Source organism: Morganella sp. EGD-HP17, from assembly GCF_000512315.2.
In the GTDB taxonomy this organism is placed as follows: Bacteria; Pseudomonadota; Gammaproteobacteria; order Enterobacterales; family Enterobacteriaceae; genus Morganella; species Morganella morganii.
This window is the reverse complement of the sequence record NZ_AZRH01000001.1, coordinates 115,343-173,013: the sequence shown is the minus strand read 5'-3', so window position 1 is coordinate 173,013 and position 57,671 is coordinate 115,343. Positions and strand designations below refer to the sequence as shown.

Here is a 57,671-nt window from a genome sequence, read left to right as displayed (position 1 = left end):
CGCGCGCCGTCAGCATCATCACCGGGATTTCCCGCAACTGACTGTCCCGTTTCATATGTTTGATAACCTGAATACCGGAACCGCCCGGGATCATCCAGTCCAGCAGGACAAGATCAGGGAAAGGCTCCACCAGCCGGGCAATGGCCGCATCATAATCATCCGCCTCGATAGGCTGATAGCCATTCTGCTCCAGTACAAAACAGACCATTTCACGGATAGGTGCTTCATCTTCAACGACTAAAATTCGTCTTGCCATGGCGTTCCCTGTTTACCGTTAATTTCATTTCATCAGACAGTGCCGCGATTATGCGTCACTTTTGTGACAGATTTATGAATATCAGCCGATACCTCAGCCTGCACCGCAAAGATAATGTCATTAAACTGACATACTACACACAAAATGCGTGTCAGATCGTAAAACACTGGATATTCATCCAATATTTATTTTTACCGCCTGATTTCCGTTATACTCTGTTTTCAGTAAACCGCCTAACGCAATGCGCATTCAGTTCGCCCGGCAGGAATAACCATATATGAAAATCATTCACACATCAGACTGGCATCTCGGACAATATTTTTACACTAAAAACCGGTTACAGGAACATCTGCAGTTTTCAGACTGGCTGATAAACCTGATAAAAGAACAGCGGGCGGATGCCCTGATTGTCGCCGGAGATGTGTTTGATACCGCCTCCCCGCCGAGTTACGCCCGTGAGCTGTATAACCGTTTTGTTGCACAACTGCAACAGACCGGCTGTCATCTGATTGTGCTTGCCGGTAACCATGATGCCGTTGCCACGCTGAATGAATCCCGTGAACTGATGGCCTGCCTGAATGCGGATGTGATTGCCCGGCCGGATCCGGCGCGGGATCTGATCGTACTTTATAATAAGCAGAACCAACCCGGTGCGATTGTCTGTGCTGTGCCGTTTCTGCGGCCGCGCGATATTCTGGAAAGTCAGGCCGGACAATCCGAAGCAGAGAAACAACTGGCACTGCTGACCGCGATACAGTCACATTATCAGTCCCTTTATGACAGAGCGGTGGCAAAACGGACTGAGTTGGATACAGATGTCCCAATCATTATGACCGGCCACCTGACAACAGTGGGTGCCAAAACATCGGAATCTGTCCGTGATATTTATATCGGCACACTGGATGCCTTTCCCGCCGGTGCTTTCCCGCCGGCGGATTACATTGCCCTCGGGCATATTCACCGCGCACAGTCCATCGGTGACAGCGGCACCATCCGTTACAGCGGTTCCCCCGTCCCGCTCAGTTTTGATGAATCCGGACAGGAAAAAAGTGTCTTCCTGCTCACCCTGGATAGCAACAGCATTACGGCGATTGATGCGGTACCGGTTCCCTGTTTTCAGCCGATGGTCTGCCTGAAAGGCGATCTGGATACCATCAGTCAGGCGTTTGAACAGTTTCCGCCCCGTGATGAACACACACAGCCGGTCTGGCTGGACATCGAAGTTGCCGGGCGGGATTACCTGCCGGACATTCAGAAACGCATTCAGGCACTGACAGAGCCGCTGGCCGCAGAAGTGATCCTGCTGCGGCGCGAGCGCAGACAGATAACCGCAGACAACAGCGAAGCTCTGCGCGAAACCCTGAATGAGCTGACTCCGGATGATGTTTTTGCCCGGCGTCTGGCACTCAGTGATACCGAAGAAGAGGATATTCCGCGTCTCACCACCCTTTTCCGCCACGTTTGTGAGCAGGTTCGTGACCAGGCAGAGAGTGACAGCAGTGAAATCAGTACCGGTATCAGCGGAAAAAACAATACCCGCACAGACAGCCGGAAAGGAAAAAGTGAATGAAGATCCTGACATTACGGTTTAAAAATATCAATTCACTGCAGGGCGAATGGAAGATTGATTTTACGGCAGAACCCTTTGCCGGAAACGGGTTATTTGCCATCACCGGCCCGACCGGCGCCGGGAAAACGACTTTACTCGATGCTATCTGTCTCGCGCTCTACCATGAAACCCCGCGCGTAAAAACATCCGCATCCCAGAATGATGTGATGACCCGCCATACTGCGGAATGTCTGGCCGAAGTGGAATTTTCCGTCAAAGGAAAAGCATACCGCGCGTTCTGGAGCCAGCGGCGCGCCAGAGATAAAGCCGACGGTAATCTTCAGCCGCCGAAGGCCGAACTGGCTGAGTGCGCCACCGGAAAAATCCTCTCTGACAAACTGACGCAGGTCAGGGAGAGCATTATTGAGATCACCGGGCTGGATTTTGCCCGTTTTACCCGTTCCGTTCTGTTATCACAGGGAAATTTCGCCGCTTTTCTGAATGCTGATGATAATGAACGGGCAGATTTGCTGGAAGAACTGACCGGTACGGAAATTTACCGTCTGATTTCCCGTCAGGTTTATGAAGACTACAAAGCCGCGCAACAGGCGTTGTCTCTGCTGGAAGCGCAGACTGGTGCTATCCGGCTGATGACAGATGATGAACGGCTTACGTGTCAGGCTGAACTGACCACACTGCAGACGGATGAGCAGGCTCAGCTTATCCGCCAGACACAGTTACAGGCCGCACTACAATGGTGGCAGCACAGCGACACACTGAATACAGAAACAGAACAGCGGCAACAGCAGCATGCCGCTGTTATGCAGCAGATACAGGATGCCCGGCCGCGGCTTGACCGGCTTGCCCGCGCCAAACCGGCGGAAAAACTGCGTCCGGCCAGGGAGGCGGTGCAGAACAGTGCCGTCTTAAGTGCACAGCTGACCACCCGTATGCAGGAACTGGCACAAACAACAGAGAGCACCACCCGCTCGCTGCAGCCACTGAGCAGTCAGTGTGAGGAACAACAACAGTTACTCACCGGGCTGAAACAGCAACATCAGCAACTGGAAACACTGGCAGAGAACGAAATCAGGCCGCTGGATAACCGGCTGCAGTTGCTGAACAGTCAGTCTGATGCACTGAAACAGCAATATCAGGCACAGTTGCAGGAACAGCAGGCACTGCAAAACCAGTCAGCACAACTTCAGCAACAGCTGGCGCAAACCCGTGACAGTTATGCGCTCAGCACACAGTTCAGACAGGAAAATGCGCAGAAAGCAGAGCTTCCGTCTGCCATTGTTCAGTGGCGGCATGAGCTGCACACCCGGCAGGAATACCGGACTCAGATTTCCGCACTGACAGAACAGCAGCAGGTGGGGGAAGTTCAGCAACAGTCACTGACCGCAGCACACACAGAAATGACAAATAAACTGGCTGTCCGCAATCAGTCTGTTCTGCCGCTGAAAACAGAGCTGACGGCCTTACAAACCACATTGCAGCAGGCCCGGCAGACTGAACCGGACCAGCAGTTAACCACGCAACTGCAACAGACCGGTGAAAAACGCGGATTACTGCAAAAACTGGCATCACTGGCACCGGAAATCGCCCTGCTGACCCGTAACCTGGAAAACCTTCTGCAACAACAGCATGCCTCTCAGGAAGAGATTAAAACGCTGACAGAATGGATTGCACAACAAGAACCGGTTCTGGCCGACCAGCAGACACATCTGCATGACCTGACAGCCCGTTACCGGCTGGAGCAAACCATTGTCCGGCTGGAGGCAGAACGTCAGCGTTTACAGGCCGGAGAACCCTGTCCGTTGTGCGGCAGTACCGATCACCCGGCTGTCGCTGACTATCAGCAGGTAGTACCGGATGAAACCGCACAGCGCCTGGAAGCACTGACACACACTGCCAGAGAGGCCGAGAAAACACTGGCAGCGAAGCAATCTCAGCTAGCGTTTACCCGCACACAACACGAAAAACTGAGCAGTACACTGCAGGAAACCGGAGAGATCCTCGCGGCCCATACCGCACAGTGGCAGAAAATCTGTCTTGAGGGCGAATTTGACTCCCTGACAGATTCCCCGGCATCGCTGAATGACATCACTCAGCATTATGACGGGCTGTATCAGCAGCAACAGCAGGCTCAGGAAGCCCGCCATGCCCTGGAAACTCAGGTATTAACACTGCAAAACCGGTTACAGGCGGAAGAGGCTGAATGTGAACGGCTGTCACAGGCATTACAGCGCAATACTCAGGAACAGCAGTTTCTGTCACAGCAGCAGACGGAACGGGCCGCCCGTCTGACGCAGCTTTATCAGCAGCAACAGACGCTGGAAACCTCACTGACACAAACAGTGACCGCCTTTGGTTACACCATTCCCTCACCGGCAGAAACCGCTGAGTGGCTGGCGCAGCGTCAGCAGGAAAGTGATCAGTTCGCCGCAAATGAACAGCAGATACAGCAAAGTGCACAGCAACTCGCGGAACTGACCGCACAGCAGCAAAATCTGGAGGCTCAGCAGGCAAAACTGACCACACAACTGGCAGAACAGTCCACCGCACTGGCTGCACTGCAACAACAGCACAACGCTGTCACGGAACAACGGCAGGCACTGTTCGGTGATAAAAATATCAGCACGGAATTACAGAAACTGCTTTATCAGCAGCAGGAAACGGAAAACCGCCTGAAAACCCTGATACAGCAGCGCGACAGCCTGCAACAAAACCTCGCAGGGCTCCGGGGGGAAGAAAAGCGGCTGCAACAGCAGATTCTGGATGCACAGGAGCAGCACCACCACAATCAGCAGGTTTTTCAGCAGCAACTGGCAGAAAGCCCGTTTGCCGGTGAGGCTGATTTCCTCGCCGCCCTGCTCAGTGAAGAGGAACACCAACAGTTACAGGCGCTGGAAACAGCGCTTAACCAGGCACAACTGAAAGCCGCCACCAGTCTCGGGGATGCCAGAACCGCGCTGGAGCAGCACCTGTCCGCCCAACCGGAGCCGTTCCGCGAACAGTCCCGGCAACAGCTGACAGAATCACATACCGCCGCCACACAGCAACTGCGGGAACTGAGCAGCCGTCAGGGGGAATTGCGCGGGCGGCTGACGGCGGATGACAATCTGCGGGTACAGCAGCGCGATTTACTGGATAAAATCACCCGGCATCAGCAGGACGTCACCGACCGCAGCCGCCTCAACATGCTGATAGGCTCTGCCGATGGTGCCAAATTCAGCCGCTTTGCTCAGGGACTGACGCTGGATTATCTGATCCACCTGGCGAACCGGCGGCTGGAGAAACTGCATGGCCGCTATGTGTTGCAGCGCAAAACGGCAGACAGCCTGGAGCTGCAAATCACCGATACCTGGCAGGCAGACACTCAGCGTGATACCAAAACCCTCTCCGGCGGGGAAACGTTCCTGGTCAGTCTGGCGCTCGCACTGGCCTTATCTGATCTTGTCAGTCATAAGACACAGATTGAATCCCTGTTCCTCGATGAAGGCTTCGGCACGCTGGATCAGGAAACTCTCGATATCGCGCTGGATGCACTCGATAACCTGAATGCCACCGGGAAAACCATCGGCGTTATCAGCCATATTGAAGCTATGAAAGAACGTATTGCAGTGCAGATCTCTGTCAGAAAAATGAACGGACTCGGGATCAGTAAATTATCGCCGGAATATCGTGTTACAACGGCGTGATATTTTCACGCTGTCAGCACACAATGATTAATTCAATGATATTTATTGGAAATTTTTCTGTCGGCCGAATTTTTTGAAACATAAGGTTAAATATTTTCGGTATGTTTTTTGATTCATTGCTTATATGCTGTTCATCATGAACTGAAGAGAGCGCGGAAACCGGTTTTTCCGACAAAAAATTTAACGGAGAGTAACATGTCTAATTCATTTATCGAGTTAATTAAAAAACGCAGAACAATTTACAGCCTTGGTAATAATCTGCCTGTTTCTCAGGATCGTATCGCCGCGCTCATCAAAGAAGCTGTGAAACACAGCCCGACTGCGTTTAACTCACAATCATCCCGCGTCGTGGTGCTGTTTGGTGAGAACCACAAAAAACTGTGGAATATCGTGAAAGATGCACTGCGCGCCATTGTCCCGGCAGACGCGTTTGCTGCGACCGAAGGTAAAATTGATAATGCCTTCCTGTCCGGTGCCGGTACTGTGCTGTTCTTTGAAGACCAGTCCGTTGTCAAAGGCTTACAGGAACAATTCGCACTGTATGCGGATAACTTCCCGATCTGGTCTGAACAGGCCAGCGGTATCGCACAGTTTGCTGTCTGGACTGCACTGTCCGAAGAGAATATCGGTGCCTCCCTGCAGCACTACAACCCGGTGATTGATGAGCAGGTCAGCAAAGCCTGGAATATCCCGGCTGACTGGAAACTGCGCGCACAGTTAGTGTTCGGTTCCATTGAACAGGAAGCCGGCGAAAAAGCCTTTATGGATGATGAAAGCCGCTTCAGAATCTTCAACTAATCTTCCGGACTCAGCCGCGTATTAAACGCAGCTGTTCCCGGACGCATCAGGCGCTTTACCTGTCACAAAGCGCCGTTATTACCTTCTGTTATCGTATTAAAATATGCCTTGCCCGCCTTGTGCGGGCTTTTTTTTATCAGGCTTTCGGCCACAGCCACGCCGCACCACGGACACCACTGGAGTCACCGTGCACCGCTTTGCGGATCGGCGTATCGCACTCACCACCGAAAACACGGGAGCGCATCAGCGCCGGTACCGTCTGATACAAGCGATCGACGTTACTCATCCCGCCACCCAGCACAATCACATCCGGGTCCAGCATATTCACGACCTGGCCGAGCGCTTTTGCCAGCCGCTGCTCATAATTCACCATCACCTGTTCAGCCGGTAAGTCGCCCTGTGACAAACGACGGATGATCTCCGCACCTTTGCAGACCTCACCGGTCAGCGCGGTATAATCAGCCATAAAACCGGTGCCGGAGATAAACAGTTCGGTACAACCCTGTTTGCCGCAATAGCAATCCGCCATTCCTTTAAACAGCCGGTCGGCTTCATCCTGCCACGGCAGCGGGTTATGTCCCCACTCCCCGGCCACACCGTTACCACCGCTGTGAACCTGTCCGTTCAGGGCAATCCCCGCACCGCAGCCGGTACCGATAATCACCGCGAAAACGACCGGAAACCCTGCGCCTGCACCATCAACCGCTTCGGAGACCGCCAGGCAGTTTGCATCATTTGCCACCCGCACTTCCCGTTGCAGTAATGCACTGAGATCCGCATCAAACGGCTGACCGTTCAGCCAGACCGAATTAGCATTTTTTACCCGTCCGGTGACCGGCGACAGTGTTCCCGGGATCCCTACTCCGACAGTGCCGGTCTCTCCGGTGGCGGTTTCTGCATCGTGAACCAGCCCGGCAATCGCCTGTAATGTTTGCTGATAGTCAAAACGCGGCGTATCCGTTCGTTTACGGAATAATTCCTGCCCCTCATTACTGAGTGCGATCACTTCAATTTTGGTGCCGCCCAAATCAATACCGATCCGCATACTGTCCCCTTCTGCTGTGGATTTACGCTCTGTCTTTCATACCTCTGATAATGCAGGGCAGCGGCCTGACAATCAAGTTTCCGCGCGAAGGCATTAGAGCAACGCGGCAAGATCCGTTATCATAGCGGGATGCAATTCTCACCGCGCAATGACCGCGCATCATAAAACAGGACTGTCCGATGTGGTTTAAAAATATACTCGTTTACCGCCTTAGCTCGCCGTTTCCGCTGTCTGCCGATGAGCTGGAAAAACAGCTGGAACACATGGCATTCACGCCGTGCGGCAGTCAGGATATGATGAAAACCGGCTGGGTTTCGCCGATGGGCTCCCGGGGTGATGCACTGACTCACGCTGCCGGTAAACAGATCCTTATCTGTGCTAAAAAAGAAGAAAAAATGCTGCCATCGCCGGTAATTAAACAGGAATTGCAGGCGAAAATTGAAAAGCTGGAACATGAGCAGCATCGCAAACTGAAGAAAACGGAAAAAGATTCCCTGAAAGATGAAGTGGTTCATGCTCTGCTGCCGCGTGCCTTCAGCCGTTTCAGCCAGACCGCCATCTGGATTGATGCGGAACGCGGCCTGATTATCGTCGATGCGGCCAGTGCCAAACGGGCGGAAGATAACCTTGCCCTGCTGCGTAAAACACTCGGCTCTCTGCCGGTGATCCCGCTGACCACCAAAGACCCGATTGAACTGACGCTGACCGAATGGGTGCGCTCCGGTGATTTACCAACCGGTTTTGCCCTGATGGATGAAGCTGAACTGAAAGCCATTCTGGAAGACGGCGGCGTGATCCGCTGTAAGAAACAGGATCTGGTATCAGACGAAATCGCCACCTGCATTGAAGCCGGAAAATGTGTCACCAAACTGGCACTGGACTGGGAAGAGCGGATTCAGTTCCTGATGTCTGATGACGGTTCCTTTAAACGCCTGAAATACAGTGATGATTTAAAAGACAAAAATGAAGATATCGACCGCGAGGATTTTGCTCAGCGGTTTGATGCTGATTTTGTCCTGATGACCGGCGAACTGAGTGCGCTGATCAGCAATACCATTGCCGCCCTCGGCGGTGAAGCGGAACACTGAAAATAAGATCTGCGGGAAGCCCGGTAACAGGCTCCCGCTGATATCCGCTGTTATGCCCACGGCAGCGGGGCTTTTTCATCATTACCGTGCTCGCCGTAATAGAGCGACGGCAGAAAACGGGACAAGTAAGTAAACTCGTTATAGCAGTGCTTCATCAGCCCGAAACCAATCTCATCCGGCAGTTCCGTCAGCGGATCCGCCAGTGACGCCCCGAGTAAAAACCGGCTGCGCAGCACACATCCGAACTCTGTATCATAGGTTATATGCAGCATTTTTCCGTCGATCGGGTAACCGAGCGTATCGGTTTTCACATCATCCCCGAACCCGATATGGGCGCAAACAGCACCGGAAATCTGATGCGTCTGCCGCGCGGCGGCCAGTTTATCCGCATCAAAGAAATCCTGTGCATCGTTGAATTTCAGTGTCGCGCCGACCGGCGGGATCGGCCCGAGAGACTCAACCGCACGGATTGTCGCCCCGATATAACTCTCCCCTTTTTTCCAGACCGAATCCCAGCCGTGATGTGCCACATGATCATGTGGGTGCCACCAGCGGATATGCTGCGTGGTTTCAAAAAACGTGAACCACCACTCCAGCATCCGCCCTTTACAACCGTGCAGGTCGGTTCTGACAGATACTGTCAGCAGCCCTTCTTCGCTGCGCTCCAGACCCATTTCCATCCGCAGTGGTTCAGGAGATAATAACTGGTTAATATCATCCGGTGCCCGGGGTAAGTTTTGTTTTTTCGCTGACATGACGTATACTCCATAATTAAGAAACGATTTTCGTTTCCTAATTAATATTGTCCTGTAACGGGTATTTGTCAATTGAGGATCGCACGTATGGCTAATAATGAAGCTGCCACAGAACCCCGCGGACGTGGCCGTCCGGTTGTTCCGGAAGAAGAACTGATTGCAAAAATCCGCGAGGCATCACTTAGTCTGTTGTTATCACAGGGATATTCCGCAATGACGATGGATGCGGTGGCAAAACAGGCGGGTGTCTCCAAAAAGACGCTGTACCGGTTCGCTGGCAACCGTGAAGATCTGGCGGAGCAGATAGTGCGCGGCTGGACGGATTCCTTTGTGCCGCTGTTTATGCAAGATGCAAAGACTAAAGATGAATTTTATCAGCTGCTTGAAAACAATCTGACCATCATGAGCCACAAGGTGCTCAGTGCTGAGGCGGCGGGATTATTTTGTCTGCTGAGCAGTGAGTTTCCCGGCCGGGAGTTATTGCTGACCCGCTATCAGGCCTGCGGTATTGAGCGCGGACGTGCGCTGCTGACAGAATGGTTGTCCCGGCATCAGGCGTTTCTGCCGCTGCCGGATGCAGCACAAACCAGTGATTTGCTGTTATCGATGGTAATGGCAGAGCCGCTGCGCCAGATTGCCCTGAAACTGGCACCACCAGCACCGGATTACCCGGTACAGGCGCGGATCCGTGCTGCGGTGGCATTACTGAAACGCTGACGGGCACCGGCGGATAACCGGCACCCGAAACCGCATTATTTCTGTATCAGATAGCGGATTGTCGGCCCGTCCTGCTGGATGGACAGCACAGTGTAGCCGTGGTTTTTGGCATCCAGCGGGATATTGTTGATGGATTGTGGGCAGTCACTCACCACTTCCAGGATCTCTCCGGGTTTCAGTGACGGCATGGCTTCAAGAGTCGCCACTGCCGGATACGGGCACGGCTCACCGACCATATCCAGCCGGTAATCCGGCACAATTGCAGTATTTTCGGTATTCATGGTGTGCTCCTTAATGTGCGGCAGCGGCGACAGTGTCAGCCTGGTTTTTCCGGCGGAAGAAGCGTTTCTCCCACATCAGTAACAGGATAAAGGCAAAGGCGAGTAATCCGTAAGTAACCAGCAGACCACCAGCCGGGCCGAAGGTATCCAGCAGGTTGACTTTGTCATAGTCAGTCGCCAGCCACGGTGCCACGGAATCCCAGTAATAAGCCAGAATAGTCGCGCCGATAATATTACCCAGGCCGACCCACCAGAAATGCACCTGACCTTCCACAGCACGGTACATCCAGCCGGTTTCACAACCCCCTGCCAGCACAATACCGAAGCCGAACAACAACCCGCCAATCACGGCGTTAGGGCCTGCCCAGAAGATTTTCGGCTCTGCGCCCAGTTGTACATAGCTGTAGATGCCGATAGCACTGACGGCCATACCAAGGATAATTGCTTTTGCCATCTGGGTACGCCCTGTGATCCAGACATCACGGAACGCGGAGGTAAAACAGATTTGCGCCCGTTCAATCAGCAGACCAAACCCGATGCCAAACAGCATCGCCATGCCCAGTTTCGGGGATTTAAACAGCGTGAACAGAGACCAGGTGACACACAGCAGGAAGATCAGCATACCGAGACGAAAACGGCGTTTCGCCCGCTGCAAATCCTGTGTCAGCGGTGAGGCTTTGCTGACTTTTTGCAGTTTGACCGGAATGCGGAACATCGGCAGCAGCGTAAATTTTGCGCCGAAGTAAGAGCCTGCGGCGGTTGCCAGTGCAAAGAACCAGGCATGGAGGGAGAATTGCGGGATACCGGTAAAGAAGGCTGCCAGGTTACACCCCATTGCAAGACGTGCCCCGAAACCGGCGATAATGCCGCCGATAACGGCCTGCCAGATACGGATTTTGTGTTGCGGAAGGCGGATTTTGACGTTGTTAGCCCATAAGGCTGCGGCGATACAACCGGCAAACATACCGATAATCATCATGCCGTCGATACGATCCAGGGGCGAGCCCTGCAAACCGATCACCTTAAAATACCCCCAGTTTTCCGGATGAGCGCCGAACAGTTGCAGAATGTGTCCGCCCCAGCGCGTAAACTCTCCGGTGACCGCCCAGAATGTGCCTGTTAATCCGAAGTAGTATGCGGATAAGATGCCGGCGGCGATCACTGCGGGCAACGGCTGCCAGAACCTGACAAGATACGTTGATTTAAATGTAGACCAGTTCATTTTTTTACCAAAAAAATCCCGACAGCGTCGGGAATCGATGTCGGAGTACGTGTGTACCAGTAGGATCTTTATATGTGATCCACCGGAGAATCATACTCCTGTATAAGATAATTCGCTTATTAATATTTTTAAAAATACTGGCATGTCCTCGGCGCTTTATGCTTTCTTTTTTTTACCGGTCAGGTCTTCTGAATACTCACTGTGTGCCGAAAAGAATAAAACATCAAACCATCTTCTTTCAGATTCGGGCAGCGGGATAACCGGCAAAGCGGAAAGACGCTGACACATCCTTGTTCGCTCGGATCGCGCCATCCCTGGCGCTTGACGCTTTCCTTTTTTTGCCGGTTAACCCCTCATGTACTTCAACTCTGTTAAAAACAGAAAACAGAAAACAGAAAAATCAATCTGCTAAATCATCCGGTTTGTGGCAAGGCGGCGAAGTGAGGATATCCCCGGGAGCATACACCAGTATGTGACCGGGGTAGCCGAACGAAGCCAACACAGCCACAGGCCGGAGGATGACGCAGATTCGCAGATCAGCAGATGCGGGGCAGCGGCTCGTTATACGGAAGATCCAACAGCCTGGTCGCGCCGAAAATCCCCTGCACTTTCACCTGTTTTGCTTCTGTTACCTGCCCGATGGTACAGGCGTCCTGACCCAGAGGGCTGTTACGGAGGGCTGCCAGCACGGTGGCTTCGGCTTCCGGGGCTGTGACAATCACCACTTTACCTTCATTGGCAAAATTGAGTGCCTCCAGCCCCAACAGCTCGCACACACCACGTACTGCAGTTTTCAGCGGCAGTTTCTGTTCTTCGATATTCATACCGCATTGTGAAGCATCGGCAAACTCATGCAGGATAGCGGTGACGCCGCCACGGGTGGCATCACGGACAGCTCTGATGCCGTCAATCGCCCGCAAAGGTGCAAGCATCGGCTCCAGAACCGCACAGTCGCTGCGCAGATCAGCATCCAGCCCGAGGTTCTCGCGCAGATTGAGGATCGCCGCACCATGATCACCCAGTGTGCCGCTGACAATAATTTTATCCCCCGGACGGCATTGTGCTGCTGCCCAGTTCAGTTGATGCGGGATCACACCGATACCGGCGGTATTGATAAACACTTTGTCTGCCGCACCGCGCGGCACCACTTTGGTGTCACCGGTCACAATCTGAATACCGTTGGCTTTTACGGCTTCCGCCATGCTGCTGACCAGCTGAGAGAGAATGTCAAACGACAACCCCTCCTCAAGGATAAATCCACAGGAGAGGTAGCGCGGGATTGCGCCACCGACAGACAGATCATTCGCTGTGCCGCACACAGCCAGTTTGCCGATATTGCCGCCGGGGAAAATAATCGGATCAATCACATAGCTGTCGGTGCTGAATGCCAGACGATCACCGGCGGCCTGTAATTCCGCCAGCGGTATTCGAGCCTGATCTTCTTTTTCATTCAGATACGGATTGGAAAATGCCTGCAAAAACAGGGAGTCAATCAGTTGCTGCATCCCCTGTCCGCCGTTGCCCTGGGCCAGAGTGATTTCAGTAATAGGTTTCATGTTATTCTCCGCGCCGATACTGATAATAAGCTGCGCAAGCCCCTTCAGAGGAGACCATCAGTGCGCCGAGTGCCGTTTCCGGTGTGCATGCGTTGCTGAACAGCGGACAGTCCGCCGGTTTGCAGCGGCCTGTTAATACATCCCCGCATCGCGCCTGCGGGTTATCGGCAACAGACTGCGGCTGCGGCCGGAAGCGGCGTTCAGCATCAAATTCATAGTAAGCCGGTGTCAGCTGAATACCGGAGTCCGCGATATTACCCAGTCCGCGCCACTCACTGCTGGCTTTCAGTTCAAAGACTTCCGCCAGTGCTTTCTGCGCCAGCAGATTTCCCTGCTCCGGCACAATGCGGCTGTACTGATTTTCCACCGCCATCGGCGCGTAGTTATCCTGTGCCTGTTTCTTCAGCTGGCGGATAACCATCAGAATAGCTGTCAGCAGATCCAGCGGCTCAAAGCCGGTCACCACAAACGGTTTGGCGAATTCATCACACAGCGGCTGATACGGCGTGCAGCCAATCACCATACTGACGTGCCCCGGCGCGATAAAGCCGTCGATAAACACATCTTTTTGCTCCAGCAGTGTGCGCAGTGTCGGGATAATGGTGATGTGCTGACAAAAAACAGTGAAGTTTTTCAGTCCGGTTTTTTTCGCCAGTTGTAAGGTGGCCGCCGTGCCCGGCATGGTGGTTTCAAAACCGAGCCCGAAGAAAACAACCTCTTTGTCCGGATTATCACGGGCAATAGTCAGCGCATCCAGCGGGGAATAGACAATGCGGATGTCGCTGCCGTGACGGCGGGCATCCAGCAGCGAACCGCCGCGTCCGGGAACGCGCATGGCATCCCCGAAAGTGCAGAAAATCACACCCGGACGGGCCGCGATTTCCAGGCAGGCATCAATACGCCCCATCGGCAGCACACAAACCGGGCAACCCGGTCCGTGAACAAATTCCACTGAATCAGGCAGCAGTTTATCCAGACCGAATTTAAAGATGGCGTGAGTATGGCCGCCGCACACTTCCATAATCTGCAAAGGCTGTTTCAGCGGATGCGGCCACGAAGCCATCTCTTCCCGGATCTGCGCCAGCAGTTTTTCTGCCAGTGCCGGATCACGGAACTCATCAACAAAACGCATAGACATCCCTTATTCCGCCACAGCGCGCTGCTGATTTACCTTGCTCAGGCGATCCTGTAACCAGGCAACCCATTCATCCATTCCTTCACCGGTGGTGGCTGACAGAACAATGACATCGATATCCGGATTCACACGGCGTGCCGCATTCACACAGGCTTCAATATTGACATTCACATACGGCAGCAGGTCGATTTTGTTAATCAGCATCAGGTCTGCGGCAGCAAACATATGCGGGTATTTCAGTGGTTTATCTTCACCTTCTGTTACTGACAGAATTGCCACTTTATGCTGCTCACCCAGATCAAAACCGGCAGGGCAGACCAGGTTACCGACATTTTCGATAAATAACAGGCTGTTATCTTTCAGTCCGAGGTGATGCATGGCGTCATGCACCATCTGCGCATCCAGGTGACACCCTTTGCCGGTATTGACCTGAATCGCCGGTACGCCGGTTGCGCGGATCCGCTCAGCATCATTGGTGGTTTGCTGGTCGCCTTCAATCACAGCACATGGAACTTTGTCTTTCAGGTAATTGAGTGTGCGGGTCAGTAATGTGGTTTTGCCGGAGCCGGGACTGGATACCAGGTTCAGCGCCAGAATGCCCTGCTCCTGTAAATGTTCGCGGTTATGGACGGCGATTTGGTTGTTTTTATCCAGCACCCCCATCTCAATCTGCACCATCCGTTTCTGGGTCAGGCCCGGCGCGTGTGTGCCCGCTTCGCCCATCCCGTAATGCATATTGTCTTTATCAATTACCGGCGCAAAAGCCGCTGCATGGTCATGACCGTGGTCGTGTTCATGTGAATGATGATGGTCGTGAGCATGTTCGTGCTCATGAGAATGGCTGTGGCCGTGCCCGTGATCATGAGTGTGTTCATGTCCGTGGCTGTGCTCATGACTGTATCCGTGAGCATGCTCTTCACCGGCTTCACGGCCGTCATAATAATAGTGATTCACATCGCCGTTATGATGATAGTGGTGGTGATGAATGATGACGGGGCGGGAATGGTTGTCATGTTCATGATGATGGTGATCATGGCCGTGGTGGTCGTGGCTGTGACCTTCAATCTGCACGTTTCCTTCGCTGCAACCGCATGTGCTGCACATAATCCTGACTCCTGCTCGATTTATTGGCTCCGGCGCGGCATTGTGGTCAGACTCGTGACAGGTGCGGAGCATCTGATCACGCTGTGTCGGGCAGTCAACATAAATAAAATATTACACATAAAAGCCGGTAAACCATTACCAGCTTTTATGTATCCGTTATTAATTATATTAGTAGCAAATCTGCGGAGTGCCCGCTTTGACTTTGCGCAGGTCAGATGGATTTTCCCTGCGCAAAGAGTGATGTGTTTACGCGAAACTCAGTGGACAAACACCACGTAAACGGCAGCAGCCACAATAAAGCGGTAGATAGCAAACGGGATAAAGGAGATACGTTTAATCAGTGACAGGAAGGTTTTCATGGCAATCAGCGCCACAATAAACGCAGCCAGGAAACCGACCGCAAACATCGGAATATCCGAGTTGCTCAGGAAATGCCAGCTCTTGTATAAATCCAGTGCTGTCGCGCCCATCATCATCGGTACGGCCAGAATAAAGGAAAACTCTGATGCAGTGTAACGGTTGATCCCCATCAGCATACCGCCGGAGATGGTGGCACCCGAACGGGAGAATCCCGGCCACAGAGCCAGGCACTGGAAACAGCCGATGGCAAACGCCTGACGGTAGCTGATATCATCAAGACCAGTAGCCTGCACCTTCTTCGGCTTAAAGACTTCAGCCACAATCAGCAGGATACCGCCCGCAACCAGCGCGTACATCACATTCACCGGATTAAACAGAGACTTAATCTGATCCCGCAGCAGTAAACCGAGAACCACCGCCGGTAACATAGCAATAATAATGTGGAGTAAATTCAGTTTTCCCTGAGTCTGTCCTTCATGGGGAACCCGGCCGAAGTGAATACCGATAAGGGCAAACATCCGCCGCCAGAACAGGAAAACCACCGCCAGGATGGAACCGAGCTGGATAACCACTTCAAACGTTTTTGCTTTATCGCCGGTAAAGCCGATAAGCTCAGCAACAATAATCATATGACCGGTTGATGACACCGGCAGAAATTCGGTTAATCCTTCAACAACCCCGAGAATCAATGCATGCAGTAAACTTGTGATATCGCCCATATAACGCCCTGTATGGCAGATAAAATAAAGCACTCCCGGACGCGGGAATGCCGGATACGGAGAACAGCATATGACGCAAGTGTGACAATTTCATGACACCCTCAGCGCTTTTATGACAGTTCCGCTGACGGCATTATGACAACATCAGGCCGCACTTCGTTCAATAATGACACCCACTTCTTCCGCCTGTGCCACCGCACCCGGCTTAGCCACGCAAATACGGACCCAAGGGGTGCCGAACTCAGTCAGTAATAATGACGCCACTTCTTCCGCCACACGTTCCACCAGTGCGAACTGTCTTGTCTGCACATAATCCAGAATCGCAGTGCTCACGCTGGCGTAATCGAGACAATGTTCCACATCGTCACTCTCAGATGCGCGTTTGTTATCCCAGTGCATTTCGATATCGAGCACTAATTTCTGCGTAATATCCTTTTCCCAGTCGTAAGCACCAATCGTTGTAAAAACAACAAGTTTCTTAATAAAAACAACATCCATCCGCATTTACCTCGTTTTTTTATGCTCATCGGATATCACTTCCCATGAAATATGCGTATTATCCATGGAGGCCAATAACTGTAATTTACCGTCTGTCAGGAGAGAAGCATGAGTGGAATCGCGCTTGGTATGATCATCTTCGCTTATCTGCTGGGATCAATTTCCAGTGCGATCCTGATCTGCCGTCTTGCGGGACTGCCGGATCCGCGGCATCACGGCTCCGGAAACCCGGGGGCGACCAACGTGCTGCGCATCGGCGGCAAACTGGCGGCTGCCGGTGTCCTTATCTGCGACGTACTCAAGGGTATGCTGCCGGTCTGGCTCGCTTACCTCCTGCAAATACCGTATTTTTACCTCGGCATTATCGCCATTGCCGCCTGTTTAGGCCATATTTATCCGGTATTTTTCCACTTTAAAGGCGGAAAAGGCGTGGCAACGGCATTTGGTTCGATTGCCGCCATCGGCTGGGATCTGACCGGACTGGTTGCCGGAACCTGGCTGCTGACCGTGCTGCTGAGTGGTTACTCATCATTAGGCGCGATTGTCAGTGCGCTGGTGGCACCGTTTTATGTCTGGTGGTTCAAACCGGAGTTTACCTTCCCGGTCGCCATGCTCTCCTGTCTGGTGCTTATCCGCCATCATGACAATATTCAGCGGTTGTGGCGCGGACAAGAAAGTCGCATCTGGCAGAAGCTGAAGAAAAAGCGGGCCAAAACGGATAAAGAGATAATCCAGGAAGCGAAAGAGCAGGAAAAAGAGGATTAAAAAAAGGCGCTGAAGCGCCTTTTTTGTGTCCGGAAATTATTTGTCCAGCGGCGGTAACTCAGCCAGCGGCCACCGCGGACGGACAGTCACGCCTAATTCACTGCGCATACCGCCTTTGAAGCGGATCATCCCGGCCAGCGCGATCATCGCACCGTTATCCGTACACAGTTCAGGACGGGCATAGAACGCTTCTCCGCCCAGTTTTTGCAGTGTCTGCGCCATGCGTTCGCGCAGCGTGCGGTTTGCACTCACGCCGCCTGCCATCACCAGCCGTTTAAATCCGGTCTGCTCCAGCGCGCGTTTGCATTTGATCACCAGCGTATCGACCACCGCATCTTCAAAAGCACGGGCGATATCCGCCTTTGTCTGGTCTGAATCATCATTCTGATGAATGGTATTAGCGGCAAAGGTTTTCAGCCCGGAGAAGCTGAAATCCAGCCCCGGCCGGTCGGTCATCGGACGCGGGAAGGTAAAACGTCCCGGCGTGCCCTGTGCTGCCATGCGTGACAGTGCAGGCCCGCCCGGATAATCCAGTCCCAGTAATTTGGCTGTTTTATCAAAGGCTTCACCGGCTGCATCATCGATAGATTCACCCAGCAGCGTGTATTCACCGATACCGGTCACACTGATTAACTGCGTATGACCGCCGGATACCAGCAGCGCGACAAACGGAAACTCCGGCTGATGTTCTTCCAGCATCGGTGCCAGCAGATGGCCTTCCATATGGTGAACCGGCACCGCCGGGACATCCCAGGAAAACGCCAGCGCACGGCCGACTGTTGCCCCGACCATCAGCGCCCCGACCAGCCCCGGTCCTGCGGTATAGGCCACCGCATCAATATCCTGTGCCGTCAGACCGGCTTCTTTCAGCGCAGCCTGAATCAGCGGCACCGTTTTCCGGATATGGTCACGGGATGCCAGTTCCGGCACCACGCCGCCGTAATCTGCGTGGACTTTGATCTGGCTGTATAACTGATTAGCCAGCAAACCGGCTTCATCATCATAAATTGCGATTCCGGTTTCATCGCAGGACGTTTCAATGCCTAACACTCGCATGGGACTTAACTCGCTGGAACAAAAACTGACGGGACTGGCGGCGGACAGCAGGAAGCAAATCCGTCTCCGCAAAGAGAACAGTGTATCACCATAATGGCGTGCTGACAGGTATTAAGGTGAAATACGGGGCTTTTCTGTCGTATTTTTATTCAGCAAAAACCGCTTATTCACAGGATGAACACAGTTATCCACATACTTTTCCCCTGCATAACGGATTTCTGTTGCTGACAAATCGCCGCGTATCCGCTATAATCTGCACCCTCTGTAAAACCCCTGTCGGGTGTGCGGATCCGGTCTTGGCGGTAACACCTGACCATATCCGGGGTATTTCTCTGTCTGATTATCCACAGCACTTTACAACGTGGGTCACATTGAAGTAAAATTCCGCACCATTTTAAAGACAACTGGCATAACGCCAGTACAGACCTATTTATTGAGGTGAGAGGCACATGCCGGTAATTAAAGTACGTGAAAACGAGCCATTTGACGTTGCACTGCGTCGTTTCAAACGTTCCTGCGAAAAAGCAGGCGTATTAGCTGAAGTACGTCGTCGTGAGTTTTATGAAAAACCAACGACTGTACGTAAACGCGCTAAAGCATCTGCTGTTAAGCGTCACGCTAAGAAACTGGCTCGCGAAAACGCACGTCGCACTCGTCTGTACTAATCGCTGCGGCCGCGCCGCAACTTAGTCAGACCGCAGTAGTTGCAGTTAATGGCCGTGTTTCCGGAAGGAAGCGCGGCTTATTATCGTTATCAGACAGGCGAAAAAGGGGTTATGGCCGGGCGCATTCCACGCACATTTATCAACGACTTATTAGCGAGAACCGATATCATCGATCTTATCGATGTCAGGGTGCCGCTGAAAAAACACGGTAAAAATCACCAGGCGTGTTGTCCTTTCCACAACGAAAAAACTCCCTCTTTTACAGTCAGCAGCGATAAACAGTTTTACCACTGCTTCGGCTGTGGTGCCCACGGCAATGCTATTGATTTTTTAATTAATTATGACCGGCTCGAGTTTGTCGAGGCGATCGAAGAATTAGCAGCAATGCACGGGCTGGATGTTCCTTATGAAACCGGAAGCGGCAGCAGCCAGATAGAAAAACATCAGCGCCAGAACCTGTATCAGCTGATGGAAAAACTGGACAGCTTTTACCGCCATGCATTACAGGCCGATAACGCCGGTCATGCCCGTGAGTATCTGAACCGCCGGGGTCTGAGTCAGGAAATTATCAGCCGGTTTGCAATCGGCTATGCCCCCGCCGGATGGGACAACGTTCTCAAACGCTTTGCCCGCAGTGAGGATGATCGTCAGCAATTGCTGGATGCCGGCATGTTAGTGGTCAATGATAACGGCCGCTGCTATGACCGTTTCCGGGAACGTGTGATGTTTCCTATCCGCGACCGGCGCGGCCGGGTAATTGCCTTCGGCGGACGTGTTCTTGATGACGCACTGCCGAAATACCTGAATTCACCGGAAACCGATATTTTTCATAAGGGCCGCCAGTTATTCGGGCTGTATGAAGCGCAGCAGAATAACCGCGAACTGTCCCGCATCCTTGTGGTGGAAGGCTATATGGATGTGGTTGCCCTGGCACAGTTCGGTATTGATTATGCGGTGGCCTCACTCGGGACATCGACAACGGCAGAGCACATACAGTTGCTCTATCGGACATCTGATACCATAATTTGTTGTTATGACGGAGACCGCGCCGGACGTGAAGCCGCCTGGCGGGCACTCGAAACTGCTCTTCCCCATCTTAATGACGGGCGGCAGCTTCGTTTTATGTTTTTACCGGACGGCGACGATCCGGATTCACTGGTGCGCCGCGAAGGCCGTGAAGCCTTCGAGCAGCGGCAGAATGAGGCACACAGTCTGTCTCAGTTTCTGTTCGATACCCTGCTGCGCCAGGTGGATATGAGCACCCCGGAGGGGCGCAGCAAGCTGAATGCCCTCGCCATGCCGCTGATAAGCCGCGTGCCGGGTGAAGCCCAACAGGCGTTTTTATTGCAGGATCTGGGCAATTTACTCGGATTACCGGATATCACGCAGCTCAAACAGGCGGTCCGCCAGAGTGAAAACAGTCCCGGTTATCAGGCTCCGAAACTGAAACCGACTACCATGCGGATCCTGATTGCCCTGCTGGTGCAGAATCCGCAGTTTGCACAATTAGTGCCGCCGCTGGAATCCATTGATACCAGCCGTATTGCCGGTTTTTCATTATTCAGGGAGCTGATTGATACCTGTTTATCACAGCCCGGGCTGACCACCGGTCAGTTACTGGAACACTACCGTGATAATAAATTAGCGCCACAGCTTGAAAAACTGGCCGGATGGAACGATATAGAGATAGATGAGATAGCAGAAAAAACCTTCAAAGATGCCTTAAATCATCTGGTGGTATCTGCTCTCAATGACAGATTTAACTTCCTGATCGCCAAAGAGCGGACAGAAGGTCTGACCCCTGAAGAGCGCAATGAAGTGAGTCTTCTCGTGCGGGTCCGGCAATAAGTATTATTATTAAACTATGATGAATATAACGGCTTAAGTGCCGCAGACAGCAGGAACAGCCCTGCATGCCATGTCACCAAGGTTCATGGCCGAAGAAAAGAAATCCTTGATTGTTATTGTTGCTGGCTAAGTTGTTTTGCCGACCAACACAAACCTAAATACTCAGAAGTGTGGATACCGTCTTATGGAGCAAAACCCGCAGTCACAGCTGAAACTTCTTGTCACCCGTGGTAAGGAGCAAGGCTATCTGACCTATGCTGAAGTCAATGACCATCTGCCTGAAGATATCGTCGATTCTGATCAGATCGAAGATATTATCCAGATGATCAATGACATGGGCATTCAGGTAATGGAAGAAGCACCTGATGCTGATGATCTGATGCTGGCAGAGAATTCAACAGACACCGATGATGATGCAGCCGAAGCTGCAGCACAAGTCCTCTCAAGTGTAGAATCGGAAATTGGCCGGACCACTGACCCTGTACGTATGTATATGCGTGAAATGGGGACGGTAGAACTGTTGACCCGCGAAGGCGAAATTGACATTGCCAAGCGCATCGAAGATGGCATCAATCAGGTTCAGTGTTCCGTTGCTGAATATCCTGAGGCAATCACGTATTTACTCGATCAGTACGACCGCGTTGAAGCAGGCGAAGTCCGTCTTTCTGACCTGATTACCGGCTTTGTTGACCCGAACGCGGAAGAAGATCTGGCACCAACCGCAACCAACATCGGTTCTGAGCTGCCGGCCGAAGAATTAAACAAAGATGACGACGACGAAGACGAAGAAGAAGAGGATGACAGTGACAGCGATGACGATAACAGCATCGATCCTGAACTGGCTCGTCAGAAATTCGAAGCGCTGCGTGTGCAGCATGAAAAAGCGCGTCAGCAGATTAAAATTCACGGCCGCGACCACCCGAACACCAATGCGGAAATCCAGCAGCTCTCTGAAGTTTTCAAAGAGTTCCGTTTAGTTCCGAAGCAGTTTGACCATCTGGTCAACAACATGCGTGAAATGATGGATCGTGTCCGTCAGCAGGAACGCTACATCATGAAACTCTGCGTTGAGCAGAGCAAAATGCCGAAGAAAAACTTCATCACCCTGTTCACCGGCAATGAAACCAGTGATTCCTGGTTTACTGCTGCTGTCGCGATGAACAAACCGTGGTCTGAAAAACTGCAGGATGTCGCGGAAGAAGTTGAACGCAGCCTGCAACGTCTGCGTCAGATTGAAGAAGAAACCGGCCTGACCATTGAACAGGTCAAAGATATTAACCGCCGCATGTCTATCGGTGAAGCGAAAGCCCGCCGTGCGAAAAAAGAGATGGTTGAGGCGAACTTACGTCTGGTTATCTCTATCGCGAAAAAATACACCAACCGTGGCCTGCAGTTCCTGGATCTGATTCAGGAAGGTAACATCGGTCTGATGAAAGCGGTTGATAAATTTGAATACCGTCGTGGTTATAAGTTCTCAACCTATGCCACCTGGTGGATCCGTCAGGCGATTACCCGCTCTATCGCGGACCAGGCGCGTACTATCCGTATCCCGGTGCATATGATTGAGACTATCAACAAACTCAACCGTATCTCCCGTCAGATGCTTCAGGAGATGGGCCGTGAGCCGTCACCGGAAGAACTGGCAGAGCGGATGCTGATGCCGGAAGATAAAATCCGCAAAGTGCTGAAAATCGCCAAAGAGCCAATCTCAATGGAAACACCGATTGGTGATGATGAAGATTCGCACTTAGGGGATTTCATCGAGGATACCACCCTCGAACTGCCGCTGGATTCAGCCACCTCAGAGAGCCTGCGTTCCGCAACTCACGAAGTGCTGGCCGGCCTGACCCCGCGTGAAGCGAAAGTTCTGCGTATGCGTTTCGGTATTGATATGAATACTGACCACACGCTGGAAGAAGTGGGTAAACAGTTTGACGTTACCCGCGAACGTATCCGTCAGATTGAAGCGAAGGCACTGCGCAAACTGCGCCACCCGAGCCGTTCTGAAGTGTTACGCAGCTTCCTGGACGAATAATCCGCTTCAGGATCAGAGCATTATCAGGTGCCGTTTAACGGCGCCTTTTTTTATGCTTATTCATTGCCGGACAAGAAGTAATTCACTTACACAATTGATATTCAGAAATCATTTTTGACAGGCAATATTCCGCTCATAAAACAGTCAGATAGACAAGAAACGCTAGACCCCGCAGACAACTGGCAGTATAATCTCACCCACTTCGGCCCCTTAGCTCAGTTGGTTAGAGCACGCGACTCATAATCGCTTGGTCACTGGTTCAAGTCCAGTAGGGGCCACCAAATTTATCAAGGAGTTACGTTAACAGCGTGGCTCCTTTGTTTTTTCCAGGATACCTATAGGATACCAGCGAACGGTAATATGCGGTATCCATAGCTAACCGATTAGACAAGATAGTTCCATTTTTCCAATAAATTCATCTCAACAATACTGTTGATTTATCGGTAAACGTTAGATTTTGAAGGAAATATGCATGGATTTTTTTATCAATGTTGTAAATAACTCATGGTTTATAGGTATAGCAGGCGGTATTGTCAGCAGTTTGGCCACATATTGGTTGAGTCGGTTATTTTTTTCAAATAAAGACAATAAAGAATATTTGCAAAAAACCAATTCTGTAAATAATGAAATTATATATGCATTGCGTCTTGGTATATCCGAAGGGTGCCTACCTAAGCGTGAAGTCATACTTAGATTAATTAAAGCAACGTGCCGCAAGAAAGGTGTAAGCGTCAAAGACGCTTATTCTTATAGTGAAATAATTGAGGATTTAACCAAGGAAGTCATGGATTCAAGTTTTATTTCATCTAATAATAAAATGCAATATTGTGATCTACTATCATCTTCTTTATCTGATTTTAGTATCGCTGAAAAATCAATAATAGAAAGTGATAATGCAAGCACGACCGCGGCTACAGCGCGGGATATGAGAACTAAAAACATTACCGAATTCAGTGTTTTTTTTGCGACCGTGACTGGTTTGCTCACGTTAATGATGACTCTTATTTCAAGTTCCAGAGATAAATTCAATATATTATTTGAGATGTTTGGTTTTTTAAGGTGGGTAGCACCTATCTTCATGATTATAATTTCTTTATTTATTGCTATTTTTGTTATTACCACCATAAAAAAGAACAAAAAAACATTAATTGCCAGTAGTGATATTAAACAGAAATAATTTTTTCTTGAATTTTTTAGTCTCCTTGATATTAAGGAGTCCTGTTTATGAAGGCTTGGATTCAAGCTGTCCTGAAAGCGGGTTGGTACGTCTGGCGTACTGACCAAAGGCTAACTCGTTGATATCTTCGGGGAACGCCATTGGCGGCTTCCGACGAAATTCTTCACAATCTATCAACTATCGGTATAACTGATTGATAACTGCGGAAACCGGCGGAAGGTATGGTCATATGACCATTGTTGAGATGAACCAAATTTGGATCATCACTTTTACCCCGTTGGGGAGAAAGGGCTATCCGTGAGATAAATGACATTCCGCAAATTTGCGTCATGATAAAAATCAGCATCTTACACACCATCAAACGTACTCAGCCGCTGCTGCTGTTCACCGGTCAGGCTGAAAGCAAAGTCCTCATGCTCAATCTGCCACGTCCCGAAACTCATCAGGAATGCGATAGCCGGATCTATTTTATTGGCAGACTTCTTTTTGTTCGGTTTGATATTGGCGTTCGCATCCGTTTCCATCACCACATTGGACATCGCCCAGGTCAGCACCGGATCCCCGTTGTGCCGGATGATTTTACGGTTAACGAATACCTCGGCGGATTTGGCTACCGGGCTGAATTTCATATAGGTTTGCGGGAACGCCTCAACGTCCAGCCCTGCGCCCTGTAGCTGCGTTCTGAGGTGAGTTGCGTTCCACGTATCAAAGCCGGTTAACCGGATGCTGAACTGCTGGCTGTCCCGCAGAATGTCATCACGGATGCGGTCATAGTCGATACAGTCCCCCGGGGTTGTTCTGAGCCAGCCGGATTTAACCCACTGGCGGTAAATGGCTCTGTTCTTATTGGCAGGATTCTGTAGCTGTGCTTCCGGGATATAGTGCCGGGTCAGTAACCAGAGTTCATTTTCCACCGGGAACGTGTAGCAGACGCTGGTGATATCCCCCGTTGATGATAAATCCATACCGGCGTAACACTCCATACCGCGCAGGTCTCGTTCCTCATAATCCAGCGCACAGGCAGCCCACGCTCCCTCACCCATCCACGGTGTCTCACCCTGACACCAGATATTGAAGCGTTTTGTTAACATTTCCGTCCACTGCGAGGGAATACCCCGGGCTTTCTGTATCGTGTCATACAGGGCATCACCGTCAACTGACACGTTCAGATTGGGATTGGCCTTTATCCAGAGCCGCTCATCATCAATCTCTTTCTCGTCGTCCAGTTCGTAAATCAGGGCAAACAGCGATTCATTCTGCTCCTCACCGGCGAGGATCTGGCAGCAGTAATCATAATGCTGCTTACAGGCTGAAATAACATTACTGCCGGCGGTGGTGATAGCAAACAGAATACCCTCGGGACGCGCGCCCATTCCCAGCTCAAGGGCAGAGTAAACCGCATTATCCGGGTGCAGATGATACTCATCGACGATCGCCAGGCTCGGGTTAGTCCCCTCGATAGTGGCCGCTTTTGCCGCCAGCGGCTTTAACAGGCTGTTGCGCTTCGGATTAATGACTTTATGCTGCTGTATCTGTACCCGTTTTTTCAGCGGTTTTGCCAGCAGGCACATCTGCCGGGCATCATCAAACACAATCCGCGCCTGATCCCGGCTGACGGCGGCGGTGTAAATATCCTGCTGCCCGTCCTCCATCACCAGAAACCAGTTTGCCAGTATGGCGGCCACCGTGGATTTGGCATTTTTCCGGGGCACCTGAATATAGGCACTGCGGTATTTCCGGCGGCCGGTCGCCCGAACCTTAAACCCCAGCAGGTTGGCAAACGTGAACTGCTGCCACGGCTCAAGCTCTATCGGCTTACCCCGCAGATGCCCCTTAACGTGCGGACAGACACGGGAGAACCCGGTAAAGCGCGTCACAATCGCTGTATCGAACGTGTAAAGCGGGTTATTCAGGTCAGAATAGTAACGCTCAACGGCCTGTTTTAAACGCTTACAGGCCGGTATTCTGCCGCTTCTGATATCCTCAGCGTACTGCTCCCACGGATTCACAGGCGATCTAACTCGTCTTCTTCGCCTGTTTCCACCGGATTTTTACGGCGTGACACCGGATCAAATCCCAGCAGCGAGGACATTTTAATCATGATTTTTTCCGCGTCCGCTTTCGCTTTTAATGACGGGTTACTGGTGGCCGCCCCGCGTGAACCCTCAACGGCAAAACCGCGCAACTCAATGTCCTCAACGGCTTTGCGGTAGATACCATAGTTAACGCAGTACAGTTCGAGGTTGCTCCAGTCCGCCGGAGTCAGGTCGCCGCGTTCGGCCAGTTGCTTCGCCCGTGCTTTCCACTGCTGCGAGGCAATCTCATTTAAATACATCGGGGGTTTTGGTGCTCTTGCCATAATTATCTGTTTTTCCTGTACTTACTGCTATTGAAAAAATTACCGTGCGTAAAAATCTGAGGAAGCCGCCGGTGCCACGAAGAGGGGCGTTTGTCATTTCAGATACCCCCACCCCCTCTGTGCGCTCCTCTATCGATTCCGGAAGCACTCGGTTATCTCCCGGTCACGCTGTGATGTGCGTTTCACCACGGACTTCTCAGAACGTTTCAGTTTCTGCTGTCTGTACGGTTCACTGTGTTTCAGCAGCCCGTTAATCAGTTGATTTATCTCATCATCACGCATTGCGGTTATACTCATGTATCCAGTCGTTACGGTGTTCAGCCCTTTCTTCCTGCTCCCGGTAATCTCCGTTCTTACGCTTCTGCTTGGTGAGCGGGTCGTGCTTGAATGTCTTAATGTTATGGCAGGCGTGACATAACGACTGGTGATTCCATTCAGGCCAGAACAGGACATCACTGCCGCCGTCAACCGGGATGATGTGGTCAACGATGGTTGCAGGGGTATACACTGTCAGCCTCAGGCAATGAGCGCATAACGGATTCCGTTTAAGATAGCCCAGCCGGTACTTGTCCCATGCGGGTGTATAGCCACGCTCACGTCTTGATCCGCGTCTGCTGTCCTGCTGCCGCCGGGCTTCCCGTTTATGTTCATCACAGCGGCCTGACTTCACCCGCTTGTTACAGCCGGGATAACTGCACCGCTTTAAAGGTTGCCATGCCATTTAATACACTCCCGGATCACGGTAGACTGACCACAGGGATTTCAGGGCAAACGGCACCTCATTCAGTTTCAGTTCGCTGACTGTCTCCCGGTTTTCGTACAGCATCCCGATATACATCAGGCAGCCAACCTTAACCGCCGGGGTGAATGCCAGTCCCTCATCAAACCGTTTCCCGATGTGCCGCTGGCAGACTTCCAGTGCGGCGGCCGCATATCCTGTCAGCAGGTCATCATCAAGGGTAAAGCTCTCATCCAGACGGCAGTGCTGCTTAATCTCGTTCAGTGATATATCAGGCATATGCTGCCCCTCCTTTACACAGCAGTTCAAGCCGGGTGCGTTTCGGGTCAGGTATCACCGCCACCACATCAAAGCTGTCACCCTGTGTATTGCCGTCATGAACCACAATCAGGTTATCGGTATTGATATCAGGACGGTAACGCAGCCAGATCCGCAGGGTAGCCTCCGCGTAAACCGTGCCTGAACTCAGCAGCTCACGGCCGCCTATTGCTTTAACCTCAGCCCATACCGTCGCCACATCCACCCAGCGGGTTCTCTGGTCTCCCAGGCTGCCCTCATACGTTTCCTGTTTCCGGATGGTTATCCGGTGTCTCAGATGTCCGGCTCTCACTCGTCAGCCTCCTGTTTTTTCCTGCTGCTGACCTCAATATGCTGTTTCCATGCCTGGCTGAACTCATCACCACCTTCACGCGGTGGCAGCCCCTCACGTTCACGGGCTTCATTCGGGCACATCACACCGGATTTAATAGCGGTTTCATAACTGAGAAAACGTTCGTGGGGGTTGGCACGGAGTAAATCGGCGGTGTCAAATTCCACCTGGTAACGGATGCCGGGCACCGGGGAAGCCACCAGCAGGGCTGATTTTATCTGCTGCTCAAAGTTTGCCAGCCACGGGCGCATAGTGATTGTCAGCAGCGCACGGGATGCCTCACTGAAATTACTGTACGTGCTGTTGGAATACTCCTGCAGGAATATCGGGCTGATATTGAACATCCGTGCGATATCCTCAATCGTGAACCGGCGGGAAGCCAGCCACTCAGCATCCTGATTACTCATCCCTAACTGAGCGTACTTCATTCCGCCCTCAAGGATCGGCGTTTTACCGGCATTGCGTGCGCCCTTGTACCGCTCCAGCGCATCAAGAGCTTTCTGCCCTTTGGTGCCGTCCAGCCATTCACCCGACTCAATCACCCCCGCCGCCATCATGCCGTCTTTCATGATACTGGCTCCGTGACGCTGCTGCGCCAGCCCTAAGCCCAGCGTTTCCCGGCAGATAGTGACCGGCGAACGACCCAGAAAACCATCTTCTGTGGCATAACGCAGATGCAGGATTTCTTCCTGTAAATACGTTTTAACCTTACCGCTGTACGGTTCTGTGATGGTGTAGCTGTACCGGTGATCGCTCAGGCGGTTCGGTACTACTGCGGCAGGCGGGTACGGGTGCAGAGATTCCGGCTGGCCGTCTCTGCCCCAGCGGATCACCGCGTAGGCATTCCCGTTCAGCAGGCAGTGACGCATCAGTGTGCGTTTAAACTGAAAGGCTGTCTGGCAGTCGTTCGGGGTTTCATTGAGCAGATAGTCAACGGGGTGATCATTCAGCCACTCACGGGACTCACGGCCTTTATCGTTGTGAGAGCGGTAGAGGTAACACGGCATGGAGGCCACCGCCTCACTGATAACCGTCACAGCATTCATCACCGCCGGTAATCCCTCGGCAACGGACGGAGAGACATATTCGCCGGATTTGGTATTGGGGACACCCGCCAGAGACATAAATTCATCAATCGTCATACTGCGGTTTTCCGGCTGTTTACGTCTGAACGGCCACATTATTCCACCTCAGTCAATTGTAACCAGCGGTCAAAATCTTTTACCGCTCGCGGTTTTGCCGCAAACAACGAACGTTTGGCGATTTCCACGCCGCTGTCCGGATATGCCGGAATACTGGTCACCGTGATTTCCCGCAACTCAGCCTCAAGTACCGTCCTGACATACGGCTCCTGCCCGATATCCCACTGATCTTTTATGGCACGAAAACCAAAGCTCATGCCGTCAATATCACCGCGTTCAACCAGGGCCAGCACATCCCGGCCTAACTGCGTATCCGGCGGGGTTAACTCAAAACGTAACCCAGTGGTATCTTCGGAAAGCTGTAAAGTGCCTGATGTGGTGCGCCCCAGCAGGTTGGTGTGGTCATGCTCATAAAGTGCCCGGACATCACTACCGGATTGCAGACTGGCTTTAAACGCATCCGGGGCAAACTGTTCGGTAAACTCGTCCCACAGAACGTGAGAGCGGTGATTCCATTTGATAACGTAGCCCACCAGCTTTTTATCACTGGCTGACAGGGTGGCGGTGCGGATCTCTAAATCGGTATTGTTCATGCAATGACTCCTGACAGGAAAGGGCGCCCTGACACAGCAGGGGCACCCGGTTCCGTTATTTACCGGCGGCTTTCACTTCCAGCACTTTGATCGCATTGGAGTCCACCAGCCCGCCACCTAAATATTTATCGGTGTGGATCTTGATGAAGCCCGGCTCGGTAATATTGTCAGGACGGGTACGAATCCCGGTTTCATGGTCAACAATGAAATAACCGCGCTTAAAGTCACCCAGCGCAATCACATCGTCCGCCATGTTTTCGAGGTAATACACCGGCAGTCCCAGCAGCGTATCCGGATCACCGGCCTGTAAACGTTCGCGCCAGATATAATCCCCGTTCCCGTTTTTCAGTTTCTGCACTTTGGCCGCGGTATTGGAATTCATCACCCATACGGCATTTTTGCGGTATTTCGCACGCAGTTTAAATTTCAGGTCAATCAGGCTGTCCGCTTCAATGGCGGTAACGTCCAGTTTTTCCAGCACACCGAATGCACGGACTTTATCGGCTTTGGCTTCACGGGGATAAGCCAGGAACCCTTTGGATTTTTTGGTACCGTCACCTTTCACCAGATCTGTTTCTTCGGTATCGGTGAACGTGTCCCCGATTTCGGTTGCCAGCCAGCTAAGGATATCCACATCACTGAAATCAATAATTTCCTGTGTGGTTTTCGGATAGGCGTAGATCGGATACAGCTTAATACTGACTTCTTCCAGTTTCGGCGTGCCGGTTTCAGTACGTGCCTGACCTTCCTCACCGTGATTCACCACCGCACCACCGGCAGAAACAAGCTGTTTAAATTCGTTGCTGTGAATAGTTTTCACCGTACAGATCTGACGCATAACGGACTCGTCCGTCAGTTGCCGCATAATCTGCTTATCCAGTTCAGGAATGACGGTATAGCCACCATCAGCCGGAACCCCTGTCGATAATGCACGGGTTTCACCGGTCAGGATGTAACTGCGTAACTCATCGTTACCCGGCTTTTTATTATCACCCGCAGGTTTACCGGCCTGTGAACGTTCTTCATCGGCCAGGGCTTCGTAACGGGCAATTTCGACATTGAGGGATTCCGACTGATTACGCAATTCATCAAAGTTTTTTGCTTCGTCAGTGGTCAGGGAACGGCTTTCGGTTTCAGCTTTGTTCAGCAGGGAGCGCATCTGTTCGGTTAATGCGGCTTTTTGCTGACGTAATTCAAGGAGTTTTTTCATGAGTGGTTTCCGTAAACAATAAAATGTTAAGACGTGAAACCAGCGCGGGAAGGGTATGGGCCGATAATCTTTTTCTGCATCACACAGGCTGCTTCACGCAGCTTGATTTACCGGCCCGGTGGCGGCTCACGTCTGAGTGCCACTTATCAATATATATCTGAAAATTATTAAAAAAACACCGTGATTACTTTGCGGTAAACATACGAAAACACCGGTATTAGTAATTTACACATCTTTACTCTTTGATGTTCCAAACTCCCCGAGCCAGTGCTCAAGGGTAATTTCTGTATCTGCAATGTGATTGTAGATTTCCTGGGTTGGTTTTGCGCCACGGTTGATTTTAGCTATCGAGGTAGAATAAATATCATCAACTGCCGGTTTCAGCATTGTTTCTTCCGCGTGGGTTAATTTGCCCTGTTTACTTTGTTTCTCCAGTGACTTTTGCAGCTCAGAGGTAAAATCTTTCAGTTCGGTCAGCTTGCGGCTGATCTCCTGGCTGGTGGCTTTATCAAACCGGAGATTGTCACCCCCAGATTCAAACAGGGTTGTAATTTCATCTAACTTACTTTTGATAATTAAAATATTATTCATATATCCTCTCTGATTGCTTTTTAACCAAAACATTTATTCTTGGCGAATTTGCTGTTTTTGCTGTCCCACCTGTACCACTTCACCCAATCCCTTATGTATCAAGGCTTACAAGCGGGTTAATCTTTGGTTTGGTTAATTACTGACCTGTACCACCTGTACCGTTTTTGGTATAAGTGGTACAGCAAATATATTACCTGTACCATTTGCTATACCACCAGTAAAGCCGGTATTCATCAGGGTTTCAGTGATACCGGTACAGGTGGTACAGCAATTTCCTCGTGCATGTGTTATGTAAACAGTTTCTCCGTTTTCTCTCCCAGTATGGCGGCAAATGCCTGTTTCATTTCGCTGATATCCGGTAAGTCATAATAACGCCCGTCCCCTCTGTCTGAACGACCCATGACCTGAATACCCATTGCTTTCATAATGCGGCCGACTGCAGAACGCGCTGCCGGGGGCTTTATTGCCTCTCCGTTCGACTCACTCCAGTTAATCAGCATCTCCACCAGCTCAGTGGCATTAACGCGGGATTGCAGCTTAAACGGCTGACGGCTCCACAGCTCACTGTAAATAAACTGGTAGACTGCCGGCATACTGGCTAATTTCTCCTCCACCAGCGCCGCTGTTACCGGTGCCCGTCTCGGGTCAAAGTGACTCAGGTCATACGACAGCAGCCACGCCAGCAGTTTCTGTGCGCCGTTATCACTGATCCAGTGATGTAACCGGTCAAAATATCCTTTATTCTGCGCGTATATGGCATCAGGCTCTAAAACCAGATACCGGCGTTCCCGTAACCCGGCATTAATAACCCGATCCCGGTTACTGGCAAAAATAAACCGGGCATAGTTCGGCATGATTTCAGGATCTTTCCCCTTACGTTCAAGGTTAACGGTATCCTCACTGATTATCGCTTTCAGGCGATCCGCACTCCGTCCATCGGTTAAATCAGCCTCATCGACGAAGACAAACAGCTTATTGGCTATTGTGCTGTTAAACCGCCCGGCAATCTGCCCTGAGCCGTTTACCTGAATCGCGTACATGCCCAGTATTTCCAGCAGCGGACGAACCATTGAACCTTTACCTGTCCCCTCAATGGATTTCATCACAATAGCCACTGACGGCTTTTCTTCCGGCCTCTGAAACAGATGCGCCAGCCAGCCGATGAGATACAGATAGGTTTCACTGTCACCGGCACAAATCACTTTCTCCAAGTGTTCAAGATATGGTGTGACATCACCGGCCACCGGCTTAACACTCAGCCCGGTAAACAGGTTATACACATCACGGGGACAGTTTTCGGGATTAGGGTAAAAGCCGACACCGCCGATCTGTTTGGAATGCCCCGGCCAGCTTAACCACGCCTCACCCAACCGGCGACCGGCAATGCGGCCCTGATCGAGAAAATTATTCCGGAATGAGTTCAGCGTCTGGAAGCAGTGCGTTTCCCCCGTTACCGGATTCGGACGCATACTGACCACATGGTGATCACCGAACGCATAAACGTGAGTGTATGTTGCATTTACCTCATCAAGCAGGCTGATATCATCCGTATTTATCCGGCTGCCATCCCCCAGCCGGTTAATATCCGTGACGGGCTTTCCCTGCCCGGGTTCCTGCGGCCACAAGTAATCAGCACGCGCTGAATCCGATAACACCTCATTCAGTTCACCTATACTGATATATTCCACAACCACGGCTTTCCGCTTACTTTCAGCTTTGCCCGGATTTGAGGCTGAGTGGTATCCCTGCTCTGTAAACCAGTCCGGGGTTATCTCATTTTCCATCACCAGCGACCGCATACGGATAGCCAGGGCATTCAGCCGGTGATCCGCCGGGTACCGCAGAATTGACGCATCAGAATCGGCTTTCTGTGGCGGAGTACCGCGTTTTATCCATAAATACACGGATGCAAACAAGGAATCAGACCATTCAGGAAGTTTCTTTTTTCCGGCTAAACTCATTTTGGCGCACCTCCCGTCATGATGAATTTACCGATCAGCGGGTGATACCAGTATTTACTCCCGACCTTCCGCTTTGCGCCTTTGATAACGATAGTAGCGGCTTCCCGGTACCGTGATTCGTTCACAATAAGCTGATTTCCCTGACGCACCACCAGCACACCACAATTACGGGCCAGCAGTTCCGCCTTGCTGGTGGATAAACCCATTTCCGCCGCCAGTGTGGTGAGCGGGGCCATTCCCTCCGGAATTGAGTGCTTACGCTGCATAGTGGCGATCACCTGTTCCAACTCTGTCAGGCGGGTTTCATACAGGCGTACCTGCTCTGCCAGTTGGTTAAACTGTAATTTACTGATCATGCTTCACCCCCGGATCCATCTCCAGATCCCTTAAATCAATATCCCGCATGAGCTTGTCGCAATGGTCAGAGGCCAGTATTGTCAGCGTCGGAATAAACCTGTTTAGTTCCGGCGACCCGTTACAGGTGATTTCTTTCATCAGTTTCAGTAAGTCACCAGTGACTGTGGCCAGCTCCAGTAAATCGCCCTGTGTCTGGTAATGGCTCATCTTCTGATTATGCGTCTTCGCCTCACAGTCCGGACTTTCAAGGGTGTTTTCGACAACCTCAAACAATTCAAAGGCATCCCCCAATAGGGTATTGCACCCATCAACAGAGGCGGATACATCATGCATCCAGGTTCCTTCGCTAGTCATACCGCATTGAGTTAACGTGAGGATACCCGATGCCTGAGATATGAGTTCTTTTATCCGGTTATATTCGGTGATCTGGGTAATATCAGTCATGGCTCACCCCCTGACGAAAACGGGCAGAGAAGAGGCACGGCGCATCAGGCAGCATAGAACGGGCTTCCTGTTCGCTGCGGGCTTCAACGGTGAGATATCTGGACTGCTGGCATGAGAAGAAACGCCATTTAAATTTGGGGTGAGTTTGGGTAGACTTATACATAGCCATAGTGTTACTCCGTTTAACGTTGTGGTTAGAAGCCCCGTAGGTGTTCTCAGCATCTACGGGGTTTTGTCTTCCAAGGTGTATTTCACCTCCTCTTTTAAAACTATCATCATGTGAAATACACTTCAAGCCTTTTAATCTGACTTTTTTTGCGTATACTGAAATACACCAAAAGCAAGGAGTATTAGTAATGGCAACAGGTTCAAAGAATGCAAAGTCACAAATGACTACCGTTCGTATTCCCCATGAAGTAATGGAAGATATCGAAAAATTAAAAGAAGACGGAGAAAGTACCGCCGGATTTTTAGTTACCTCGGCAAAAGCGGAAATTAAACGCAGACAACGCAAAGCCAAGCAATCCGAAAGCTGAACTTTCCGCCAGAACCGGCTTACGCTATAATGGATACTCTGATTTAATTGGTATTTCAGAAAAAGGCAGTTCAAAGAGGTAGCATTCGCAGTGCTGCCTTTTTTATTGCCTGGCGAGTTGCAGATCTGCGACTCGATGCTCAAATATGAGCAACGGTATTCCCCACCAGCAGAGTTAAACGCCAGATCTGGCGTTAGGGTAATCGGGATTCCAAACCCACAATTATGGCCTGTGATTTCTGTATTGTTTTTAACCCCGCCAATGGCGGAGTTAAAATCCACGGTATTAGGACAGGTACGATTCTGATAATCAACCAATCCGTTGGAGAGGTTATGCGTAGCCATACCATTCATCAGGATTTCTCCCCTGCCATAGCTGACAACTGAGGCTGATATTCATCCCAAAGTTGCTTTTCCTCAGTCTCTAAACTGATTTTCTCTGCTTTGCAGGATTGCAAATCCCGGCCACGCTGCGACGAAACTTTCTGATATTCATTGCTGCGCCGGGTAAAGTCATTCAGCACCCCGAACGGAACGCCATAGGCACCGGTTTTACGGATAGACGGGATCACGTCACGGAATACCCAGTTACTGAAACGATGTGCAAAAGTGCCCGGAGTGCTGGCTTTGCGGCTACGAGCAATCAGCTTATAGAATCCTGACTCTGAGACAGTATTCATTTTCTGATTGCCACCAGGGGTGTAAGTTAAACTTACCCCCTTTTCATCGGTATCAAGAGCCAGTAAAGACATCCGAGAATTTGATAATTCAAGGGCTGCACAAACGTCTTTAGCAATAAACCACGGCTCATTGTTCACTTTGATGATCCGAACCTGAACGCCCTCAAAGCGGATAACTGAAATATCGCTTTGACTGATTTCAGGGTGAGCGAAGCCCTGACCTGTAACGGTCTTATTTTTGTTTTCCATAATTTAGATACCTATTTTAATTGATTTTGCTACTACTCAGCGTGGGTGGTTCTGGTAGATGCAATATAGGCATCAATGTCTGATTGATAGTAAAAGACCTTTCTCTTACTGATCTTATGGTATGGGATATTAACTTTTCCGGTACAAGCCCAATTAGCCAAAGTCTGAGGGCTGACACAAAGCTCTTTTGCTGCCGCTTTTCTGGAAAGTTTTTTATCTGATTTAGTCTGTAGCATTTTTATCACCGTTAAGTAATGAGTAACTACAGGTACTTTAATGAATTGATTTTACGAAAAATAGATACAGAAAGTACTACCCATACCACCAAAGTACTGTCGATGGCAGAGTAGTAGTACAAGGAGCGGTTAAGTACTAAATGCACACCATAGTACTTAACTGTTGATGATTAATTCATAATCATTTGTGCTTGGCACCACCTTGGGATCAAGGCCAGATTTTTTTAACCACTCTTCGATGGTTCTCGGGGTTGGTATGCCCCTATATTTTTTATCTAAATAACTATGTATTTTAACTGAGAGGCTTGAGCGGCTAGCATTTTTAATTGAATCCCATGTATTACTGGCAATTTTTAGCACTTCATCCTTATGCGTATTTGTTCGTCCTTTTCCGCCCTTTCCTGTGATTTTCTTGTGTTTTATTTTAGATTTTATATCTTCAATTTTTGGCTGATAGTATTTTGTTATTGAATAATCGACATTTAAAACATGTATTGCCCGAGATAATTCTCTAAACCCCAATATATACAAAACTCTTATAGCTTTTGCTATATCGTTATCTTTAAAGCATTCATCATTAGTATGATAAAAATCAATTGCCATTTTATATCTGTCATCTAATGATAAATTTTGAATATCTTCATATGTTGCAACCTCACCATCTGATTTAGTGAAAGCACATGTATAATCATTATTATTCGGAATACTAGCCACGCATTGTTCAATAAACGATTCGATATAATTTAAATCACTCTGTAGCTGTTTCAAGCTTTTAGATTTTTGTTTATCCGTAAAATTCATCATTTCTTTTTCATTATCTACACTTGACACATTGCATTTCTTTATTCCTTTCATAATATTGCCTTTTTAGATTCACCTTCAAACAATTGAAACATTAATTTTCTTTTTTCAGCTTCCGACAAATCCATAATAATATTAATAAGCTTTTTATTAACACTTGATTCTACTGAAATTAAACCAATATGTTCTAATATTTTTCGTTCTATCTTCTCCGCTGGCTCTCTCAGCTCATCAGCAGAAAAATACAAATATCCCTGAGTAACATCAGCACTTCTCATCGTCCGGTGGTTCAGCAGACGCTTGAGAATATAGTTACCTACCCCCACCAGCTCGGCTATAGTCCCGAACGTCCGGCGGCCGTCATGCCATTTAAACGGGATAGGTTGTAACAAGTCTGGATTTGGTTCCGGCACTGTGGCCGCACTGACACGATCAATAATATGCCGGTACTCTTTGATAACGCCTCTGTCACCCTGAAAAACCAGAGTGCCGTCACCAGATTTCATTTTTGCCCTGCGTCGGAATAAAGTCAGGAGGGTGTCAGTTATAGGCAGCTCAAGCGGATCTCCGTTCTTTGTCGTGTCTATCCAGAAATAACGGCCGCCAAGATTAACCCTATTCCACGTCAGTTCTAATATTTCAGATTTACGCAACCCGGTGAAAATAGACATTTCTACAGCGTCACATACTGCGGCTGCAATATCATCATGTTCCTGTTCGGCCTGTTCACGGACACTGCTCAGGGCATTAAACCACCTAGCAAGATCATTGGTTCTTATTCGCTCTGTCTTTCTGACAATACCGTGCCATTTCCGCTTTGTACTGAGAACCATTGTGGGCGGGTCTGGCAATAGAATATTTCCGTCATCATCCCGGTAATGATCATGTGAGAAACGGTAGATAGCCCGGAGAACCCGCGCCCAGAGATCAGCCTGTGCTTTACTTCCTGTACCCACTCCGGCCCGTAATGTTGATTTATCCTCACCGAACCATACCGTTCCGTCAGTGACGGCTTTATGCCGTAATTCAACCCGTTCCCGGCTGATAGATGCGAGTTGCTGTTTCATCCAGTCGCCGGAAAAGTTCTGTAGGATGGAGCGATACTGTTTTGCTGTTTTCGACCCCAGCCTCTCGCCACGGTTTTCAACGTAGGTATCCAAAGCTTCCGCCAGTGTTACGGCTGCTTTCTCATGGGTACGCTTTACCACGTTCGGATTCTGTCCTGTGGCTGCAACATCCCCCAGCAGCTCGAGAGCCTTTGCCCTGGCATTATCAATTGTCAGATCAGGAAAACGTCCCAGCGTTGCACGGATGAACTTGCCGTTTCGTTTTCTGGAGATGCAAAAGCTCTTTACTCCGCTGACACCCACACGGATACGCAGACCGTTAACGACTGTATCGCCATACTCAATCTGTCCACGTTCTGCCGGCGGCAGACTTTCAAGTTTTGCTTTCGTGAATTTGAACGTATCCACCAGCACCTCATACCAACCGATTAGGGTATCCTGCAAATCGCTTGCAGGACTCCAGGATACCTATAGGATACCAGAGAGCGGGATTTTGGGGTATTTTTAAGTAATAACAGGTATGAGGTGAATTATCTAAATGGTTGAAATTATATGAAAAGTATTTTTAGGTAATATTTACACCAAAAACTCATAATCGCTTGGTCACTGGTTCAAGTCCAGTAGGGGCCACCAAATTTTTACTGATTTATCAGTGTATTAAGCCACTCTTCACAGGGTGGCTTTTTTACATCAGGTGCTAAGTGTCGCAAAAGTGATCCACCAATTTTTTGATTTGTGTGCCAATATCAGGCAGGTAATGCAAATATCCCTGCAAACCTTACTAATGATATTCATAAATCTCAGGGATATTGTTATTCTGAATATCTCTCGGAAACGAATGCAATATATTAAATCTTCTTTGTCAGGTTAATTTTCCGCCCAAACTTCGCTTCTTTGTATCATCTCCCGTTTGTTATTCAGATAACGATTTTTCCGCATCAAAAAACCGATTACACCGGATATTCTCCGATAATAACAGGCTGTTTTCATTTATTTTTCTGTTGGCCGGATAACATTGAATTACTTCTTTATTCCGTTACACTAAGTCAAATTTTTATTTTCTGTCTTCCTGTTTATTTAAGATTAATCCGTATAAGGACTGATATGACAAAGCAACGTAAACTGGGGCTTGCTCTGCTTATTGCTATTGCACTGTCCGGCGGGGCCTGGCTGACGTATTCAGTGACGTCCGGCAGCACCCCGGCAGATAAAGGCTATGAGCTGTATTTATCCGGGGATACTGACGGGGCATTCCGTTATTTTTCCGCAGAGGCGGAACATAATCCGCAGGCAGCCTATGCATTGTCTGTAATGTATCTCAACGGCTATGATGTACCGGCCAATGCGTTGCTGGGTTATCAGTGGCTGGAACGGGCCGCAAACGCCGGTAATAAAAGTGCCTTATACAACCTCGGTTATTACCGCTATCACGGTATAACACAAGATACCGCACAGGATCAGTACGGTATTACCTCCCTGAAGGCTGCGGCACAGGCCGGTGTCCGTGAGGCTCAGGAATTACTGGGCACTATTTATCTCCTCGATAAATACGGCAATATTCCGTCAGATGCAGAACAGGCGCGGAAATATATGACTGCGGCCGCAGATCAGGGATCGTTTTTTGCAAAATTCGCGCTGGGTTATATCGCGTATGAATATGATAAAGATTATAAAAAAGCGGTTGATATTCTGACACCGTTACTCAGCGAGCAATTTACCCTGCCTGCTATGCTGCTTTCCGGAATATATGAAAAAGGCGGTCACGGAATAGAAGCCGATCCGGGACAGGCAAAAAAATACCGCTATATGGCATTTTCACAAATCAGCTCACTCAATGAAGATGATTTGATGCCGAAAGCATTATCCCTTTTCGGCTCAGAAACGGCAGATGAAATAACCGCCCGGCTGGCAAAACTGGAAAAAATGGCAGAGAACGGCAATCAGTATGCCCGTTATGCCCTCTATGACACTTATATGCAGGGAACGGGTGTTATCGCAGATAAAGAAAAAGCCCTCCGCTATTTACAGCCGCTGATTAATCAAAAAGATCCGAAAGCCCTTTATACCTGGTATCTTGATACCAAAACAAACCCTGAATATCTGACAGCCGCAGCTGATGCCGGATATCCCGATGCCCTTTATCTGCTCTATCAAATCCACCGTAATATCCGTTTTGATGATGCCTTCGGTTATGACCGGGAGCGGGCGGCGAAATACCTGAAACAGGCCGCGAATACCGGACATCACGATGCATTAATCAACATTATTGAGGATATTGCCGACAGCTATCAGTTTCCGGATAACGACACCAACGCACAGGTATCTGCCTATTTAGCCAAACTACTGGAAAAATATCCGGATGACCCGGAGGCGCTGATGCTGGCTTCCGCACGTTACGGTGACCAGGAAGGGAATATTTATGATCCGGTTCGCGCCTTTGAACTGAATAAAAAATCGGCTGAATTATCTCCCCTGCCGGATTCACAGGATCAACTGGCCTATAAATATGCCAGAGGTATCGGTGTTGAGCAGGATATGAAAAAAGCGGTCGGGATCTATAAATCGCTGCTGAGAGATCCCTATTTTCAGGATAAGGCTTACCGGCGTTTAACCGATCTCTATTTTTCCTTTGATACCGGCGGTGAGATTGATGAAAAAGAGATTATCGCGTTCCTGAAAAAAGATATCGAAGAAAATGATAACTACCGCCAGGCGTATTTTTATGCCGATTATCTGTTGCAGGAAGATCCGGTAAAAAACCGTAAACAAGCTATGGAACTGTATCTGAAAGCCAGCGAATATACCCCCAGTGCTGATGTTCACCTGGCAAAATCGCTTATTTCGCTCAATACCGGCAATAATGAACAGGCTTTAAAGCTGGCACTGGAAATAATGAAAAGCGGATATGCCCGTTCCCTGCTGACGGAAAAAGAATGGCATGATGTCACGCAGATTGTATTCTCCGAAGGTAAAAACAACCTCCTTGCCAGGCAATTCTGGGTCCTGCTTGCCCTGCGGGATAATAACGCGGAAGCGCAGAAACTGATTGAACCGCTGCTGGGTCAGGATCCTGTTGTCACGTATTACTATGCGAAGCTGAAACTGGAAGATGCGGAAGATAAACCGGATATGACCGATGAGATCCTGCGTCCGGATATTGAACTGATGATGAAAGCGGCAGCGCTGGGCAACACAGACGCCGGTGAATACATGGTGAATCGTCTGAAGAGCGCGACCCGCTCCGGCACGCAGAGCAACCTGAATCAGGCGTTTCTGCGGATAACCGGACTGACAGAACGCGATATTGTGCCCCGGCTGACACAGTGTGCAGATGCCGGAGGATGGGCCTGTATGTATGAATTGGGCGAGATCTATTATGAAGGTAAATACGGTGTAAAAGCTGACCTGAATACCTCCGTCGCCTGGTACGAAAAAATTCCTGATCGCGATTACCGTTTCACAGAATCACGCCTGAGCAAAGTCAAAAAGAGCCGTGACACCCTGGCAGACCTGAATGCCCGCGTACAGAAAGGGGATGCTGAAGCCGCCTATGAATTATCTTATGCCTGGAGGAACGGCAACCACGGCCTGATTCAGGATCCGGAAAAATCACGGTATTACCTGAAAATGGCAGCCGAAGGCGGTAACGAAAATGCTGTCACCACACTGATTGATGACTACAAAAACGCAGACACGCTCAGTCCGGAAGATAAAAAATTGCTTCTGTCGCTGTATGACAAACTCCCGGGAACCGGCAATAACAGCTATCTGCGTGATCTGGGTACACAGTACCTGCAGGGCAGCAATCTTGTCAGCGCAGATCGTCAGAAAGCCCGTTATTATTTCAGCAAAGCCGGTGATTACGGTGCTCACGAGCTGAAAGCAATGGATCAGTTTGAAATAAATGTAAAACTGGCGGATGAAAGCCCAAATGCTGCTTATGAAACCGGTTATGCTTATTTTCTCGGGCGCGGCACACAAAAAGATCTGCTGCAAGCCCTGCCATACCTGCAAAAGGCAGCAGATGCCGGTCATAACTATGCCACAATCCTGCTGGCAGATACCTATGAAAAGGGAGAGTACGATAAAGAGACACAGCGACGGATTATCACACCGGACTGGGATAAAGCCATTGTCCTGATACGTGCCTACAAAGGGCCGCGTGATGTATCAGAAAATATCGCATTCTATGAGAGCACGATAAAACCGGCACTGGCCGGAGACAGCAGCGCCATGAACGCCGCCGGGGAACACTATAAGAGCAGCGGCTATTATGATACCACCCGTTACTGGTTTGAAAAAAGCGCGGAAAGCGGTTATCTGCCTGCATTCTGCGCTCTGGCCGGAGCGACTGAAACCAATAACGGTAAAATGGCGGTATTACGCCGTGGCGCGGAGAAAGGTGACAATTGCTCCGATACCATGCTGGCCATCATGCAGCTCAGAGAGAACCGCATTACACAGGATTCACCGGAGTGGACCGGTATTATCACCCGAGTGGAAAACGGTCTGAAAAACAGTGATGAAGAGGTGTCAAAAGCCGCGTTTGAAGCACTGACTCAGCTGTATCGCGGCACTCTCAGAGATGACAACGGCAGCTATCTGTATAAGGCAGACAACAAAAAATATCTCACACTGCTGGAATCGGAGGCAGATAAACGGGCAGATGCACAAATCGACCTGTTCTATTATTACCGGCAGAATAATGACATGGATAAAGCACTGTCTTATCTGCAAAAAGGCCATGATAGCGGCGATATCGCTGCCACAGAAACACTCTACGAATACTATATGTCGCCGGAATATTGCCGCCGTGACAATGCCGATCCCGCTAAAGCGGAGCAGTATCTGACGGAGTGGCTGAAAAAATCGGACTATCCGGAAAATACCGATAACCATATGCTGATGCCGCCGGAAGAGCGGACCAAAGCCATGGGTGATGCGTGGCTTGAAGGCTTCTGTAACCGGGCACCGGATCCTGACAAAGCTATCGCGTGGTATACCCGCTCACTGACGTATAACAACACACATGCCCTGAAAGGTATGTATGACGCGCAGATAGTGAAGAAGAATGCTCCGGAAACCTATTACTACGGTTCACTCGCCGGTGTCAGCTCCCGGGAGGGGGACGACCTTATCGCCACACTGACGGATGCAGAACGCAACACCGTGCTGCAGCGTATTAAGAAAAAGCAGGTGTATGAGCAATACGGTCGTTATGAACAGGAAATTGAAGCGAAGCGGCAAAAAGCAGAAAGCGGTGACGGCCCGGCCGCATTCTCGCTGGGGGTAAACTATGCCCGTGGCGAACGCGTTCCGGAAGATACGGAAAAAATGATCTATTACTATGAGCTGGCCGGTAAAAACGGGTACGCCCGTGCTTACAACGTGCTGGGTAATCTCTACCGCAAACCGAATGAGCGCGGGATCCCGGTCGACGGTAAAAAAGCCCTCGCGTATTTTGATGCGGGAGCAAAACTGGGTGACAGCAATACCGCACACCTCGCCGGGGATATGCTCTATTTCGGTCAGGCCGGGCTGGAAAAAGATTATCCGCAGGCTGCCCGCTATTATGAAATGACCTCTCTTGAACAGGGCAATCATCATGAAATGGCGAAATATAAAGTCGCGTGGATGTACTATCACAAAATGGCCGGTACCGGCAGCGATGATGATCTGCGAAAAGCACGGGATAACCTGATATTGTCGGCAAAATACGGCAATAAAGATGCCGCAGAAGCTTTAAAAGAGTGGGATTTTTCCCGTATCAGCGATAAAAAATAAATAAGCGGTTTTATTATCAGCACCCTCCCGGAATGTGATTTGTTCCAGAGGGTGTTTACAATTTACCTGTCCCTCACCCCCAGAATATCCACCTGAATAATCCGTGAATCTGCGCGGCCGTGGTCATCCACGGCGCGGATACGGTAGCGTCCGGCGGCTTCCGGTTTCCATTCCAGCGGGCGGCGGCTGGTGCTGTTACCGAGGTATGCATCACCGGCAAACCAGTAAATCACGCTGCTGTCATTATCGGCGGTGGCGGTAAAAAACAGGGAGGATGGCTGGTTTGCTGTCCGCCGCAGTGTGTAGGTGGTGTTGCGCAGCGGTGAGGTAATTTGTGGTGGTGTACCGCCGATCAGGCTGTTGCCGCCTTTGCAGTGTGCGACAGACGGCGGGGTTTTCTTCGGCAGACCGGCCAGGGCAAACACCCGCGCCAGGTCAGACGGCCAGTATTCATAGATATCAATATTCACCTGTGCAGGATCATAAGGCGGGCAGACCACGTCGCCGGTGATTTTATCCGTCGCCACCGGGCGGTAGATGGTATCAACCGCAATGGGGGATTTACCCGGGATAAACCAGGTTTTGCCCCGCCGCTGACACCACTGCGTCGGCAGGTTGCCGCTGGCCAGACAAACCTCCACCTGACGGAGGTTTTCCGGCAGCGGAAAGTCCGGCTCCCGCAGTGCCGGGTACTCCGCCATAATGTTGTCGATAATATTGAAAAACAGCGGTGCGGCAGCTTCCGCACCAATCAGCGCACTGTTTCCGGTGCCGTCAAAGTTCCCGAGCCAGACCACCAGCACATACGGGCCGGTGATACCGCTGCTCCAGGCATCACGGAATCCCCAGGAAGTGCCGGTTTTCCAGTACACCGGCAGTGTCATCGGTTTTTGTGCGAGGGTGTTACCGGGGCGGCGGTGCTGCCCCAGCATATCCAGGGTGATAAATGCCGCTTCATCACTCAGCAGGCGGACCGGCGCGGCGGGCTGTTCGGATTCGGTCATCCGCAGCGGGCGCAGAACGCCCCGGTTTGCGAGGATCGCATAGAGTTTTGCCAGCTCCTGCGCGGTCACTTCACCGCCGCCCAGGACCAGCGACAGTCCGTAGTGCTTTTCCCCCGCCATCCCGGAGAGCCCGGCCAGACGGAGAAACTGATAGAGATTCGGTTTGCTGAGTTTTGCCGCGATATCCACCGCCGGAATATTACGGCTGTAGTTCAGTGCCTGTGTTGCCGGCAGCGGCCCCATAAAGCGCAGGTCAAAGTTCTCCGGCGCGTAGCTGCCGAAGGTGGACGGCACATCTTTAAGAATGGTCAGCGGATGCAGCACGCCCTGCTCCAGCCCGAGGGCGTAAATAAAGGGTTTCAGTGCCGAGCCGGGAGAGCGTTTGGCGTTGGTGCCGTTCACCTGGCCGTGGATCTCCGTGTTGTAATAATCCGCCGAACCCACCAGCGCCCGCACGCCCATATCACGGGTATCAACAAGAAGCACCGCCGCGTTGTGCAATCCCGCCTGCTGACGGCGGGCGATAAAAGCAGCCACCTGTTTTTCGGCAATGCGCTGAAGATTAACATCCAGCGTGGTAACCACCGTCTGCGGTTTTTCAGCACTGAACCGGTTCTGCCGGGCTATCTGCTCAATCAGATGCGGGGCGATGTAAGGCATCTGTTCCGGCTGACGCAGCATCAGCGGCAGTTCAAACAGTGCCGCCATGTTTTCATTGTCCGGATGCTCTTGCCGCCAGTGCTGCCAGAGCCGGTTGCGTGCCTGCATCAGCGGCTGGCTGATATCCGCACCTCCGGGTGTGACACGATATCCCGGCGACTGCGGCAGTACCGCCAGCGTCAGGGCTTCCGGCAGCGTTAAATCCGCCGGTTTTTTATTGAAATAGACCAGTGAGGCTGCCCCGGCGCTCTCAATATTCCGGCCATAGGGGGCATAGTTAAGATAGGCTTCCAGAATGTCGTGTTTGGAATAGCTCAGTTCCAGCTGCACAGCCCGCAGGATCTGTTCGGTTTTCCCCCGCAGGGTGCGGGTGTTGAGATGCCAGCGCATCCGTGCCAGCTGCATGGTGATGGTTGAGCCGCCCTGAAGCCGCTCCCCGCTGATATAACTGACAAAAAAACCGCGCGTGAGACTGTATGGGTTAAAGCCGGGGTGGAGATAAAACCAGCGATCCTCATAACGCAGCGTTCCCTCTGTCAGCAGCGGGGACATTTCTTCCAGCGGTGTCCACAGCCGGTAGCGGTCATCGTTTGCCAGCGTCAGGCGCAGCAGTGTGCCGTTGCGGTCATAATAGGCAACCGACAGAGGCACACCTTCTGACAGCGGCGGATGCGGCCAGAGGCGGAATCCGGTCAGAAACAGCGCCAGCAGGATAATTACTGCCGCCAGATTCTGTATTACACGCCGGATGCCGCTCATTCTGACCGATACCGCCCGTGCATTCAGGGTTTATCTGCGGCAGGCGGCAGAACCGTAAATACCCCGGCTGCCGCAGACTGCGCCTGAATCTCCCGGTCATACATGGCTTCGCCGAACGCCGGCGGAATGATAAATCGCCCTGTATTCACCGGTTTTATCTGATAGATAAACTCCTGACTATCCGCCGCGGCACTGCCGTAGATAAGCACTCTGTCCTCGCGGGCATCACTGAAGTCCGGTACCCAGCGGCGGCCGGTGCTGAACGGGAGCTGTGACAGTTGCAGGCTGTCCGCCGCTTCCGGATCCTGACGCACCACCTCAAACCCGCCCGGCAGCAGATCCGCCACCACAATATTATTCAGCCCCTGTCTGGCATTGGCGCGGATATGCAGACGGACATAGACTTTTTCGCCCTGTGCCGCACTGGTTATCACCTCACCTTTTTCATTCAGGTAATCACGGCTGATTTCCAGCCCTTTCGCCACCGCAGCCTGCGGCGGTGTGCGATCAAAACCGGATTCTGTCACCACATACCAGGCCGGGTTATCCGACGGATTATCAAAGCGGATTTCACTGACACCGTCGCTGAATTTTCCGGTCGCAGAGGCATTTTTCATCACCGAAATCACTTCAGGCGCTTCTGTGCCTTTCAGAACGCTGATAGTGAGTTCACCGGCTTGTGCCCCGCTCTGCTGCATATGACGGCTGTAGTATTCCATTGCCAGAATACTCATGGCCGCTGAATAGGTGGTGTAACGCTCATCTTTAAAGCGCAGCACCATGTTTTCCAGCAGTTGCGGCGGGATAGCAGACACTTTTTCCGGGAAGTGACGGACAATCAGGTAGAGCCGTGTGCTGTCCTGCACCAGCGGATCGAGGTAGCTCCGTGTCCACCATGCTTTGCTGTAAGCCGAGTTCAGGGCTTTCCAGGTCGGCGCCAGCATCATATCCGCCTGTTTATCCATCTTCAGCATTTTGTAGGATGCCGCGAGATACAGCGCGCCCGGGTCATCCTGCCAGGAGTCCGGATAACTGCTCTGCATCTGTGTCTGTACTTCAGCCAGCAGTCCGGTGGTCACCTCGCCCTGACGGGTCAGCAGGTAGACAGCAAAGGCGCGCATCCGCAGATCATCCTGCGTATTGAGCATCGGGTTCGCCGCCACTTTCTTCAGGTAAATATTGGCGGAGCCGAGCAGCGATTCCTGCACCGGATAGCCCGCATCCTGTGCTTCCAGCAGGAACTGCACCACATACAGTGTGACAAACGGATCGGTTTCCGGCATCGCCTGCCATTCGCCGATACCACCCTGACCGTTCTGCCGCGTCAGCAGTGTGGTCATGGTCTGTTGCAGCTGTTTGCGGATTTCCGTCTGTGACTGCAGTGTGCTGATTTCCGGATTACGCTGACTGAACAGCAGCGGAATGGCGCGGCTGGTGATCTGCTCCGAACAGTTATACGGATAATTATCCAGATACTGCGACAGCGCCTCACTCATCACCATCGGCGAGTATGAGACCCGCGCATCCCGCTTGGCATAGTTATCAAACATCTGCCGCAGCGCCGTCACCCGCTGCTGTTTACCGTCCATCCGTCCGAGAGACGAACGGGTGCGGTAAGCCGAGGCCGGGCGGACCGACAGATTCTGTGTGCGGACCGCCGATTTATCCCCGGAAGTGACGCGGAAGGTAATATCCGCCGTGCCCGGCAGCGCATTGGCTTTCAGGCGGAACGACAATACCGTTTCTTTCTTCTCACCGGGCGTGATCTGCTCATGGCTGCTGCCGGTGATTTCCAGTGCCGGATCGGCGCTGACGGTGACATCCAGCGGCACCGCTTCACCGTTCAGGCCGGTCAGGTTATTGGCGATACCGAGGGAGACATCAAATTCATCCCCCGGGGAGACCATGGCCGGAATATTCGGCGTCAGCACAAAATCATCCCGTACCGTGGTGCTGCTCTGTGTGTGGCCGATGCGGTCAGGTGAAACCGATACTGCCATCACGCGGATCTTACCGTTGAAATAATCCGGCACCTGATAATTAAAGACCGCGTCGCCATCAACGGCGGTGATCCCCGACCAGTACGCTACCGGTTCATCCCGCTTACGTTTGAACGGGTTAAGATGCAGATCGATTCCCTCTCCGGCATCCCCGCCCGGTGCTGCGGTCAGCGCCATCATTTTGCTGAATTCCGGCAGGATCAGGTCGAGGATCTGAGTGCTTTTCACTTCCAGCGCCCGTTTGCGGAAGAAATAGTCGAGCGGATCTTTCAGGCGGTAACGCGCCACCTGCAATATGCCCTCATCAATGGCAAAGACCACCACATTCTGCGGCGAGGTGGTTTTCACATGAACCGCCAGGTTTTCACCCGGTTTCATGACGTCCGGCGATGCCAGCGTGATCCCCGCATTAAACGCCTCATGGCTGACGCGGAACGGCTGCACGCCGAAGCTCAGCGGGCTCATAAAGATTTCATCGGAGTTAATATCACGGACAAACTGCACGTTAACATAGCCGTTGCCGGTCAGTTCTGCCGGTACGCGGATTTTCTGCACTGAGTTAGTGGTGTCTGCACGGAACCATACCCACTGATACACTTTGTCGCGCTCAATGGTGATAATACCGCTGCCGGTGTACGGCGCGCTGACGGCAATTTCAATCTCTTCACCCGGTTTATATTCCTCTTTATTCAGCGTCAGCTGCAGTTCCGCATTGCGATCCAGCGAGCGGGTGATGTTCGCGTTACCGGCGACGGTGTAGTCGGTTCTGTTCAGCACATTACCGTCCGCATCTTCCGCCTGTAAGATAAAGTGACCGGGTTTCGAGGTATTCAGTGTGATATCAGTGCCGGCGCTGCTGATAGTCAGCGGTTGCTCATCAATCCGGGTTTCTTTCAGTCTGGACTGATATTTGAAGACCCCGGACGGCTGGCGCATCAGTACAGAAATGTATTTCTGTTCCAGAAGCACCAGTTTCAGATTGGTTTTTTCGATGCGGGTCAGTGACGGATCCACCGCAATCAGATTCAGCATCCGCACTGCATCCTTACTGATGTAATCCGTGTCGCCGTCCGCTTTGATACCCACCAGCGAGTCATGCGGGGAGACCAGTACCCGCGCTGCTGCCGTGACTGAACGGCCGCTGCCCGGCTCAAACGCTTCGGTGAACAGCTGTAACTGATAGGTCGCTTCCGCGTAATTTTCCAGCCCTAACGCCAGCAGTGCGGCACCGTTTTCATCGGTGGTGCGCTCTTCCAGCTGGGTTTCAAAGTTATCCGTACTGCGGCTGTTTTCATAGAAACGGTAATCCGGATACTGCGTGAATGACGGATAAACCGGTCGCATGGTCATTTTTGTCGCGATACGACGATTCTGCGCCGGGGTGCCGAACAGGTTCTGCACATCAACCGCCGCCTGTAATTCATCCGGTTTCACCCAGCCCTGCTGACGATCCGGCGTCAGTTTCAGTGCCACTTTCATGCTGTCCGGCTCAAACTCTTTCACCACCACGGTGGTGGTACCGAGCAGACGCAGGTCATTCTCATCTTTACCTTCCAGATAGAGATAGATATTCCAGTCGCCGGTCGGAGAGTTTTCCGATGTGGTGTAGCTCAGTTCGCTGAAACCGGTGGCATCCAGAATAATCTGCTGTGAATGCATCAGAGTGTCACGCGGGTCGCGGATCTCCGCCCGCAGCGGGATGCCGGTCAGCGGGGTTTTCCAGTCATAGGTACGGGTGATAAGCCCGGCATGAAAGGTTTCCCCCGGCCGGTAAATACCGCGATCTGAGAAAAGATAGCTGCTGAGGGTGCGCGGATCTTCCGGGGTTTCGTCGCCGTAAATATCAAAGCGCGAGAAATCCGGCTGGCGGTCATACCAGGCATTGACCGGCAGGAAGGAGACATCCCCCTCTTTTTCCGCCAGGAACATCACCGCCATCTGCTCATTACGGAAATCATGCAGCGGCGGGAATGCGGCGTGGCCGTCACTGCCGGTTGTACGGCTCAGCAGTGTGGTGCCGTTTTTGGCCACCACAGAAACGTTTGCGCCACTGACCGGCTCACCGGTATACACGGACTGCACGAACACATCCCGCGAGCCGTCGGGGGAGGATTTCGCGATGATCCCCATATCAGTGACCACCACAAAGCGCGAGTCGAGAACCGCATCCTCTTCGTAATCCTCATCCCCTTCGTCATAGCTTTCCGCTTCCGGGGCTTCCGCCGGTTTAGCCGGATCCCACGCCCGCAGGCTCAGCAGGAATATGCCGCGTTTTGCGGATGGGTCAGCTGAGAGGTATTTGCTCAGGTCGATACCTTTGTACTGAATATCGCCGGGGTTGGCGGCAGACAGCGCCGTCTGGTAAGTAAAGTGCTCCGTAAAGTATTCATCACTCAGGCGGTTAAAATCCGTTGAGGTAAAGTTTTTATCCTTAAAGGAGACGATGTGCTGTAACTGGCCCGGGATCACCCGTTTCACATCCAGCTGCAGGCCCGGGAAGTTACGTGCCGCGACGGTGATCTGTTTTTCACCTTTCATCGACAGCAGTGCCCCGTCAGACATAAAACGCAGTGTTTTCGGGTAATCCGGGATGCGTACCGGCAGATAGCGTGATGTTTTCAGATAATAACCGCCCGCCGAACTCATACCGCCGGTGATCTCCACCAGCAGCCAGCGGTTGGCCGGGGCGTTATAACTGAAGCTGAATGCTGCCTGATTCTCCTGCTCGCTGTCATCCGGGGTCAGCGTGACCGGCTCTGATAATGTGATGACTTTTTCGCTGATATCGTCTGATTTCCAGTCGTCGTAAATCCCCTCAGAATTATAATCAGGGTGTTTTTCCGGCAGCAGACGGGCACGAACCGCTTTTGTGATCTGTTTTTCATTCACCGGGTCAGAGAATGACACAATCAGGGCGCGGCGATCTTTTCCGTCATCTGATTCCACCAGCTGACTATCGATGCCCGTCACATCCAGACTGTAGCGGTTCGGCACGATCACGCGGAAGGTTTCATCTTTGTCCGTGGTATTGGCCGGAACGGCCGCCCCGACACCGGCTCTGACTGTCAGCAACACTTCGCTGTCTGTATCATTGAGTGCCAGCTGCCCGGAGTGGATCCAGGCTTTGAGTTTTTTATCATCATAAGTGACGGTATACGGCACCGGCTTGCCGTCACGGGTCATGGACAGACGCGATTCCAGATTTTTGACATCTGCCGGGGCATTGAAGGTCAGGCCGATAATGGCGTGTTTTTTCATCGGATCCTGTGGATCCTGATAGAACTCCGCCCGGCCGCCGCGATAATAAAACTCAGGGGTGGTAAAGGTTTTTTGTTTCTCTGTTAACGCCACCTGCGGAGCCAGCAGTGTTTTGGCATCCATATCGACGGTGTAGGTTTTCCCCATCGGGAAGGTTTTTTTCGCCGTGAATACCAGCTTACGGTCATTACGCCACTGCCACTCACCTTCCATTGCGGGGGTCAGGGTAATACCGGCCGTGACCGGTTTGCCGATCAGTGTCACCGGTGCGGCAGAGCGGGAGAATGTCACCACCACAATCTGCGCTGAATTATCGTCACGGTTATAATTAACCGCCGAAGGGCGCTGCACAGACGCGGAAATATCCTGCACCACCAGCGGCGCAACATCCACCGGCTTCGGTTTGTTCTGATACCAGTGCCAGGTGTAATAACTGCCCGCTGCCACCGCAGCAGTCAGCAATAATAAGGCAGATATGGTTTTCGGATAGCGGTTTACACCCCGCTCCAGCCGGGCAAGCTGATTACCGGCAAAGGTCACCCAGCCCGGCACCGCCCAGCGGATCCGTCCGGTGAACGGGCGCAGCAGAAAACCCAGCAGAGTAAAGAGATAAACAAGACTGCGAGCCGCCAGACGCAGCAAAATAAAAGGTAAGCGGAGGATAAAACGCAGAACGTCCATGACAACATTTTCCTCTGTGTGTTGAGACTGACATCAGTTTGCCGCAGCACACAGTGAAATCCGGTTCAGCCGGAAGCTGTCAGTGCCCGATACTCTCATCCTCCATAAAACAGCCCATAAAGCAAATTATTGTATAAGGAATAATCTTAAATTACGGCCCCGGCGTATCCGCAGGGGCCTGTTCAGGGAAAAAATTATTCCAGTGCACTCAAAATAGCCTGTGCGGCTTTGACTCTTTCGGTATTCGGGTAGTTTTTATTCGCCAGAATCACAATCGCCACCTGTTTTTCCGGAATAAAGGCCACATAGGCGCCGAAACCAGTTGTTGCCCCCGTTTTATGCACCCAGGAAGCACGGTTATATGGCTGAACCTGGTTGTCTGTTACCGGGTGCGGCTGCAATGCGACCTCGTTGGTCACGCCGTTAATGATCATATCTTTCTGCTGCGGCCAGTCATACATTTCCCAGCCCAGCCCCTGGTTAATCGCGGCGGTTTTATAGTAGCGGGTCTGTGCAAGATACATTGCCATTTCCAGATCCGCATTACCGGCCCGTGACGGCTCCATATTCATTTCCGCCCAGCGCAGCATATCTTTTGAGGCGGATTTCACGCCGTAAGATTCCGCATCAAGCTGTCCCGGCGACACGCGGACCGGTTTTTTGTTTTTATAACCGTACGCATACTGGCTTTGCGCACTTTCCGGCACAGTAATAAAGGTGTGAGATAACCCCAGCGGTGCCAGGATCCGTGCAGTCAGCAACTGCTCATACGGCATCCCCGCCGCGTTTGCGGTCAGAGCACCAAACAGGCCGATACTGCTGTTTGCATACAGACGCATATCGCCCGGTTTCCGGGACGGCTGCCACTGCTGATAGAAATTCAGCAGATCCGCACGGCTTTTTACCGCATCCGGCACCTGTAACGGCAGTCCGCCTGCGGTATAGGTAGCCAGATCCAGCAATGTGATCCCCTTCCACTGCGGCAGAGCCAGCTCCGGCTGGTATTTTGCCGCCGGATCATTCAGCGCCATCTCTTTTTTCGCCACAGAAACCGCACCCAGCACACCTGTGAAAGTTTTACTTACAGATCCGAGCTCAAATAGTGTATTTTCAGTGACCGGCTGTTTTGCCTGAATATCGGCAAAACCATAATTGAAATAATAGGGCTTACCCTTTACGGAGACGGCAACCGCCATCCCGGGAATATCCTGCTGTGCCATCAGCGGTTTAATGGTGCTGTCCACCACCGCCGCGACATTATCAGCGGCAGAAAACCCCGGGGCGGAAAACGCCAGCAGAGCGGAAATCAGTGTTGCAGATAACGATTTTTTCATCAGAATTAACCTTCCGTGTGTGAGTGACGGCGGCAAGTATCGTCAGATTCACCGGACAGAACAAACGGTTAATTATAACAAGAGCCTAAAGAAAAACTTACAGGTGGATTATGGTCAGACGTTATCTCCCCCTTAACCCGCTGCGCGCCTTTGAGGCCGCCGCCCGTCATCTCAGTTTTACCCGTGCGGCGATTGAGCTGAATGTCACCCATGCCGCCGTCAGCCAGCAGGTCAGGGCTCTGGAAGAACAACTCGGCTGTGTGCTGTTTACCCGCGTCTCACGCGGACTGGTGCTGACCCATGAAGGTGAGGGATTACTGCCGGTGCTCAATGAGGCGTTTGACCGGATTGCGGATACTCTGGAGTGTTTTTCTCACGGGCAGTTCCGTGAGCGGGTGAAAGTCGGTGCGGTGGGAACATTTGCCGCAGGCTGGCTGCTGCCGCGTCTGACCGGATTCTATGACAGCCATCCGCATATTGATCTGCATATCTCCACCCATAACAATCATGTGGACCCGGCGGCGGAAGGGCATGATTATACGATCCGTTTCGGTAACGGCGCATGGCATGAGTCAGATGCGGAACTGATTTTCAGTGCACCACACGCTCCGCTGTGCTCACCGGCCATTGCAGAACAGTTACAGCAGCCGGATGATGTTCACCGCTTTACCCTGCTGCGCTCATTCCGCCGGGATGAATGGAGCCGCTGGCTGGATTGTGCGGGCGGCACACCGCCTTCCCCGTCACAGCCGGTAATGGTGTTCGATACCTCACTGGCCATGGCCGAGGCGGCACAACTGGGTGCCGGGGTAGCGATCGCACCGGTATGTATGTTCAGCCGCCTGTTACAGTCAGGCGCACTGGTACAGCCGTTTGCCGCAGAAATCACCCTCGGCGGCTACTGGCTGACGCGGTTACAGTCCCGTACGGAAACCCCGGCCATGCAGCAATTCGCCCGCTGGCTGCTGAATACGGCGGCGGCGTAAAACTCACTCACCTTCCAGGCTTTTTACCCGCAAATCATCACCTTCACTGATGCGCAGCCGTTCACTGCCGCAGTGCGGACAGCATCCGGCGTGCTGCATGATTTCGGCCTCACGGCTGCAATCCCAGCACCATGCCTGTGCCGGGATAACATCAATATGCAGTGTGCAGCCCTGCGCCACGGTATCACGGCAGGCGATATCAAAACAGAAATGCAGTGCACTCTCCTCAACATCCGCCAGTGCGCCGACTTCCAGCCAGACATCCGTTACCCGCGCAATGCCGTGCTGTTCAGCCTGTTCGCGGATAATGTCCGCCGCACTCATACACAGGGATAACTCATGCATGCCGGGGTACCGGTTTTCCGGTAAACAGCGCCCTGCGCCCGGCCATCGCCGGAGCATCCGGGTCCGTGACCGGCAGTGAAAGCAGCATACGCGCACTGTCATCCGCCAGCCGCATCCCTTCCTGCGGTGACAGTGTATGCGGCAACGGCGACAGCAGCGAACACGCCAGATACTGAGATACGCCCTCCAGCTCACCGACGGTGAATGTCATGATGCCGTACGGCAGCCGCAGGCCGATTTTTTCACTGACTTTACGCTGCGGCCAGAGCTGCTCCGGCCCCGGAAAAATCACGGCACTGAACATCCACGGCGTGATCACACAACCCGTCCACTGCCCTTCAAACAGCGTCAGTTCCGTGACATAAACCGGCATTGACGGGTGCAGGAAGGTGAGATCGTGCATAGTATCCGCCGCTACTTTTTCAAACGCGTTGCGGATCTGCTCTGTCGGGCTGTGCATAAAGCCCTGAATATCCTCAGGCATCTGCCGTCTCCTTCTTCACCACCTCAACACCGGATTCACGCAGTACAGCCAGCACCTGCTGCAGTGCCGGTTCAACGGCAGCCTGCAGTTGCGGGGTCAGACCGATATCCGGCTCCAGCGAGGCCGGAACCACGCCCACCAGCGTCAGTTTGGCGGGGAATTCCCCGGTAAACCGCAGCGCGGACAAGACATCGGATAACCCCAGCTGATGCGGGGAGATTTTATTAGTGAACAGCGCCGGAACCTCCTCATCCCGCAGAATGCGGATGGTGCCCGGGGCGCTTTTCGCCGTCACAATAGCGTCAGTGATAATCAGATGATCCCGCCCGGCCATGCTGTCGAGCAGTTCCATCCCCGCCGTGCCGCCGTCCATCACTTCCACATAATCCGGCAGGATATAGCGCTCCGCCAGTGCTTCCGCGATATGCACACCGATAGCTTCGTCAGTCAGCAGAATATTGCCGACACCTAATACCAGAATCCGCATTACAGCACCTTCACTGATACCGTTTCACGGCCATCAACATCAACAATATGAACCGCACATGCCATACACGGGTCGAATGAGTGGATAGTGCGCACCACTTCCAGCGGTTTTTCCGGATCAGCAATTTTCAGCCCGACCAGCGACTGCTCATACGGCCCCGCCACATTATCGTGATTGCGCGGCCCGCAGTTCCAGGTGGACGGTACCACCGCCTGATAGTTCTCAATCACGCCGTCTTTGATCACCACCCAGTGCGATAACATGCCGCGTGGTGCTTCCAGGAAACCCACGCCTTTTATCACGCCGGTGGCCGGGAATTCCGGTTTCACATAAGTGATATGATCCCCGGTACCGATATTGGCGATCAGCGCGGCATACTGGTTCTGCAACACCGCCTGTAATTCACAGCAGTGCACCGTACGGCCGATAATCCGCCCGAGTGTGGAATGCAGCTGTTTTACCTCCGGGGTGTTGCCGGTCAGGGTCTGGTAAACCGCGATAATTTCATTCAGTTTTTCGGCTGTGCCGGGGTGTTTTGCCGCCAGTTTACAGAACATATTGGCCAGCGGGCCGACTTCCACGGTTTTGCCGTACAGCGTCGGTGATTTCACCCACGAGTATTTACCGTCCGGATCCCAGCCGGTGTATTTCGGCTCAGTTGTGCCTTCCCACGGTTTCTGCGGCGCTTCATCCTGATACCAGGAGTGCGGAGAACTTTCCTGAATCCCTTCCAGCAGGAAAGCATCCGTCTGGGAATCGATCGGGCGGAAAGTCGCTAAGTCAGCGTTTTCAATGTAGCCGCCCGGGAACAGGAAACTGCCGTTTTTGCCGTCGGTCGGGAATTCCGGGGTGCTCAGGTAGTTCACTGCGCCCTGCCCGGTTTCAAACCACTGCGGGTAAAATGCAGCAATGACCGCAGTATCAATTTTATAAACCTGCTCAACGAAATCATTCAGCTTGTCGATAAATGATTTGATATACATCAGGCGTTCCAGGTTCAGCACACCGATACCGTCGAGGTTAATCGGGTTTGCCACGCCGCCGACCGCCAGGTTCTGAATGTGCGGCGTTTTGCCACCCAGCAGCGCCACAATACGGTTAGCATCGCGCTGGCATTCCAGCGCCTGTAAATAGTGTGCGACGGCAATCAGGTTCACTTCCGGCGGCAACTGCATCGCCGGGTGTCCCCAGTAGCCGTTGGCAAAAATCCCCAGTTGCCCGCTTTCCACCAGTGCTTTGATTTTATCCTGCACTCTGACGAATTCCTGCGTGCTGTTGAGCGGCCAGTCAGAAACGCCGTTCAGCATGGCAGAGGCTTTTGCCGGATCCGCTTTCAGCGCGGAGGTGATATCCACCCAGTCCAGCGCGGAGAGCTGATAAAAGTGGACAATATGATCATGGGTGGTGTGCGCCGCCAGAATGATATTGCGGATATACTGCGCATTTACCGGCACATCCAGGTTCAGGGCATTTTCCACGGCACGCACCGATGCCAGTGCGTGTGTGGTGGTACAGACACCGCAGATGCGCTGGAGGATCATCCACGCATCACGCGGATCTTTCCCTTTGACGATTTTTTCCATTCCGCGCCACATGGTACCTGACGCCCAGGCTTTGGTGACCACACCATCGCCGATTTCACAGTCAATGCGTAAATGTCCTTCGATACGGGTAACCGGATCAATCGTAATTATCTGGCTCATGACTTACTTGCCTCATGATAAGGGTGAGCTGCGGTTTTATTGACTGCAGGGAGTATCGGTAACAGGCGGATCAGGAAAAGGTAAGCGCAGATCTCAACAGCCACGAAACCAATGGAAATTAACAGTTCTTCCGCCGTCGGGAAGTAGTGATAGCCATTGCCGGGATCAAACGCCAGCAATGAATAGGCAAGACGCCATGCCGCACAGCCGAGCATCATGCTCAGTGCGCCAATGTAGAGC

The 57,671-nt window shown here is 51.7% G+C and carries 49 protein-coding genes and 2 tRNA genes (2 of these 51 running past the window's edge); 15 read left to right on the top strand and 36 right to left on the bottom strand.

The genetic code is table 11. The annotated features are described in order from the left end of the window. On the bottom strand, nucleotides 1-256 hold the 5' portion of the coding sequence (gene phoB / locus X965_RS00795; RefSeq protein ID WP_004236414.1) for a phosphate regulon transcriptional regulator PhoB. The gene continues 434 nt to the left of window position 1, outside the view; 256 of the gene's 690 nt are visible here — the first part of the coding sequence; it begins with the start codon at nucleotides 254-256; its stop codon lies off the left edge, out of view. Between the two features lie 277 nt (nucleotides 257-533). Here phoB and sbcD point away from each other — a divergent pair, with 277 nt between their 5' ends. The 3 genes from sbcD (at nucleotide 534) to X965_RS00780 (ending at nucleotide 6,307) form a co-directional block, all read left to right on the top strand. Further along, nucleotides 534-1,826 (top strand): exonuclease subunit SbcD, encoded by a 1,293-nt coding sequence (gene sbcD, locus X965_RS00790; protein ID WP_004236412.1) that lies wholly within the window; start codon nucleotides 534-536, stop codon nucleotides 1,824-1,826. Then, nucleotides 1,823-5,509, top strand: coding sequence for an AAA family ATPase (locus X965_RS00785; RefSeq protein WP_036416648.1), 3,687 nt, complete (start codon nucleotides 1,823-1,825; stop codon nucleotides 5,507-5,509). Before sbcD ends, X965_RS00785 begins: the two co-directional genes overlap by 4 nt. A 195-nt stretch (nucleotides 5,510-5,704) precedes the next feature. Further along, nucleotides 5,705-6,307 (top strand): nitroreductase family protein, encoded by a 603-nt coding sequence (locus X965_RS00780; RefSeq protein WP_004236410.1) that lies wholly within the window; start codon nucleotides 5,705-5,707, stop codon nucleotides 6,305-6,307. A gap of 136 nt (nucleotides 6,308-6,443) precedes the next feature. On the opposite strand, the gene mak is transcribed toward X965_RS00780, so the two are convergent. After that, complete coding sequence (gene mak, locus X965_RS00775; protein WP_004236409.1) at nucleotides 6,444-7,352, bottom strand: fructokinase; 909 nt, start codon at nucleotides 7,350-7,352, stop codon at nucleotides 6,444-6,446. Nucleotides 7,353-7,531: 179 nt separating this feature from the next. Here mak and rdgC point away from each other — a divergent pair, with 179 nt between their 5' ends. Then, a complete protein-coding gene (gene rdgC / locus X965_RS00770) occupies nucleotides 7,532-8,440 on the top strand; it encodes a recombination-associated protein RdgC (RefSeq protein ID WP_004240426.1) in 909 nt (302 codons plus the stop codon). Between the two features lie 50 nt (nucleotides 8,441-8,490). Here the strand turns inward: rdgC and X965_RS00765 are convergent, their stop codons facing one another. Beyond that, nucleotides 8,491-9,195, bottom strand: a complete 705-nt coding sequence (locus X965_RS00765) for a DAPG hydrolase family protein (RefSeq protein WP_004236407.1) — start codon at nucleotides 9,193-9,195, stop codon at nucleotides 8,491-8,493. Between the two features lie 87 nt (nucleotides 9,196-9,282). On the opposite strand from X965_RS00765, the gene X965_RS00760 reads away from it, so the two are divergent. Then, the gene (locus X965_RS00760; protein ID WP_036416646.1) at nucleotides 9,283-9,912 is read left to right on the top strand and encodes a TetR/AcrR family transcriptional regulator; all 630 of its coding nucleotides are present in this window, start codon (nucleotides 9,283-9,285) and stop codon (nucleotides 9,910-9,912) included. Between the two features lie 35 nt (nucleotides 9,913-9,947). Here the strand turns inward: X965_RS00760 and yedF are convergent, their stop codons facing one another. The 7 genes from yedF to folB all read right to left on the bottom strand — a co-directional run bounded on the left by yedF (nucleotide 9,948) and on the right by folB (nucleotide 16,787). Beyond that, on the bottom strand, nucleotides 9,948-10,193 hold the full coding sequence (yedF, locus tag X965_RS00755) for a sulfurtransferase-like selenium metabolism protein YedF (RefSeq protein WP_004236405.1): 246 nt from the start codon (nucleotides 10,191-10,193) through the stop codon (nucleotides 9,948-9,950). Between the two features lie 10 nt (nucleotides 10,194-10,203). Next, the gene (yedE, locus tag X965_RS00750) at nucleotides 10,204-11,415 is read right to left on the bottom strand and encodes a selenium metabolism membrane protein YedE/FdhT (protein WP_004236404.1); all 1,212 of its coding nucleotides are present in this window, start codon (nucleotides 11,413-11,415) and stop codon (nucleotides 10,204-10,206) included. 536 nt (nucleotides 11,416-11,951) lie between these two features. Beyond that, nucleotides 11,952-12,971, bottom strand: a complete 1,020-nt coding sequence (gene hypE / locus X965_RS00745; protein WP_036416642.1) for a hydrogenase expression/formation protein HypE — start codon at nucleotides 12,969-12,971, stop codon at nucleotides 11,952-11,954. Nucleotide 12,972: 1 nt separating this feature from the next. Then, the gene (gene hypD / locus X965_RS00740; protein ID WP_036416640.1) at nucleotides 12,973-14,103 is read right to left on the bottom strand and encodes a hydrogenase formation protein HypD; all 1,131 of its coding nucleotides are present in this window, start codon (nucleotides 14,101-14,103) and stop codon (nucleotides 12,973-12,975) included. Nucleotides 14,104-14,112: 9 nt separating this feature from the next. Continuing rightward, on the bottom strand, nucleotides 14,113-15,210 hold the full coding sequence (gene hypB / locus X965_RS00735) for a hydrogenase nickel incorporation protein HypB (protein WP_072144546.1): 1,098 nt from the start codon (nucleotides 15,208-15,210) through the stop codon (nucleotides 14,113-14,115). A gap of 257 nt (nucleotides 15,211-15,467) precedes the next feature. Then, a complete protein-coding gene (gene bacA / locus X965_RS00725; RefSeq protein WP_004236400.1) occupies nucleotides 15,468-16,289 on the bottom strand; it encodes an undecaprenyl-diphosphate phosphatase in 822 nt (273 codons plus the stop codon). Nucleotides 16,290-16,433: 144 nt separating this feature from the next. Next, entirely contained in the window at nucleotides 16,434-16,787 is a 354-nt protein-coding gene (folB, locus tag X965_RS00720; RefSeq protein ID WP_004240441.1) for a bifunctional dihydroneopterin aldolase/7,8-dihydroneopterin epimerase, read from the bottom strand. A 108-nt stretch (nucleotides 16,788-16,895) separates the two neighbouring features. On the opposite strand from folB, the gene plsY reads away from it, so the two are divergent. After that, complete coding sequence (plsY, locus tag X965_RS00715) at nucleotides 16,896-17,552, top strand: glycerol-3-phosphate 1-O-acyltransferase PlsY (protein WP_004240442.1); 657 nt, start codon at nucleotides 16,896-16,898, stop codon at nucleotides 17,550-17,552. 36 nt (nucleotides 17,553-17,588) lie between these two features. Here the strand turns inward: plsY and tsaD are convergent, their stop codons facing one another. Beyond that, a complete protein-coding gene (gene tsaD, locus X965_RS00710) occupies nucleotides 17,589-18,608 on the bottom strand; it encodes a tRNA (adenosine(37)-N6)-threonylcarbamoyltransferase complex transferase subunit TsaD (protein WP_004236396.1) in 1,020 nt (339 codons plus the stop codon). A gap of 449 nt (nucleotides 18,609-19,057) precedes the next feature. On the opposite strand from tsaD, the gene rpsU reads away from it, so the two are divergent. From rpsU to X965_RS00685, 5 genes are all read left to right on the top strand, one after another. Further along, nucleotides 19,058-19,273: a 30S ribosomal protein S21 gene (gene rpsU, locus X965_RS18805; RefSeq protein WP_004240446.1), complete on the top strand. Its 216-nt coding sequence runs from the start codon at nucleotides 19,058-19,060 to the stop codon at nucleotides 19,271-19,273. 111 nt (nucleotides 19,274-19,384) lie between these two features. Further along, complete coding sequence (gene dnaG, locus X965_RS00700) at nucleotides 19,385-21,121, top strand: DNA primase (RefSeq protein ID WP_024474555.1); 1,737 nt, start codon at nucleotides 19,385-19,387, stop codon at nucleotides 21,119-21,121. Nucleotides 21,122-21,257: 136 nt separating this feature from the next. After that, nucleotides 21,258-23,156 (top strand): RNA polymerase sigma factor RpoD, encoded by a 1,899-nt coding sequence (gene rpoD / locus X965_RS00695; RefSeq protein ID WP_223302412.1) that lies wholly within the window; start codon nucleotides 21,258-21,260, stop codon nucleotides 23,154-23,156. A 204-nt stretch (nucleotides 23,157-23,360) separates the two neighbouring features. After that, nucleotides 23,361-23,437, top strand: a tRNA-Ile gene (locus X965_RS00690). A 191-nt stretch (nucleotides 23,438-23,628) separates the two neighbouring features. After that, on the top strand, nucleotides 23,629-24,333 hold the full coding sequence (locus X965_RS00685) for a hypothetical protein (RefSeq protein ID WP_051997298.1): 705 nt from the start codon (nucleotides 23,629-23,631) through the stop codon (nucleotides 24,331-24,333). A gap of 347 nt (nucleotides 24,334-24,680) precedes the next feature. On the opposite strand, the gene X965_RS00680 is transcribed toward X965_RS00685, so the two are convergent. From X965_RS00680 to X965_RS19490, 13 genes are all read right to left on the bottom strand, one after another. Then, on the bottom strand, nucleotides 24,681-26,342 hold the full coding sequence (locus X965_RS00680) for a terminase large subunit (protein ID WP_036416636.1): 1,662 nt from the start codon (nucleotides 26,340-26,342) through the stop codon (nucleotides 24,681-24,683). Continuing rightward, nucleotides 26,339-26,692, bottom strand: a complete 354-nt coding sequence (locus tag X965_RS00675) for a phage terminase small subunit P27 family (protein ID WP_036416633.1) — start codon at nucleotides 26,690-26,692, stop codon at nucleotides 26,339-26,341. The genes X965_RS00680 and X965_RS00675 overlap by 4 nt, the downstream gene beginning before the upstream one ends. Before the next feature lie 274 nt (nucleotides 26,693-26,966). Continuing rightward, on the bottom strand, nucleotides 26,967-27,413 hold the full coding sequence (locus tag X965_RS00670; protein ID WP_036416630.1) for an HNH endonuclease: 447 nt from the start codon (nucleotides 27,411-27,413) through the stop codon (nucleotides 26,967-26,969). Continuing rightward, nucleotides 27,414-27,710, bottom strand: a complete 297-nt coding sequence (locus X965_RS00665) for a head-tail connector protein (protein ID WP_036416628.1) — start codon at nucleotides 27,708-27,710, stop codon at nucleotides 27,414-27,416. Next, entirely contained in the window at nucleotides 27,703-28,041 is a 339-nt protein-coding gene (locus tag X965_RS00660) for a phage head closure protein (RefSeq protein WP_036416625.1), read from the bottom strand. The genes X965_RS00665 and X965_RS00660 overlap by 8 nt, the downstream gene beginning before the upstream one ends. Continuing rightward, nucleotides 28,038-29,261 carry a phage portal protein gene (locus tag X965_RS00655; protein ID WP_036416623.1) on the bottom strand — a complete coding sequence of 408 codons (1,224 nt, stop codon included), beginning with the start codon at nucleotides 29,259-29,261 and terminating at the stop codon, nucleotides 28,038-28,040. Before X965_RS00655 ends, X965_RS00660 begins: the two co-directional genes overlap by 4 nt. Next, on the bottom strand, nucleotides 29,261-29,815 hold the full coding sequence (locus X965_RS00650) for an HK97 family phage prohead protease (RefSeq protein ID WP_036416622.1): 555 nt from the start codon (nucleotides 29,813-29,815) through the stop codon (nucleotides 29,261-29,263). The genes X965_RS00655 and X965_RS00650 overlap by 1 nt, the downstream gene beginning before the upstream one ends. A gap of 55 nt (nucleotides 29,816-29,870) precedes the next feature. Then, entirely contained in the window at nucleotides 29,871-31,025 is a 1,155-nt protein-coding gene (locus X965_RS00645) for a phage major capsid protein (RefSeq protein WP_036416620.1), read from the bottom strand. Nucleotides 31,026-31,250: 225 nt separating this feature from the next. Continuing rightward, nucleotides 31,251-31,616 (bottom strand): hypothetical protein, encoded by a 366-nt coding sequence (locus X965_RS00640; RefSeq protein WP_036416618.1) that lies wholly within the window; start codon nucleotides 31,614-31,616, stop codon nucleotides 31,251-31,253. A 287-nt stretch (nucleotides 31,617-31,903) separates the two neighbouring features. After that, nucleotides 31,904-33,577 (bottom strand): DUF5906 domain-containing protein, encoded by a 1,674-nt coding sequence (locus X965_RS00635; RefSeq protein WP_051997297.1) that lies wholly within the window; start codon nucleotides 33,575-33,577, stop codon nucleotides 31,904-31,906. Beyond that, the gene (locus tag X965_RS00630) at nucleotides 33,574-33,933 is read right to left on the bottom strand and encodes a hypothetical protein (RefSeq protein ID WP_036416616.1); all 360 of its coding nucleotides are present in this window, start codon (nucleotides 33,931-33,933) and stop codon (nucleotides 33,574-33,576) included. Before X965_RS00630 ends, X965_RS00635 begins: the two co-directional genes overlap by 4 nt. Next, on the bottom strand, nucleotides 33,923-34,378 hold the full coding sequence (locus X965_RS00625; RefSeq protein ID WP_036416613.1) for a hypothetical protein: 456 nt from the start codon (nucleotides 34,376-34,378) through the stop codon (nucleotides 33,923-33,925). Before X965_RS00625 ends, X965_RS00630 begins: the two co-directional genes overlap by 11 nt. Then, nucleotides 34,371-34,547, bottom strand: coding sequence for a host cell division inhibitor Icd-like protein (locus tag X965_RS19490; protein ID WP_172794077.1), 177 nt, complete (start codon nucleotides 34,545-34,547; stop codon nucleotides 34,371-34,373). Before X965_RS19490 ends, X965_RS00625 begins: the two co-directional genes overlap by 8 nt. A 187-nt stretch (nucleotides 34,548-34,734) precedes the next feature. Between X965_RS19490 and X965_RS19485 the strand changes: the two genes are divergently transcribed. Beyond that, nucleotides 34,735-34,914, top strand: a complete 180-nt coding sequence (locus tag X965_RS19485; RefSeq protein WP_036416611.1) for a YlcI/YnfO family protein — start codon at nucleotides 34,735-34,737, stop codon at nucleotides 34,912-34,914. Nucleotides 34,915-35,266: 352 nt separating this feature from the next. On the opposite strand, the gene X965_RS00610 is transcribed toward X965_RS19485, so the two are convergent. From X965_RS00610 to X965_RS00595, 4 genes are all read right to left on the bottom strand, one after another. Next, the gene (locus tag X965_RS00610; RefSeq protein WP_036416609.1) at nucleotides 35,267-35,842 is read right to left on the bottom strand and encodes a BRO family protein; all 576 of its coding nucleotides are present in this window, start codon (nucleotides 35,840-35,842) and stop codon (nucleotides 35,267-35,269) included. A 32-nt stretch (nucleotides 35,843-35,874) separates the two neighbouring features. Next, nucleotides 35,875-36,078 carry an AlpA family transcriptional regulator gene (locus X965_RS19695; RefSeq protein ID WP_036416608.1) on the bottom strand — a complete coding sequence of 68 codons (204 nt, stop codon included), beginning with the start codon at nucleotides 36,076-36,078 and terminating at the stop codon, nucleotides 35,875-35,877. Nucleotides 36,079-36,234: 156 nt separating this feature from the next. Beyond that, entirely contained in the window at nucleotides 36,235-36,933 is a 699-nt protein-coding gene (locus tag X965_RS00600) for a hypothetical protein (RefSeq protein WP_036416606.1), read from the bottom strand. Next, complete coding sequence (locus X965_RS00595; protein ID WP_036416852.1) at nucleotides 36,930-38,354, bottom strand: integrase family protein; 1,425 nt, start codon at nucleotides 38,352-38,354, stop codon at nucleotides 36,930-36,932. Before X965_RS00595 ends, X965_RS00600 begins: the two co-directional genes overlap by 4 nt. 122 nt (nucleotides 38,355-38,476) lie before the next feature. Between X965_RS00595 and X965_RS19265 the strand changes: the two genes are divergently transcribed. After that, nucleotides 38,477-38,579 (top strand) — tRNA-OTHER (locus X965_RS19265). Nucleotides 38,580-39,050: 471 nt separating this feature from the next. Beyond that, the gene (locus tag X965_RS00590) at nucleotides 39,051-43,730 is read left to right on the top strand and encodes an SEL1-like repeat protein (protein ID WP_036416604.1); all 4,680 of its coding nucleotides are present in this window, start codon (nucleotides 39,051-39,053) and stop codon (nucleotides 43,728-43,730) included. A 62-nt stretch (nucleotides 43,731-43,792) separates the two neighbouring features. On the opposite strand, the gene pbpC is transcribed toward X965_RS00590, so the two are convergent. The 3 genes from pbpC to X965_RS00575 form a co-directional block, all read right to left on the bottom strand. Next, a complete protein-coding gene (gene pbpC / locus X965_RS00585) occupies nucleotides 43,793-46,153 on the bottom strand; it encodes a penicillin-binding protein 1C (protein ID WP_036416602.1) in 2,361 nt (786 codons plus the stop codon). 23 nt (nucleotides 46,154-46,176) lie between these two features. After that, complete coding sequence (locus X965_RS00580; RefSeq protein WP_036416599.1) at nucleotides 46,177-52,092, bottom strand: alpha-2-macroglobulin; 5,916 nt, start codon at nucleotides 52,090-52,092, stop codon at nucleotides 46,177-46,179. Nucleotides 52,093-52,286: 194 nt separating this feature from the next. Then, nucleotides 52,287-53,426 (bottom strand): extended-spectrum class C beta-lactamase DHA-1, encoded by a 1,140-nt coding sequence (locus X965_RS00575; RefSeq protein WP_004236386.1) that lies wholly within the window; start codon nucleotides 53,424-53,426, stop codon nucleotides 52,287-52,289. A 110-nt stretch (nucleotides 53,427-53,536) separates the two neighbouring features. Between X965_RS00575 and ampR the strand changes: the two genes are divergently transcribed. Further along, nucleotides 53,537-54,412, top strand: a complete 876-nt coding sequence (ampR, locus tag X965_RS00570; RefSeq protein WP_004236384.1) for a LysR family transcriptional regulator AmpR — start codon at nucleotides 53,537-53,539, stop codon at nucleotides 54,410-54,412. Between the two features lie 3 nt (nucleotides 54,413-54,415). Here ampR and hypA read toward each other — a convergent pair whose 3' ends face one another. The 5 genes in view from hypA to hybB are tightly spaced (each overlapping or abutting the next) and all read right to left on the bottom strand, a layout consistent with a single transcriptional unit that may run on beyond the window. Then, nucleotides 54,416-54,757, bottom strand: coding sequence for a hydrogenase maturation nickel metallochaperone HypA (gene hypA / locus X965_RS00565; RefSeq protein WP_004193196.1), 342 nt, complete (start codon nucleotides 54,755-54,757; stop codon nucleotides 54,416-54,418). Further along, entirely contained in the window at nucleotides 54,750-55,241 is a 492-nt protein-coding gene (gene hybE / locus X965_RS00560) for a hydrogenase-2 assembly chaperone (RefSeq protein ID WP_004236382.1), read from the bottom strand. Before hybE ends, hypA begins: the two co-directional genes overlap by 8 nt. Then, nucleotides 55,234-55,728: a HyaD/HybD family hydrogenase maturation endopeptidase gene (locus X965_RS00555; protein WP_004236381.1), complete on the bottom strand. Its 495-nt coding sequence runs from the start codon at nucleotides 55,726-55,728 to the stop codon at nucleotides 55,234-55,236. The genes hybE and X965_RS00555 overlap by 8 nt, the downstream gene beginning before the upstream one ends. Further along, nucleotides 55,728-57,431, bottom strand: coding sequence for a hydrogenase 2 large subunit (gene hybC, locus X965_RS00550; RefSeq protein ID WP_036416594.1), 1,704 nt, complete (start codon nucleotides 57,429-57,431; stop codon nucleotides 55,728-55,730). Before hybC ends, X965_RS00555 begins: the two co-directional genes overlap by 1 nt. Further along, nucleotides 57,428-57,671, bottom strand: the final stretch of a protein-coding gene (gene hybB, locus X965_RS00545) for a Ni/Fe-hydrogenase cytochrome b subunit (protein ID WP_015422968.1). It continues 938 nt past the right edge of the window; 244 of the gene's 1,182 nt are visible here — the last part of the coding sequence; its start codon lies off the right edge, out of view — the gene reads right to left on this strand; its stop codon occupies nucleotides 57,428-57,430. The genes hybC and hybB overlap by 4 nt, the downstream gene beginning before the upstream one ends.

Bases quoted from the DNA above. Each gene is read 5' to 3' on its own strand.
- sbcD (WP_004236412.1), top strand. From the start codon at position 534: ATGAAAATCATTCACACATCAGACTGGCATCTCGGACAATATTTTTAC.
- X965_RS00785 (WP_036416648.1), top strand. From the start codon at position 1,823: ATGAAGATCCTGACATTACGGTTTAAAAATATCAATTCACTGCAGGGC.
- X965_RS00780 (WP_004236410.1), top strand. From the start codon at position 5,705: ATGTCTAATTCATTTATCGAGTTAATTAAAAAACGCAGAACAATTTAC.
- mak (WP_004236409.1), bottom strand. From the start codon at position 7,352: ATGCGGATCGGTATTGATTTGGGCGGCACCAAAATTGAAGTGATCGCA.
- rdgC (WP_004240426.1), top strand. From the start codon at position 7,532: ATGTGGTTTAAAAATATACTCGTTTACCGCCTTAGCTCGCCGTTTCCG.
- X965_RS00765 (WP_004236407.1), bottom strand. From the start codon at position 9,195: ATGTCAGCGAAAAAACAAAACTTACCCCGGGCACCGGATGATATTAAC.
- X965_RS00760 (WP_036416646.1), top strand. From the start codon at position 9,283: ATGGCTAATAATGAAGCTGCCACAGAACCCCGCGGACGTGGCCGTCCG.
- yedF (WP_004236405.1), bottom strand. From the start codon at position 10,193: ATGAATACCGAAAATACTGCAATTGTGCCGGATTACCGGCTGGATATG.
- yedE (WP_004236404.1), bottom strand. From the start codon at position 11,415: ATGAACTGGTCTACATTTAAATCAACGTATCTTGTCAGGTTCTGGCAG.
- hypE (WP_036416642.1), bottom strand. From the start codon at position 12,971: ATGAAACCTATTACTGAAATCACTCTGGCCCAGGGCAACGGCGGACAG.
- hypD (WP_036416640.1), bottom strand. From the start codon at position 14,103: ATGCGTTTTGTTGATGAGTTCCGTGATCCGGCACTGGCAGAAAAACTG.
- hypB (WP_072144546.1), bottom strand. From the start codon at position 15,210: ATGTGCAGCACATGCGGTTGCAGCGAAGGAAACGTGCAGATTGAAGGT.
- bacA (WP_004236400.1), bottom strand. From the start codon at position 16,289: ATGGGCGATATCACAAGTTTACTGCATGCATTGATTCTCGGGGTTGTT.
- folB (WP_004240441.1), bottom strand. From the start codon at position 16,787: ATGGATGTTGTTTTTATTAAGAAACTTGTTGTTTTTACAACGATTGGT.
- plsY (WP_004240442.1), top strand. From the start codon at position 16,896: ATGAGTGGAATCGCGCTTGGTATGATCATCTTCGCTTATCTGCTGGGA.
- tsaD (WP_004236396.1), bottom strand. From the start codon at position 18,608: ATGCGAGTGTTAGGCATTGAAACGTCCTGCGATGAAACCGGAATCGCA.
- rpsU (WP_004240446.1), top strand. From the start codon at position 19,058: ATGCCGGTAATTAAAGTACGTGAAAACGAGCCATTTGACGTTGCACTG.
- dnaG (WP_024474555.1), top strand. From the start codon at position 19,385: ATGGCCGGGCGCATTCCACGCACATTTATCAACGACTTATTAGCGAGA.
- X965_RS00685 (WP_051997298.1), top strand. From the start codon at position 23,629: ATGGATTTTTTTATCAATGTTGTAAATAACTCATGGTTTATAGGTATA.
- X965_RS00675 (WP_036416633.1), bottom strand. From the start codon at position 26,692: ATGGCAAGAGCACCAAAACCCCCGATGTATTTAAATGAGATTGCCTCG.
- X965_RS00670 (WP_036416630.1), bottom strand. From the start codon at position 27,413: ATGGCATGGCAACCTTTAAAGCGGTGCAGTTATCCCGGCTGTAACAAG.
- X965_RS00665 (WP_036416628.1), bottom strand. From the start codon at position 27,710: ATGCCTGATATATCACTGAACGAGATTAAGCAGCACTGCCGTCTGGAT.
- X965_RS00655 (WP_036416623.1), bottom strand. From the start codon at position 29,261: ATGTGGCCGTTCAGACGTAAACAGCCGGAAAACCGCAGTATGACGATT.
- X965_RS00650 (WP_036416622.1), bottom strand. From the start codon at position 29,815: ATGAACAATACCGATTTAGAGATCCGCACCGCCACCCTGTCAGCCAGT.
- X965_RS00645 (WP_036416620.1), bottom strand. From the start codon at position 31,025: ATGAAAAAACTCCTTGAATTACGTCAGCAAAAAGCCGCATTAACCGAA.
- X965_RS00640 (WP_036416618.1), bottom strand. From the start codon at position 31,616: ATGAATAATATTTTAATTATCAAAAGTAAGTTAGATGAAATTACAACC.
- X965_RS00635 (WP_051997297.1), bottom strand. From the start codon at position 33,577: ATGAGTTTAGCCGGAAAAAAGAAACTTCCTGAATGGTCTGATTCCTTG.
- X965_RS00630 (WP_036416616.1), bottom strand. From the start codon at position 33,933: ATGATCAGTAAATTACAGTTTAACCAACTGGCAGAGCAGGTACGCCTG.
- X965_RS00625 (WP_036416613.1), bottom strand. From the start codon at position 34,378: ATGACTGATATTACCCAGATCACCGAATATAACCGGATAAAAGAACTC.
- X965_RS19490 (WP_172794077.1), bottom strand. From the start codon at position 34,547: ATGGCTATGTATAAGTCTACCCAAACTCACCCCAAATTTAAATGGCGT.
- X965_RS19485 (WP_036416611.1), top strand. From the start codon at position 34,735: ATGGCAACAGGTTCAAAGAATGCAAAGTCACAAATGACTACCGTTCGT.
- X965_RS00610 (WP_036416609.1), bottom strand. From the start codon at position 35,842: ATGGAAAACAAAAATAAGACCGTTACAGGTCAGGGCTTCGCTCACCCT.
- X965_RS19695 (WP_036416608.1), bottom strand. From the start codon at position 36,078: ATGCTACAGACTAAATCAGATAAAAAACTTTCCAGAAAAGCGGCAGCA.
- X965_RS00600 (WP_036416606.1), bottom strand. From the start codon at position 36,933: ATGAAAGGAATAAAGAAATGCAATGTGTCAAGTGTAGATAATGAAAAA.
- X965_RS00590 (WP_036416604.1), top strand. From the start codon at position 39,051: ATGACAAAGCAACGTAAACTGGGGCTTGCTCTGCTTATTGCTATTGCA.
- pbpC (WP_036416602.1), bottom strand. From the start codon at position 46,153: ATGAGCGGCATCCGGCGTGTAATACAGAATCTGGCGGCAGTAATTATC.
- X965_RS00580 (WP_036416599.1), bottom strand. From the start codon at position 52,092: ATGGACGTTCTGCGTTTTATCCTCCGCTTACCTTTTATTTTGCTGCGT.
- X965_RS00575 (WP_004236386.1), bottom strand. From the start codon at position 53,426: ATGAAAAAATCGTTATCTGCAACACTGATTTCCGCTCTGCTGGCGTTT.
- ampR (WP_004236384.1), top strand. From the start codon at position 53,537: ATGGTCAGACGTTATCTCCCCCTTAACCCGCTGCGCGCCTTTGAGGCC.
- hypA (WP_004193196.1), bottom strand. From the start codon at position 54,757: ATGCATGAGTTATCCCTGTGTATGAGTGCGGCGGACATTATCCGCGAA.
- hybE (WP_004236382.1), bottom strand. From the start codon at position 55,241: ATGCCTGAGGATATTCAGGGCTTTATGCACAGCCCGACAGAGCAGATC.
- X965_RS00555 (WP_004236381.1), bottom strand. From the start codon at position 55,728: ATGCGGATTCTGGTATTAGGTGTCGGCAATATTCTGCTGACTGACGAA.
- hybC (WP_036416594.1), bottom strand. From the start codon at position 57,431: ATGAGCCAGATAATTACGATTGATCCGGTTACCCGTATCGAAGGACAT.